This is a genomic window from Armatimonadia bacterium (assembly GCA_039679385.1).
Lineage (GTDB): Bacteria > Armatimonadota > Zipacnadia > Zipacnadales > JABUFB01 > JAJFTQ01.
In genome coordinates, this window is the sequence record JBDKVB010000067.1 from 1 (window position 1) to 57,671 (window position 57,671).

General features: G+C 64.8%; 37 protein-coding genes (1 of these 37 running past the window's edge). 18 read left to right on the forward strand and 19 right to left on the reverse strand.

The window, feature by feature from the left end; translation table 11 throughout:
* The 4 genes from ABFE16_06550 to ABFE16_06565 all read right to left on the reverse strand — a co-directional run.
* Positions 1–1,216 (reverse strand): NFACT family protein (locus tag ABFE16_06550; GenBank protein MEN6344949.1); only part of this gene is annotated, 1,216 nt, incomplete at its 3' end.
* Between the two features lie 71 nt (positions 1,217–1,287).
* On the reverse strand, positions 1,288–2,427 hold the full coding sequence (locus ABFE16_06555; GenBank protein MEN6344950.1) for an HAD-IA family hydrolase: 1,140 nt from the start codon (positions 2,425–2,427) through the stop codon (positions 1,288–1,290).
* Positions 2,428–2,485: 58 nt separating this feature from the next.
* A complete protein-coding gene (locus ABFE16_06560; GenBank protein MEN6344951.1) occupies positions 2,486–5,209 on the reverse strand; it encodes a helicase C-terminal domain-containing protein in 2,724 nt (907 codons plus the stop codon).
* 199 nt (positions 5,210–5,408) lie between these two features.
* Positions 5,409–5,876: a single-stranded DNA-binding protein gene (locus ABFE16_06565; GenBank protein MEN6344952.1), complete on the reverse strand. Its 468-nt coding sequence runs from the start codon at positions 5,874–5,876 to the stop codon at positions 5,409–5,411.
* A 232-nt stretch (positions 5,877–6,108) separates the two neighbouring features.
* Here ABFE16_06565 and ABFE16_06570 point away from each other — a divergent pair, with 232 nt between their 5' ends.
* Complete coding sequence (locus ABFE16_06570) at positions 6,109–8,574, forward strand: YfhO family protein (protein ID MEN6344953.1); 2,466 nt, start codon at positions 6,109–6,111, stop codon at positions 8,572–8,574.
* 34 nt (positions 8,575–8,608) lie between these two features.
* Positions 8,609–10,198 (forward strand): polysaccharide deacetylase family protein, encoded by a 1,590-nt coding sequence (locus ABFE16_06575; protein MEN6344954.1) that lies wholly within the window; start codon positions 8,609–8,611, stop codon positions 10,196–10,198.
* A 167-nt stretch (positions 10,199–10,365) separates the two neighbouring features.
* Here the strand turns inward: ABFE16_06575 and ABFE16_06580 are convergent, their stop codons facing one another.
* The 6 genes from ABFE16_06580 to ABFE16_06605 all read right to left on the reverse strand — a co-directional run bounded on the left by ABFE16_06580 (position 10,366) and on the right by ABFE16_06605 (position 17,728).
* Positions 10,366–11,148: a discoidin domain-containing protein gene (locus ABFE16_06580; protein ID MEN6344955.1), complete on the reverse strand. Its 783-nt coding sequence runs from the start codon at positions 11,146–11,148 to the stop codon at positions 10,366–10,368.
* A 97-nt stretch (positions 11,149–11,245) separates the two neighbouring features.
* Positions 11,246–13,171, reverse strand: coding sequence for a Stk1 family PASTA domain-containing Ser/Thr kinase (pknB, locus tag ABFE16_06585; GenBank protein ID MEN6344956.1), 1,926 nt, complete (start codon positions 13,169–13,171; stop codon positions 11,246–11,248).
* A 117-nt stretch (positions 13,172–13,288) separates the two neighbouring features.
* The gene (locus ABFE16_06590) at positions 13,289–14,704 is read right to left on the reverse strand and encodes a penicillin-binding transpeptidase domain-containing protein (GenBank protein ID MEN6344957.1); all 1,416 of its coding nucleotides are present in this window, start codon (positions 14,702–14,704) and stop codon (positions 13,289–13,291) included.
* A complete protein-coding gene (locus ABFE16_06595; protein ID MEN6344958.1) occupies positions 14,697–15,989 on the reverse strand; it encodes an FtsW/RodA/SpoVE family cell cycle protein in 1,293 nt (430 codons plus the stop codon). The genes ABFE16_06590 and ABFE16_06595 overlap by 8 nt, the downstream gene beginning before the upstream one ends.
* A gap of 90 nt (positions 15,990–16,079) precedes the next feature.
* Positions 16,080–17,003, reverse strand: a complete 924-nt coding sequence (locus tag ABFE16_06600) for an FHA domain-containing protein (GenBank protein MEN6344959.1) — start codon at positions 17,001–17,003, stop codon at positions 16,080–16,082.
* A 65-nt stretch (positions 17,004–17,068) separates the two neighbouring features.
* Entirely contained in the window at positions 17,069–17,728 is a 660-nt protein-coding gene (locus ABFE16_06605; protein MEN6344960.1) for an FhaA domain-containing protein, read from the reverse strand.
* A gap of 273 nt (positions 17,729–18,001) precedes the next feature.
* On the opposite strand from ABFE16_06605, the gene rsmD reads away from it, so the two are divergent.
* From rsmD to ABFE16_06655, 10 genes are all read left to right on the forward strand, one after another.
* Positions 18,002–18,544 (forward strand): 16S rRNA (guanine(966)-N(2))-methyltransferase RsmD, encoded by a 543-nt coding sequence (gene rsmD / locus ABFE16_06610; GenBank protein MEN6344961.1) that lies wholly within the window; start codon positions 18,002–18,004, stop codon positions 18,542–18,544.
* A gap of 20 nt (positions 18,545–18,564) precedes the next feature.
* Positions 18,565–19,077 carry a pantetheine-phosphate adenylyltransferase gene (gene coaD / locus ABFE16_06615; protein MEN6344962.1) on the forward strand — a complete coding sequence of 171 codons (513 nt, stop codon included), beginning with the start codon at positions 18,565–18,567 and terminating at the stop codon, positions 19,075–19,077.
* A gap of 116 nt (positions 19,078–19,193) precedes the next feature.
* A complete protein-coding gene (locus ABFE16_06620; GenBank protein MEN6344963.1) occupies positions 19,194–19,709 on the forward strand; it encodes a hypothetical protein in 516 nt (171 codons plus the stop codon).
* A 111-nt stretch (positions 19,710–19,820) separates the two neighbouring features.
* Entirely contained in the window at positions 19,821–21,062 is a 1,242-nt protein-coding gene (locus ABFE16_06625) for an acetate kinase (GenBank protein ID MEN6344964.1), read from the forward strand.
* A gap of 336 nt (positions 21,063–21,398) precedes the next feature.
* Positions 21,399–21,941, forward strand: coding sequence for a sigma-70 family RNA polymerase sigma factor (locus tag ABFE16_06630; GenBank protein MEN6344965.1), 543 nt, complete (start codon positions 21,399–21,401; stop codon positions 21,939–21,941).
* Positions 21,942–22,149: 208 nt separating this feature from the next.
* A complete protein-coding gene (locus tag ABFE16_06635; GenBank protein ID MEN6344966.1) occupies positions 22,150–23,022 on the forward strand; it encodes a PIG-L deacetylase family protein in 873 nt (290 codons plus the stop codon).
* Positions 23,023–23,242: 220 nt separating this feature from the next.
* Positions 23,243–24,112 carry a PIG-L family deacetylase gene (locus tag ABFE16_06640; GenBank protein MEN6344967.1) on the forward strand — a complete coding sequence of 290 codons (870 nt, stop codon included), beginning with the start codon at positions 23,243–23,245 and terminating at the stop codon, positions 24,110–24,112.
* Between the two features lie 160 nt (positions 24,113–24,272).
* Complete coding sequence (locus tag ABFE16_06645) at positions 24,273–25,124, forward strand: class I SAM-dependent methyltransferase (protein ID MEN6344968.1); 852 nt, start codon at positions 24,273–24,275, stop codon at positions 25,122–25,124.
* Between the two features lie 39 nt (positions 25,125–25,163).
* Positions 25,164–27,824 (forward strand): heparinase II/III family protein, encoded by a 2,661-nt coding sequence (locus tag ABFE16_06650; GenBank protein MEN6344969.1) that lies wholly within the window; start codon positions 25,164–25,166, stop codon positions 27,822–27,824.
* Between the two features lie 51 nt (positions 27,825–27,875).
* Positions 27,876–29,747, forward strand: a complete 1,872-nt coding sequence (locus ABFE16_06655; GenBank protein ID MEN6344970.1) for an ADP-ribosylglycohydrolase family protein — start codon at positions 27,876–27,878, stop codon at positions 29,745–29,747.
* A gap of 101 nt (positions 29,748–29,848) precedes the next feature.
* On the opposite strand, the gene ABFE16_06660 is transcribed toward ABFE16_06655, so the two are convergent.
* From ABFE16_06660 to cysK, 7 genes are all read right to left on the reverse strand, one after another.
* The gene (locus ABFE16_06660) at positions 29,849–31,246 is read right to left on the reverse strand and encodes an MATE family efflux transporter (GenBank protein MEN6344971.1); all 1,398 of its coding nucleotides are present in this window, start codon (positions 31,244–31,246) and stop codon (positions 29,849–29,851) included.
* Between the two features lie 159 nt (positions 31,247–31,405).
* A complete protein-coding gene (locus ABFE16_06665; GenBank protein ID MEN6344972.1) occupies positions 31,406–33,661 on the reverse strand; it encodes an endo-1,4-beta-xylanase in 2,256 nt (751 codons plus the stop codon).
* 125 nt (positions 33,662–33,786) lie between these two features.
* Positions 33,787–36,651 (reverse strand): DUF5060 domain-containing protein, encoded by a 2,865-nt coding sequence (locus ABFE16_06670; GenBank protein MEN6344973.1) that lies wholly within the window; start codon positions 36,649–36,651, stop codon positions 33,787–33,789.
* Between the two features lie 88 nt (positions 36,652–36,739).
* Complete coding sequence (locus ABFE16_06675; GenBank protein MEN6344974.1) at positions 36,740–37,477, reverse strand: H-X9-DG-CTERM domain-containing protein; 738 nt, start codon at positions 37,475–37,477, stop codon at positions 36,740–36,742.
* A gap of 344 nt (positions 37,478–37,821) precedes the next feature.
* Positions 37,822–41,817 (reverse strand): sugar-binding domain-containing protein, encoded by a 3,996-nt coding sequence (locus ABFE16_06680; protein MEN6344975.1) that lies wholly within the window; start codon positions 41,815–41,817, stop codon positions 37,822–37,824.
* 56 nt (positions 41,818–41,873) lie between these two features.
* Entirely contained in the window at positions 41,874–42,779 is a 906-nt protein-coding gene (locus ABFE16_06685) for a metallophosphoesterase (GenBank protein ID MEN6344976.1), read from the reverse strand.
* A 28-nt stretch (positions 42,780–42,807) separates the two neighbouring features.
* Positions 42,808–43,716, reverse strand: coding sequence for a cysteine synthase A (gene cysK, locus ABFE16_06690; protein ID MEN6344977.1), 909 nt, complete (start codon positions 43,714–43,716; stop codon positions 42,808–42,810).
* A gap of 350 nt (positions 43,717–44,066) precedes the next feature.
* Here cysK and ABFE16_06695 point away from each other — a divergent pair, with 350 nt between their 5' ends.
* The 6 genes from ABFE16_06695 to ABFE16_06720 all read left to right on the forward strand — a co-directional run bounded on the left by ABFE16_06695 (position 44,067) and on the right by ABFE16_06720 (position 55,518).
* The gene (locus ABFE16_06695; protein MEN6344978.1) at positions 44,067–46,286 is read left to right on the forward strand and encodes a tetratricopeptide repeat protein; all 2,220 of its coding nucleotides are present in this window, start codon (positions 44,067–44,069) and stop codon (positions 46,284–46,286) included.
* A gap of 77 nt (positions 46,287–46,363) precedes the next feature.
* Entirely contained in the window at positions 46,364–48,736 is a 2,373-nt protein-coding gene (locus ABFE16_06700; GenBank protein MEN6344979.1) for a PQQ-binding-like beta-propeller repeat protein, read from the forward strand.
* A gap of 95 nt (positions 48,737–48,831) precedes the next feature.
* Positions 48,832–49,299: a hypothetical protein gene (locus ABFE16_06705; GenBank protein ID MEN6344980.1), complete on the forward strand. Its 468-nt coding sequence runs from the start codon at positions 48,832–48,834 to the stop codon at positions 49,297–49,299.
* A 106-nt stretch (positions 49,300–49,405) separates the two neighbouring features.
* Positions 49,406–50,503, forward strand: coding sequence for a DNA-processing protein DprA (gene dprA, locus ABFE16_06710; GenBank protein MEN6344981.1), 1,098 nt, complete (start codon positions 49,406–49,408; stop codon positions 50,501–50,503).
* A gap of 112 nt (positions 50,504–50,615) precedes the next feature.
* On the forward strand, positions 50,616–53,003 hold the full coding sequence (topA, locus tag ABFE16_06715) for a type I DNA topoisomerase (GenBank protein ID MEN6344982.1): 2,388 nt from the start codon (positions 50,616–50,618) through the stop codon (positions 53,001–53,003).
* A gap of 88 nt (positions 53,004–53,091) precedes the next feature.
* Positions 53,092–55,518, forward strand: a complete 2,427-nt coding sequence (locus ABFE16_06720) for a hypothetical protein (GenBank protein MEN6344983.1) — start codon at positions 53,092–53,094, stop codon at positions 55,516–55,518.
* Positions 55,519–55,610: 92 nt separating this feature from the next.
* Here ABFE16_06720 and ABFE16_06725 read toward each other — a convergent pair whose 3' ends face one another.
* Together ABFE16_06725 and ABFE16_06730 are read right to left on the reverse strand one after the other, a co-directional pair.
* On the reverse strand, positions 55,611–56,810 hold the full coding sequence (locus ABFE16_06725; protein MEN6344984.1) for an alkaline phosphatase family protein: 1,200 nt from the start codon (positions 56,808–56,810) through the stop codon (positions 55,611–55,613).
* 153 nt (positions 56,811–56,963) lie between these two features.
* Positions 56,964–57,671, reverse strand: the 3' portion of a protein-coding gene (locus ABFE16_06730) for a DUF4380 domain-containing protein (protein ID MEN6344985.1). The gene runs 702 nt beyond the window's last position; the window shows 708 of its 1,410 coding nt (coding positions 703–1,410); its start codon lies off the right edge, out of view — the gene reads right to left on this strand; it ends in the stop codon at positions 56,964–56,966.

The following is a 57,671-nucleotide window of genomic DNA, read 5'->3' on the forward strand; positions in this document are numbered from 1 at the left end:
CGAAGGCCGCCTGGGCGTTCTCTTTGGCTGAGTAGTGCGGGTCGAGTTTGAGGGTGACGGTGGCCTGATTGGGGTCGTAGTAGTCGGTCACCTCGACCTCTGCAGCCCCTGTCGGGATCGCGTGCAGGTTCGCCAGAATCAGCTCACCGCGACGCCGCAGCCCGTCCGCGTCCTCAGCCTCCGCCAGCGACAACTCCCGCTCTCGCACCCGGGCTTCGGTTCGGGCCAGTGCGCGGGAGAGGAAGGCCGTGAGGTGGTCACGCCCGCTCTGCAGCTCACGGGAGACCAACTGCGTGCCCACAAGCTCATCCAGGGCCGCACCAAGGTCCTCCACGGGCTGGCACTCGAAGTCCAGGTGGGACTGCAGGACCAGCGGGTAGGCAAACACCTGAGTGCGCTTTCCCCGACGCACGGCGCCCTCATACACGAAGGCAGGCCCTTCAGTCTCTGTCTCGGCAAGAAGGTCCGTTGCAGCTTCACAGACCAGCGACGCCCACACCCCGGGCTGGCTATCGACCGGCTGCTCCCCCTCGAGTCGCGATCGCGTCACCAACTCATCGAGGAACAGGTCGCTCGCACCCATCAGCACACCGCGCAGGTACTGCCGCAGCGCCATTCCGCCGTGAACCGCAGACGCTTCGTGCTCGTCGTCCACCGGCGGCTCGGGCGGCGAGAGCAGCGCCTCAACGGTCAACTGCCGGGGATCGATCCGGAACCCGCCCGGCGGCGGCACGTAGCGAACGCCGGGCATGATCTCCCGGTACCGGTTCACCTGGCTGTTGATGAGCTTGGCGCAACTGAGGATGATCCCGTCAGGGCCGCGCAGGATCAGGTTCGCATGGCGGCCCATGATCTCGGCCACCAGACTCGCCCGCGAACCGGGTCCCATCCCTTCGCAGTTGGCGAACTCGACTTCAAGAATCCGGTCGAAACCCACCTGACCGCAGGCGGTGATGGTGGCGCCCCGGAGCTCCTTGCGCAGCGAATCCACGAAGGGCAGGTGCAGGTCCGGCCGGGGCTCATGGTCCGCGGACAGGTGCGCTCGGCCCATCTCAGCGGACCACGAGAACACAAGCTGAGGACGCGGAGCTCGCCGCCGGAGGTCAAGCACGACCTCATCACGCGAGACCGCAAAGACCCGATCCACGCGGGAGCCCACGATCTGCCGACGCAGGTCGGAGGCCAGACGAGCCAGGATGGTGGAGTCGAAAACCATAGCGGTATCCTGATGACAAAGCAGAAAATGGCAGCGCGACTGGGATCCTGCACGGAGACAGGGAGACCGGCTTAGCTTGCCTCGACAGCCTCCAGCCCGACCAGGGGCAGCACCTGCGTCAGGTCATGTACCACGATGCCGCAGTGTTCGCTCTCGGAGACACGGAAGGCGCTGGTCTCTCCCCTATCCACCAGGATCGGGCACAGGCCGATCTCCGCGGCGCCCTGGATTTCATTGCTGTCCCCGTCTCCGACGAACACAGCGCGATACGGGTCCACGCCGAGACGTTCACACGCCAGTTGGTAGATGCGGGCATCGGGCTTGCGCAACCCAACGGCACAGGACAGCACGGGATCGGGGATGAACTCCGATAGCGGCGTCTCGTCCCACAGCAGCGGCACCTCGGGCGAGCAGTCGCTGATGAGACCAAGGGGCCGCCCTGCTTCCTTGAGGGCTCGCAGCGTCGCCAGGGCATCAGGATAGGGGTTCATCACCTGCTCCCGGGTGTAGGCGACGCGTATCCGAGTGGCCTCAGTGATCTGCTCCTCGCTGGCCTCGATCCCGGCCTCGCGGCACAGGTCCCGCAGGTTCTCCTCAAGGGTCGCCCAGCGCCCAAGCGTGCGTTCATGTGCCACCTTGCGGAACAGATCAGCGAAGTCCGCCGGAGCCATTCCGAGCGCCTGGCCCATTTCGCCGAGGATGGCGAAGTACTCGTCATGCCGAAACACCGGGACCAGGGTACCGAACAGGTCGAACAGCACCGCCTCCCGGGCCGCCAGGGAAAGACGTCCGCCGGGCTCATCGGGACCACGGCGTGACACGAAGAACTTGGCCGTCGCCACAGCCGCGACCGACCCGTCGGCCATGATCACCTCGCCCTCGGTCTCGGCCAGCTTCCCGCGAAGTCTTGTGATGCGACCGCGGACCTTCAGCATGCTCTCCAGCGGGATTGCCTTCTTCAGCCGCACGGTCATCTCGGCCGTTACCGCGTCGTACCCGCGCCGGTACAGCACATGGGTCATCATCTCGTCCAGCAGCGTCGAGGTGATGCCGCCGTGGAGGATCTCCGACCACCCCTGGTGGTGCTTCTGCGGCATGAAGGTGCAGCAGCAGTCCAGACCTTCCAGGTGGATGTCACCCAGACGCAGGCCGTGTGGGTTGTGAGTTCCGCAGGCGAAGCACCAGCGGTCGTCCTTGAGATTCATCGACATGGGCAATCCCTCATGGTTCCGGCGTGCTCAGGTCTCGCCGTCGTCTCCAGCGTTCTCATCAGCGCCCAAGCCAGCCCCGTGCACGATCCAGGCAGTCCTCCAGCGTCTCACGGGCGAACTCGCAACGCTGGATCGACCGGAAGAAGCGACGACCATAGCCCCGGGTCACAATGCGCTTGTCCAGCACGAAGACCACACCGGTATCGGTGGCCGTCCGAATCAGTCGGCCGAAGCCCTGCTTGAAGGCGACGACGGCCTCGGGCAGATAGTAGTCCATCATCGGGTCGAGGCCCTTGCGGGCAGCATCCTCCTGCCGGGCCTGGACGACCGGATCACTGGGCACCGCGAAGGGCAGCTTGCAGATGACCACACAGCGCAGGGCATCGCCGGGGACGTCGACACCCTCCCAGAAGCTCTTGAGGCCGAAGAGAACGGCGCGGTCATCGTGCCGCAGGCGCTCCAGCAGGTCATAGCGCGGCCCGCTGACGTCCTGACACAGCGGCGTCATGCCCTGTGATCGAAGCGGCTGCTCCAGAGCCCGGAAGGCCTGGCTCATCCGCGAGCGCGCCGTGAACAGCGCCAGGGTTCCCCCTTCAGTGACCTCACAGATCTTGCCCAATGCGTCCACCACAGCATCATTGAACCCAAACTGCGAGGCCTCGGGCATGTCACCGGGCACGCACAGCAGGAGTTGCTCGGTCAGGTCGAAGGGCGACGACGCCGTCACCTCGACCAGCTTGTCCCGGTAGCGGTCCAGTCCCAAACGCTGCCGGAAGTACCCGAAGCGTCCGTCCACCGTCATTGTTGCCGAGGTGAAGACGATCGCGCTCTTCTTGGAGAACAGCGCCTCCTCGAGCACGGGGCCGATGTCGACCGGCGCCGCATGCAGACCCCACGAGGGCCCCGAGCGTGAACGCCAGGCCTCGGCCCAGGTCACGTAGTCCACCTGACTGCTCCCGGAGTCGAGAACCTTCGCCAGAGCCTCCAGGACGGCCGCGATCCGCATCTTCACGGCATCGGCGTCAGTATCCAGGCCTTCGCTACCGCTCTTTGCGCCTTTGTCGATCGGCTTCAGTTGTTCGGCAAAGGCCTCGACCGACCGTAGCAGTGTCAGCCCCGCCGATAGAGCCTGCGCACCCAGTTCCGCCAACTCCGCCCACTCCGGCATCTGTCGCACTTCGTCCGTCAGCCGCACCGCTGCGCGACCTTCTTCAGTGCGCCCATCGTTGGGCATATCGAAGCAGAAGTCGAAGACCAGATCACCCATCTCGGCGGCGGCATCGGCAAAGGTGTCGGCAAGCGCCGGCAACTGATCCAGGGCCCCGTTCGCCTCAGGCACTCCGGGCCGCTCACCAAGCTCCAGCAGCCGGCGCTTCATCAGCTCGACGAAGCTACCACGGCTGCCCGAGAAGGCCTGGAGGAGCTGCCGCAGACCGTGACCCGAACACTCCAGGCTCAGCGCATCGGTCGCCACGGTCTCCACATTCTGGGCTTCGTCGAAGACCAGGCGGCTGTACTTGGGCAGCACCTGCGAACGCGCATCGGCCATCGTTAGCGCGTGGTTTGCGACGATGATGTCCGAGTTCCGCGCGTGAGCCCGTGCGATCTCCACCGGGCACACATCGCCGTAGGAGCAGGCCTTCCCCACGCAGGAATCGCCCTGTGACCGCACACGGGCCAGCACACTCGGTAGCTCCGGCAGCAACTGGAACACATCGCCGGGCAGGCTCTCCAGGTCACCGCCGCTACCGTGGGCCAACCAGGAGATCAGGAAGGCCGCAACGACTCGTTCACCGCGCAGAAGGGAGTTCGCTGCGTCGATGGCGACCGACATGAGCAGGCGAATACAGGGGTAGTTCGCCCGCCCCTTGAGCAGTGCGGCCTGAAAGCCAAAGGGCAGCGCTCGCTGCAGCAGGGGCAGGTCCTTCTCGATGAGCTGGGCCTGCAGGTTCTTGGTGTTGGTCGAGATCACCACCGGCTCGCCCTCACGACATGCCCAGAGCACAGCCGGCACCAGGTAGGCCAGCGACTTCCCTACACCCGTGCCGGCCTCAGCCAGGAGGAACCGCCCGTCCCGCAGGGCATCGGCTACCTCTCGCGCCATGTCCACCTGCCCCGCGCGATGCTCGTAGGCCGCGAGAGCCTCCGCGATACAGCCACCAGGTGACAGGACCTCGATCGACAGGTCACGCAGGTCTCCCGATGGGACCGTGTCGGCACTGTCCCTCTTCCGCACGGGGGGCTTCTGGGGCAGTACCGAGCCGATGCGCATGAGGTCGGTGCTGCCGGCAACACCCTCTGGCCAGGGCAACCAGGCATGCCCCGGGTCCTGTGCCAGCAAGGGCGACAGCACCCTGAGCAGCCCCTCGGGTGCATTCTGGATGGCCTCCAGCACACGCTCCCAGAGCAGGCACGTCAGGGCAAGAGGGTCATCGCCCGGGGTGTCGGCAGCCGCCATGTCCTCCGGGCTATGACAGGAGACCGTAGGCAACCAGATCAGCGACAGCTCGCGCAAGTCACGCAGTTTTGCCAGGGCGGTCCGCGCGTGAGGAAGCACTTCGGGACGCGAGAGGAGTTCGCTGAGGTCCTCAGCCTCGAAGCACACAATCGGGGCGTCATCGCAGTGGCGGATCAGCTCACGCAGCGTCTTGTCCAGGTCATGGCCGCGGTCGGGCAACCGCCATTCACGGCAGGCACCCTCCTGCACACGAGCGTAGAGAGTACGCTCGCGCGAGGGTCCACGAAGGGCGACATAGGCAAGCTTCGGCTGGCTATCCTTCATGCGGGGTGAGGGCCGTTGTTGGCGAAGGCGCAGGTAATGTGGGCGAATCGTCAGCGGGGCGTGTCAGGCTCTGCAGGGCCGCAAGCCGCGAGCGGCACCTCCAGGGCCCACCCCATGTCTGGGGCTATTGTACCTCAAAACACAGCGGCCGCCTACTCTCACAGGAGCGGCGGCCGCCGGGAAAAGCAAGGGAACAGAACTAGAACTGCGAGGCTGTCTCGTCGTAGTCTTCTTCTGCGTCGCCATTCCGGAGTGCCTGGCCGAGGAGGTCGACGGTGGTGACCAGCATGGAGCGGTCCCAGCAGTCACGCTTCATGTCTTCAACGTCCACCTGTTCGTCGAGCAAGCCCTGTTCAAGGGGTCGGATGTACTTGGCCTTCACGATGGTGAGGTGTTCACGGCCGCCCCGGGTGCTGTAGCTCTCCTTATTGAGGGTCCCGATCACCAGCAGGCGGGTTCCCTCCTTGATGTTGTCAACTGCCCAACGCCCCAACTCCTCCCACACGTCGACGAGAAAGAGATCGGACACCGGTTCGCCCGTAGCTCGGTAGAAGGGCCTGTCCACTTCGAAACTGAACTCTGCCTTGACTTGGCCGGAGGACTTCTGACGAAGTGTTGCGTCGCGAGTGGCGAATCCCGTCAGTGCTACCAAATTCAGGTCGGCCAAAACGCCCACCTCCCACATCGATTAGGCCCCAGTTCACCAACTGCGGCTGTAGATGAACGGCGGCCGAAGGGCCACCGGGCATGGCATCGGGGCGACGGCAACGCCTGTCGCCCCGCGACGCGAATTATAGCACAGGCCCCCTTCGAGTCAAGGGACAAAAGGGTGACGCTCAAGACCTGGTAAAGGCACCATGAAGGTGCCCCAGGGCACCATGCGGAACTGCTCAACTATCATGTATCGTCGGCTTTTCCCGGCCTTCCTGCTCTTCGCAGCCTATGGCCTCGCCCTCTGGTTCCCGGCGCTTTGCGGACGCCAGGCCTTCTTTCTGCATGATGTGAGTATCGCCTATCTGCCCTTGCGCACCGCCGCCGCTGATGCCCTCCGTCAGGGCCATCTTCCCCTCTGGGACTCTCGCCTGGGGAACGGATTCGCGGTCCTGGCCGAGGGGCAGGCAGGCGTCTTCTACCCACCCCACTGGCTAACCTATCTGGGTGTGCCCCAGTACCACCTCTACGCGCTTCTGATCTGGCTGCACTGCGTTCTCGCAGCGTGCTTCATGGCCCTCTTCTGCCGCCTCTGGCGTCTGAGGCCAATGCCCTGCCTCACCGCGGGCATGATCTACGGCTTCTCGGGCTTCTTCATCACCCACCTGATGCACATCACCATCGTCGAAGCGGCCGCCTGGCTGCCCCTGGCCCTCGTCGGGGCGGAGTGCTGGCTGCGTTCGCCGCGTTCGCTGGGATGGCTGGCACTGTGCGCCTTCGCCCTCGGGGTGCAAGAGCTTGTGGCCATGCCCCAGGTGTTCTTCTACTCGGTGCTCACCGTGATCCTGTACTTCCTCGTCGCAGCGGTCCACCGTGCCGCACCTGAGCCACAGCCGGCATCCCCAACGCCGACCGCTTGCACTTCGCGACCACGTGGCCGGGTGATCCTGCTGGGACTGACCGGTGCTTTGCTCGCCGCCGTCCTGCTGTCGTCTGTGCAGGTCCTTCCGACGCTGGGGCTCATGCGCCAGTCCTCGCGAACGACGGTCACCGCCGAGAAGCTGCGCGAGTTGGCCCTGACGCCGCGCAACTTAGCCTACTTCGTCCATCCCTACGTCTTCGGTTCCTACGCCGAGGGCAACTACTTCGGCCGCGACCACTACTACGAGGTCTGCGGTTTCGCGGGCACGCTCGCACTGCTGTTCGGACTACTCGGCGCCTGGTTCGCCCGTGGACGTGCCAGGGCCTTCGCACTCGTCCTGGTACCCCTCTCGCTGTTCCTGGCGCTGGCGAATCAGAACCCGCTCTACGAGCTGTTCCCGCACCTCCCGGGCTTCAGTTGGTTCCGCGGCGCCGGACGCTATGTTCTCCTGACCACCCTCGGCCTTGCGATTCTGGCGGCCTACGGGATCCATATGGTCGGGGAATCGCGTCGCGTCCAGCGTGGTGCGATGATGCTGGGCGTTCTCGGCCTGCTGCTCGCACTAACGGTGCCTGTGGGCCTGCGTGCAGCGCGTCCGCTGATCGTGCCCCGGCTAGCGCGCATGGTGGCCGCCGATCAGCCTGACGAGTCCCTGCGTCACCAGGAGGCCGAGGAGAAGTGGCGGTTCTTCGCGGACCGCCTGAGCCCCAGTGACCCCAACTACCTCATGCTCTGTCTCTGCCTGGGGCTGGTGGCCGTCGCTTGCGGGATCGTCCAGGCTCCGCAGCAACCGGGCCGCCTCGGACTAAGGGACGCCCGCTGGATTGGCGAACTGGCTCTCGCCCTGACCGTGGTGCAGCTCTTTGTCTTCGCGCGGGACTACAACCCGACGATCGACACCAGCTACTACACCTCGTCACCGCGGCTCGCTGAGGCGCTCAAGGCCACACCGACCGACTGCCTGTACATGCACGATCAGGACGAGGTGCAGCAGTCTCTCACGGGCAACCGCGGCTGGCTCGGCACCGACAAGGCCTTCTACTGGGAGGAGCGCGAGACGCTGCGTCCCAACCGGCAGGTTCTCTACGGGTTGCGTTCCGCCAACGTGTTCTATGCCCTGGTGCCCGACCGCTACTGGACGCTCGAGCGCGTCCTCAAGGCGTCGCTGAAGGGCAAGCCCGACGCCGAGACCGGTCTCCAGATCGCCCAGCCACTTCAGGTTCTCTCGGCCTTGGGTGCCCGCGTTGTCGTAACGAGCCGACCGGAGCTTCTGCCGCAGCTCCCTGTTCTGGAGGACCACCAGACCTGGCTCGCCCGCGGGAACTCTGACCCGGCGCCGGTTGCTTACTTTGCTCAAGGAGCGGTTCTATGCCCGGAGGCGAGTGCTGCTCTGCGCCGGATGTGTGATGCGGGGTTCACGTGGCGCAGGCCGGTCGTGGAGTCAACCGAGACGATAGGCGAAGTGAGTGGCGAAGGACCGGCACGCCTTGCCTCCCTTACCAACGACTGCGGGCACATGACGATCGAGTGCGAGACTGCCTCGCGACGGTTGCTGGTTGTTCGCGAGACCTATGACCCGCACTTCGTCTGCCGCGTCGACGGTCGTGTGCAGCCGCTACTGAGGGCCAACTACCTGTTTCGGGGAGTGCTGCTCGAACCGGGTCGACACCGCGTCGAGTTCTCCTATGACGCCCGTGATCTGCACCTCGGAATGGTGCTTTCGGGCCTCGCCTTTATCGCCCTTCTGGGCGTAGCCTGGGCCTTCCGACGAGGCGCGAGATCGACTCTTTGACACCCGGTAGGGCTGCGTCTATAGTATGGAGGCTATGCGCGAATACGAGTCGGCCGGCACCCTTGGGCCCGGCGTGACCTCCACGCGGGTGCGTCTCCCTAGACGGCGGCCCTTTGGCCCAGGCCGTCGCCTAGTAGCGTGGGTTCTATGGCTGGCTGCAGTCGTGCTCCTCTGGGTGGCGCTGCACCCCCACAAGATCGAGGTCAACGGTTCGCGTCTCACCCTCCGCCGCGCCTCAACTGTGGAAGCTCTGGCGCACGAACTCAGGCTTCCGACCGCAAGAGGCAACCTGCTTGATGTCCGCGGAGGGCTCCTTCGGCAAGGCGCCGGCAAGCCCGCGGAGGCCTGGCGCAATGGCGTGCCCGTCGCCCTCAGCGCCCAGGTGGAGCCCGGCGATCGTCTCGTCATCTCCCCTGCGAGCGACCTGCGCGAACCTGTGGTTGACCGGGTCACCTACCTGGACTCACCGGCCTTCTCCCTGCGCGGGGAGACTCTGCCGCAGGTCGGTTCAGCGCCGTACTACCCGGGGCTCCAACGCGAACGCCGTGGGGCCTACAGCGGACTTCCTCTCAGCTACGGAGTCACCTACGCCAGTGCACAGGTCAACCGGACAGCGGAGCACCTCCGGGCGAAGTCCGTCGCTTTGACCTTCGACGACGGGCCGAACACGGTCTGGACGCCGCAAGTGCTGGCAACGCTGAAGCGCTACGGGGCAAAGGGCACCTTCTTCGTCCTTGGCCAGGCGGTCAAGCCCGTGTCCAGTATGTTCCGGCGGACGCTCGCCGAGGGGCATGAGGTCGGGACCCATAGCTGGCATCACGATCAGTTCACCAGAATGAGCCCCGCCGCGATGCGCGCCGACCTCGAACGCTGCCTCAAGGTCATGCAATCGGAGGGCGCGCAGGTGCGCTGGTTCCGCCCTCCCTACGGCGCCCACAACAAGCAGGTCGATCAGGTCGCCCAGAGCCTCGGCCTGCATGTCGCCCTGTGGGACATCGACCCGATGGACTGGAAACGCCCCGGTGCTGATGCGATCTACCAGCGCATCCTGCGGCACGTGACGAACCACTGCATCATCCTGATGCATGACGGTCCACAGCGGAGGGAGCAGACCGTCGCGGCACTGAACCGGCTCATCCCTGCCCTTCAGGCCCGCGGCTACGATTGCCTCACTCTCTCCGAGGTCAAGGGCCTCGTGCCGATCTACACCGGCGTCGTCGACCTTCGGGTTGATGGCCGCCGATATCGGCTTGAGCCGCTCTCCGGTGACTGGAAGGTCCTCCTCGACGGCAAGCCCCTCGTACTGCCACTGCGACCTCTGCGCTGGCAGAACGAGATACTGGTACCGGCCCGAGCTGTCGGCGAGCCCCTGGGCGCCAGTCTCGAGTACGATAAGGCAACGGAGACTTTGACCGTCAGTGGCGACGGCGGCACGGTCGTGTTCCGTCTCGATTCGCTCACCTGCGAACTCGACGGCAAGACGGTCCCTCTCCTGGTGCCCGCGATCCTGTGCAACCAGCAGGCTGTAGTCCCACTGTCCATCCTCAAGCGCGTCTGTGCAGCCAACGCAACCATCGATCAGCTTCAGCACGAGGTGAAGCTGCACAAGCCCGCACGCATCTGATCCTTCGGCGGCCTTCTGTCGGCACGTCCGTCCGCGGCGTTCCCCTGCATGACCCCAGCCAAAGCACCTCAGCGCAGGCCCACACAAACAGTAACGGGCGACAGCACAAGGTCTCTGTCGCCCGCTCAGATACGTAGCAGGGATTGCCTGTTGTTAGTGGCTCGCGCCTACTTGTTGGTGCCTGTCGCCGGGGCAGGAGCGGTCTCCGCAGGCGGCTCCGGCTTCCGTGTCGCTTCCTCCAGTGACTTGCGAGCTTCCTGGTAGACCTGCGCGTCGCGGTAGCGCTTGAGGTCCTGCAGCAGGTTCTCCATGCGGATGATCATCTCATCAAGCTGGTTGTCACTGACGATGGCCTCGTAGACTTCGACCTCCCCAAGCTCGACGCACTTGTCCGACCCGTGATTGGTCAGCAGCAGCAGCCGCAGGTACTTGCACTCAACGGGTGGGAAATCGAAGGCCTGCTTGATGGGACGATTGACTACCATGAAGCGGCCGATGGTCTTGTACGGACCGTCCTTCTCATTCGTCGAGACCTGCACCTCGATGTCCTTGGCCCAGCGGCCGATGTAGGACGGGTCGTCGGTGGTCGGGTCGATGACCACACGGCTGATGAGGTGAGGCTTCGCGTCGGCGCCGAAGCTGAGGATGATCCACTCCGGGTTGCCCGGCGTCGGCGGGATGTTGCTTGACCAACCGTACGAATCCTTGGGCGTGTGGTTGCCAACCACGTAAAGGCCGTCGATCGCATTGGTGGCTTGCCAGTGCGGCATCGGGTGCCCGGTGTCATCCTTGGCTTGCCCCGACACGGCCACGACACGCCCACCGTTTGCCGCGGCGACGATGTTGGTGCTCCCGGCGACTACAGAGCTCGCCGCCGAGGCGACGCCCAGGGAGAGGGCGGCCATCAAGAAGACTACAAGGGCCAGAGCCCACAGGGTGCGGTGCTGCATGGTCTGCAAGTTCCTCCACTCCGGTACGTGTGTTATCTGCGGTGTTTGGACACCGCCGCGAGGCAGTGGTTCCGGGTCTGCGCAGGGCCTCCGGTGACTAGTCCGGCCCGGTGCCTGAAGGCCGGTCCGTGTCGCTGGGCAAGTTCGGGGCCTGCTCCTCCTGCCTGTAGACCACCTTGCCCTCGTGGATCACCTCGATGGTGGCCGAGCCCTGCGTATCGACGCTAACGCGCTGGGACTGGTTCGGATTCAGCTTGGCTCGCATCACCACTGTCGGCCCGCCCCGGTCATCCGTCTTCACGACCTGGATCGACTGCCCCGGTTGCTGCCCCTGGACGGTCACGGTGACGATGAAGCGACGCTGCGCCGGGTCGCTGGGTGTGAAGGTCTCGTCGCGGACCACGGTCACATCCGGCTCGACGGGTTCCAGATTGCCCTGTCCGCCCCCCGGAGGCGGAGTGATGGTAGCCGGCTCGGGCCCCTTACTGACCGTCAGGTCGATGGCAGTCCCGGCCTCCACCTTAGTCGCGGGCTTGATGGCCTGCTTGATCACGCGACCGGCCGGAGCGGTGGCGTGGTAGACCTGCGAGACATCCCCGACCTTCAGCTTCGCGCGCTCCAGCGTCTCGTTGGCCTCAGTCAGGGACATGCCTTCCACCGGCACCACAATCACCAGTTCTTTGCCCTGGTTGACGACGACATCGACGGCGCTACCGGACTCCACCGTTTGCCCTTCCGGCGGGTTCTGGCGGATGACGGTGCCCTCGGATCCCATCGGCACTGACTCGAACTTGATCTCCCCCACCTTGAGCCCGTTGGCTTCCAGTGCCGAGCGCGCCTGGGCAAGTGACATGCCCTTGACCATCGGCACCTGGACCTTCTTGTTGCCCTCCGGGTAGAAGGCCATGCGTGCCAGCCACACGACGATGATGAGCGCGAGCACGGCGATAACGACCGCGCCGAGGGCACTCCAGGGATTCGTCTTGGGCTCGGCCGGTGGTCGCAGAACCGGTGTGATCTCCGAGCCGTCTTCGGCAGAGCGCGGACCAGGTCGAGACATGCCGGGTGCCCGGGCCGCCAGGTCAGGGCGTGAACCGGCAACCGGAGTCAGGTCTCTGCGCGGCGCGACGGGCGCCTGCAGCACCGCTGTCGCACCTTCGGGCGCCGTGAATACCCCGGTGCGGTCCAGCCCTTGCCCACCGGAGAGCTTGCCCAAGTCGACCAGCATCTCCTCGGCACTGCGATACCTCTGGGAGACCTCGCGAGCCATGGCCTTGTTGACGACGAACTCAACCGCCGGCGACACGTTGGGATTGAGTGTGCGCAGAGGCGTCGGACGTTCCCGCAGGTGCTTCGAGGCGATCTCCGTTTCCGAACTGCCCTGGAAGGGAGTGCGGCCCGTGAGGGACTCGTACATCACGCAGCCCAGGGAGTACAAGTCGGAGTGAGGCCCCGCCGGGCTGCCCTGAACCTGCTCGGGCGCCATGTAGTGGGCCGAGCCCAGTACGAAGCCACCCGGTCCCGTCCCCGCTGCCCCAACGGCTGCGGCGATTCCGAAATCCGAGAGCTTGGCCCGGCCATCATCGGTGAACAGGATGTTGTGCGGCTTCACGTCGCGGTGCACGATCCCGTTGCGGTGAGCATAGGCGAGGGCTTTGCAGCACTGCACCGCTACGTCGATGACCTTGGCAACCGGAAGGGGCGCCCAGTCCTTGATGATCCTCTTCAGGTCGGGCTCCGGAAGGTACTCGATGACCATGTAGTAAATCGTGCCGTCCACGCCGGTATCGTAGACCTGCACGATGTGGGGATGGTTGAGCTTCGCGGCGGCATGGGCCTCGCGGCGGAAGCGGGAGACGGACTCAGGCTGAAGGGCGATCTCATCCCGGAGGATCTTGACCGCGACCTCCCGGGACAGCGTCAGGTCCATACCCCGCCAGACGGTGGACATGCCACCTTCGCCGATCAGCGCGTCGATGCGATAGCGACCCGCGATGACAAGACCCGGCTTGAGTTCACTCATGCTATTTCACTCCACGCCCGGCGCTGAGTGCGGTACCTTCTCCTGTTGGTGCGCCGGCGCATGACGACACATACCAGCATGGCCTCTGGACAGCACCTGCACGGCAGTCGAAACGGGTTACCGTTCTTCCTGTTCCCGCAGCAGCGCCTCCAGCACCTGGCGGGCAATCGGACCTGCCACCTCGCCACCAGCGCCTCCGTTCTCCACAACCACGGTCACGACTGCCGTCGGGTTGTCCGCCGGCGCGAAGCAGGTGAACCAGGCATGGGGCAGGCCGGTCGGGTTCTCCGCAGAGCCCGTCTTCCCCGCCACGGCCACACCACGGATCGCTGCCTCTCCAGCAGTGCCGCGGTTGACCGTCTCGACCATCATCTTCGTGACTGCCTTCGCCGCCGCCGCAGATACGGCCTGCCCTTCGGCCTCAGGCTTCAGCCGCGCCAGCAGACGTCCACGAGCGCTCTTCACCTGCTCCAGCAGCTTCGGAACCGGCACAGCACCGCCGGCGGCTATGGTGGCCGTCATCCTCGCGATGGCCAGAGGCGAGGTGAGCGTCGCGCCCTGCCCAAAGGCAGCCTCGGCGCACTCCACCTCCGCCTTCGGGCCTGCCATGTTCGCCATGCGACCACCGCGGGCGGGCAAGGACAGCGCCGGAGCATCGAGCAGATGGAAGCGGCTCACGTACTCGCGGAACTTGGCTGGTCCCATTCCCCGGCCAACCTCGGCGAAGATCACGTTGCACGAATCGGCCAGCGCCCACGTGAAGGAGATGCGACCGTGTCCCTTCGGCAATCGACAACGGATCTCGGAACCGCTGATCGTGGCCTTGCCGGCGCAGGTGAACTTGTCGTCGGGCTTCACGACGCCCATGTCCAGGGCTGCCGCAGCGGTCAGAATCTTCAGCACTGAGCCCGGCGCGTACTGCCCCAACAGCGCACGGTTCAGTTCAGGTTTGTCCGGGTGGTTCTGGAAGATCATGAAGTCGTCCGGCGACTCGAGAACCCTGGGCGGGTCGTAACCGGGTGAGCTCACCAGGGTCCGGATCGAACCATCCCGCGGGTCCATCGCCACCACTGCCCCGACCTTGTCCTGCATCAGTCGGTGTGCGACTTCCTGGGCCTTTGCATCGATCGTCAGGGTTATCTGGCACCCCTGAGGCTGGCCGCGCAGAAGGGCGACGATCGGGTCCTCGTACTTGCCCAGACCGTAGAGGGCGTCATGCAAGGTCGCCTGCAGGCCGGTCTTGAGGTTGTACCCCGTGAGGTGGCAGTAGGTCTCGTGTCCCGGGTACTCGAAGTACCAGCCTTCCTCACCGCGTTCGCCCGTGAGGATCGTCACGCCGTCGTGCGTCATGAGCTTGCCCGGCTCAATCACCTTGAGGCGGTCGCGCGTTCGGGGATTCTGAGTATCGGCCCGAAGCTCGGGAGCCCGAACCACGTGCCAGTAGGCAAGCCACACTGACAACGCTAGGAAGCCCATGAGCAGCCCGCGGCAGAGTCGCGTCACATTGATTCGGAGTTGCTCGACGTCATGCATGGTTGCGCAAGGGCCTCTCGGGCGCACCGGTACAGTCGCGTGAAACGGCAAGCAGCAGCCCGATGGAGATGAAGTTGACCACTACAGAAGTGCCGCCGTAGCTTACAAAGGGCAGGGTGATACCGGTCAGAGGAAAGGCCCGAATCACGCCGCCGACAATCACCAGCGTCTGCAGGGCGAAAACGGTGGTCAGCGAAGCGGCCAGAAGCATCCCGAAACGATCCCGTGACCGCCAGGCGATCATGAAACCGTTGAAGGTGGCCATGGCGAAGAGGGTGAGCAAGGCCAGGGTTCCGGCGAGACCCAGCTCCTCCCCTACTGCGCCGAAGATGAGGTCCGTGGCGACCGCCGGCATCTTCTGCGGCATCCCCAGTCCCAGGCCGGTGCCCAGAACCCCGCCTTCGCCAAGGCCATACATCACCCGAAGGGTCTGCAGGCCGGCTCCGCTCGGGTCGCTCTGGGGGTAGAGCCAGGCCACCATGCGCCGGTGCACATGCGGGAACATATTGCTGGCAAGCAGCGCCCCACCGGCGAAGGCGATGAGCCCCAAAAGCACATAGGTGCGGCGTCCGGTGCTCAGATAGATGACGGCGACCGCGAGCCCGAAGAAGAGCACCGCCGCTCCCAGGTCGCGCTGCGTCACGAACAAGGCCAGGCAGAAAAGCACCAGGATTCCGATGGGCCCCAGGTACTTGATCTCGACCAGCGGCAACCCCCAGCGGTCACGCCCGCCCTGACTGATGATCTGTCCGCGGTCGGCCGCATAGCCCGCCAGCGAGATGGCCATCAGTATCTTCGCGAACTCCCCGGGCTGCAGCGAGAGGTTGCCGACGGCGATCCACAGACGGGCGCCATAGCGCTCCTGGCCCCAGATCATGGTGACCATCAGCAGCAACACGGCACCAGCGCCCGCAATGTACTTGAAGCGGCTCAGGCTGCGGACATCGACGACTACCAGGTACGTGGCCAGCATCAGGCCCGCGCCGATCGTCATCCACACAATCTGCTTCGAGGCCTGGAAGGAACGCGGACCTTCGAGCCGCCACAACATGATGATCCCGATTCCGCAGATCATCGCCACAATCGGCAGCAGTGTTCGGTCGCGGCCCTTTCCGGTGAGGTCCATCAGGAAGCTCACCAGCAGCAGGATGGCCACAGGCACTACGCCACGGGTGGCCCGTACGGCGCTGTTGTGGAGGGCGGCGCACGTCAAGGCCATGCCCAGAGCCGTGATCACGGCCACCAGACACAGCAGCACAATCTCTCGACGTCGTGCGACGCTCATGATTTCGACCGTTCAAAGCCAGGATGACTGCAGGACTGGCGAGGCGGGGAATCGCCGGCGATGCGAGAGCAGGAAAACCGGGGCAGCACCTCAGCCACCATGCCCCTCGCGGCCCTCGTGGAAGGCGAACACGCTAGTACCGATACCAAGGCGATCGCCTTCGCGCAAGGATGCCTGACGCTCGACGCGCAGCCCGTTGAGGAAGGTGCCATTGGTGCTCCCCAGGTCCCGCAGCGTGTACCCGTCGCCCTCCTTGCGCACTTCGGCGTGATGAGAGGACACGAAGCGGTCCTTGAGCACCAGGTCGTTGTCGTCGGCTCGTCCCAGACGCGCGACCGGGCCAAGCTCAATCTGCTGCCCTTGTTGCAGACTTGCCTCCGGGGCCGCCAGCACGACCAGAACTGGCACTGGTTCCGGCTCAGGTTCAGGTTCGGGTTCCGGCTCGGGCTCCGGTTCAGGTTCCGGCTCTGGCTGCGGTTCAGGTTCCGGCTCGGGCTCGGGCGCAACTACGGGAAGGGCAACCGCCTCGAGATCCTCGATATCTACAGGTTCCGGCTCGGCATCGAAGAGTGCGGGCATCGTCTTCTGCGACTCCGGCGGCGTCAGGACGATGGGCACGGCGGGTTCCGCAACCGGAGGCTCAAGCACGATCGGCTCACCCTCCAGCTTCACGTCAATGGGAGGCAGCGCATCTTCCTGCGGATGGACGATCTCCGGCGCAAGGACAGCCGGCCCTGGCAGGGGTGGTATAGGAGGAGGAGTGAGAACCACAGGACCAGGAGGCGGCGCTACCGGTGTCGCCACGGGACCTGCCGCAACACCGCCCCCACCGGGTCGCAGCTCCCACTGGGTGACGATCTCGCGCTCGCCACGTCCCGTAGCCGGGCTGGGGCGTCCGCCTCTTCTGGACTCTGCCATCAGCCCGCGAAAAACCACCATTACGAACCCATAGAGGGCCGCAAGGAAGGCAAGCTTGCCGATCAGCACAATGGTACCAGGGACGAACTCGCTCACTGGCGCTGTGTCCTCTCCGGTGGTACGACGACTCTACGACCCATCTGGCACTCTGACCGCGAGCCCTACACCTCGTAGCGGAACCTGAACTGGCTGGTCCCCACTCCCACCACATCGTTGTCGCTCAGCACGTATGCGAAGACTCGAACACCGTTGACAAAGGTTCCGTTCCGACTGTCCAGATCCGAGACCTGGTACCCCTCAAACCGCCAGTCGAACCGGCAGTGATGGCGCGAGACGTTCTCGTCGGGAACAAGGAGATCGACGTCGGCCGCTCGGCCCAGAACCACACCCGGCCTGAGTGCGCATCTTTGACCGGCGGCAGGTCCGTTCTCAAACACCAGCGCCGCCGCAAGGGGCGTCTCGTCGATCTGGGCCTCGACCGACACACGCCCGGAGCGCACGCTCTCGTCGGCAGTCAGGCGCACAAGCACCTTCGCGCCGTAGTTCCAGCCACTCAGTCGCGACTCCTGCTCTAGACCCCGTGCGGTCTCCTGCTCCAGTTGCTGCTGTGCTTCTCTCAGGTGCTGCAGATCTAGTGGATTCAGGATCGCGCACAGCCGGTTGGGTACCCGCGTGACGCCTGCCACGACCACGCGATGGTCCGACATCGCCTGCCACAGGGCTCGAGTGACCTCCACCGGGTGCATCGTGCCCGGGAAGGCGCGGTCAAAGGTTCCCTCGAGCAGGTTGGCGAGGGCCTCTTCAAGTCTGCGCAGACCCACTCGAACTCACTCCGACCCGGCGGTGTACACGCACGCCACAAGCACCAACAAATGGCGGACGCCAGGGGCGCCCGCACTTCACACGATTATAGCATACGTCCTTTTCCACTGTCACTAGCGGTACTGCGCTCTCCGGGGCGCGCCGGCGCCGCTCTGCGTGCCCTTCTCAGGACGGCAGCGTCCCCACAGAGGCAAAGCCGGGGCTCCAAGAGGAGAGAAGCTCCCGGGCGGCGAATAGCGCCCAATCCTGACGCCCTGAGAGCAGCAAACACCATGCGCGTGATCGCGGGTTCCGCCCGCTCCCTTTCCCTGAGTTTCCCAGAAGGTACCCACACCCGGCCAACCACTGACGCCATGCGGGAGGCGCTCTTTGCTAGCCTCGCGGAACGGGTGGAGCAGGCCCGGTTCGCCGACCTGTACGCCGGCTCCGGAAGTGTCGGCATCGAGGCGCTTAGCCGGGGTGCTGATTACGCCGTGTTCCTGGAGAAGGACAACCGCTGCGTCGAGGCCCTGCGACGGAACCTGCACTCGACCCACCTGGAAGAGGCGGCGACGGTGATCCGCGGCCCGGTGGAGCGTCACTGGAGTCGTGTGGCCGCTCAACACGGCCCCTTCGACATCGTCTTCGCAGACCCGCCTTACGACCTTGCCGGCTTCGAGAAGGTCGTGATACGCTTGGTGGCCGACTGGGAGGGTGTGGCAGACGGTGGCCTCGTCGTGATACAATGCGCCACGACCTTTGGTACCGACGAGATCCCGCAGCCGTCGCGTGTGCGACGCTACGGGGAGTCGGAGTTCCGTTTCTACGAGAGGTAGCGAGTCCCCAGCGGCAACCCATGGCTCAGCAGATCCCGACAAAACACATCGCGGTATACCCCGGCAGCTTCGACCCGATCACCGTGGGCCATATGGAGGTGGCTGCCCGTGCCAGCCGTCTCTTCGGCGAAGTGATCGTGGCCATCGCCGCGGATGCCGACAAGACGCACCTGTTCACCCTCGAAGAGCGCGTTACCATGGCAACCGATGCCTGCAGGGATTACGATAACATTCGCGTGGATTGTTTTGAGGGACTTGTGGTAAACTATGCGCACGCTCAGGGAGCCCAGGTGCTTGTCCGTGGGCTTCGTGCTGTTTCGGACTACGAACGCGAAATCCAGATGGCGGTCATGAACCGCGAGCTCGCGCCGGAGATCGATACCCTGTACTTCGCCGCGACCTCGGCCTACACGTTCCTGAGCTCCAGCCTGGTCAAGCACGTTCACTCTCTGGGTGGCGATGTATCGCGCTTTGTGACTCCGCTGGTGCTGAGCATGCTGGACAAGAAGCTGGTGCCCTCGCGCCACGACTAGTCGGCAGCTCTGCGCCCAGGCATCGTTGGCTGTGACATCTGCTTTCGGCACACCGGCGCGTCCCCCCTCGTGGGTCGGAGCGTCTTGTTGTGTGCCTGGTGAATGGAGGCTCTCCGATGGAGATCCTTGAGCTGCTCAAAGACCTGGCGGCCATGGGCGAAGAGGGAGAGAAGTGGTACCGCGTCATCTTCCCCTTCCTGTGGGGCAAGACGATCGTCGATGCCAATGAGTTCTTCGATGTCATCAACCGCTTCGAGTCGAGCCTGCCTGACGAGCTGAGCACTGCGAATCAGGTTGCTCGCGACCGGGACAAGATCGTCCGCGAGGCCCACGAAGAGCGGGCCAAGATCCTCGAGTCTGCCCGCGAACAAGCGCAGCTCCTCATCTCCAACGATGAGCTGGTCCGCCAGGCCGAGCGCCGCCGTGAAGAGATTCTGCACGAAGCCCAGGTGGAGGCCGACGCGATCCGTGCCGAGGCCGAGGCGTGGGCACGCGGCGTCATCGAGCGCCTGGAGAACTACATGACCCGCACCCAGTCCACCCTGGACAAGGCGAAGAAGGCCCTCGCTGCCCCGGCGGTCCCGACGGCAACCTCACGCACCGAGACGCGGCCAATGGGTGAGACCGAGTAGAAGAAGCCTGGATCGACCCGGCCGCCGATGCCGGACAGTTGACAGCTACGCCGTGCCGTCTCGTGTGCCGGTTCAGCATAACCTAACCTTACCCTCTTAGGAGCCCTCCCCGTGATCGTCCTGGTCATCAACTGTGGTAGTTCGTCCCTCAAGTACCAAGTCTACGACATGAGCACTGAGACCGCACTGGCAGACGGCCTTGCAGACCGTGTCGGTATCAACAACGGCACTCAGGCCATCCTCAAGCACCGCCCGGTGGGCAAGCCGGCCTTCGAAGTCGAGGAGCCGATGGCCGACCACACCGCGGCCGTCAAGCACGTCTTCGCGGCGCTCACCGACCCGGAGCACGGAGTCCTGAAGTCCCTCTCCGATATCGCTGCCGTCGGGCATCGCGTCCTGCACGGTGGCGCCAAGTTCTCGGCCTCGGTTCTCGTTGATGACGACGTCATCCAGGCGATCAAGGAGTGCATCGTCCTCGGCCCGCTGCACAACCCCGGCAACCTGCAGGGAATCCAGGCCTGTGCCAAGGCCCTCCCGGGCGTGCCGCAGGTGGCAGTGTTCGACACCGCCTTCCACCAGACGATGCCGCAGCACGCTTTCCTCTATGGCGTGCCCTGGGAGTACTACGTCGAGCACAACATCCGCCGCTACGGTTTCCACGGCACCTCGCACCGCTATGTGACCCTCAAGGCCACCCAGTGGCTCAGGGACGTCAAGGGGATCCCAGTTGAAGACCAGCGCGTCGTCACCTGCCACCTGGGCAACGGCGCGAGCATGGCCGCTGTGAAGGCCGGCAAGTGCATCGACACCAGCATGGGCCTTACCCCTCAGGAAGGCCTGCTCATGGGCACACGCGCCGGCGATATGGACCCGGCGATCGTGGGCATCATCATGCAGATGAAGGGGTATGACCCCCAGCGGATCGACACGCTGCTCAACAAGGAGAGCGGCCTGCTGGGCCTCACCGGCGTCAGCAGTGACATGCGCGACGTGAAGGCTGCAGCCCTTGCTGATCCACCGAACTCCCGGGCCGTCGCTGCCCTGGAGGTCTTCTGCTACCGGATCGTCAAGTACTTCGGAGCCTATGCCGCGGCTCTGGGTGGGCTCGACGCTATCGTCTTCACGGCCGGCATCGGCGAGAACGAGCCCATGGTGCGCGAGCGCACGACGGGCAAGCTGGGATTCCTGGGCATCGGCGTCGACCCGGCCAAGAACGCCAAGGTTGACAAGAGCCAGGACGTCATCGACATTTCGGCGGAGGGCACGACCGTCTCGACAGTCATCATCCCGACCAACGAGGAACTGATGATCGCCCGGGACACTGCCGAAATAGTTGCGGAAAAAAGTGTATAGGCCCTTATCACGGGGCCCAGTCTTGGCTATAATAGTGTGAAAGTGATCTTGCATTAACAGCCGGGCCAGTGCAGTCTGGCCGTCGTTTTGCCTGGAGCGCCGCACAGCAGCGATACTTTCGGAAGGAGGTGCACAACGGTGAGAGTAAGCATGGCCGTCCACGTAGTTACTTCCCACTACCTGGGGCTTATTGCGTCCCCAGACTCGTGGCCGGTGTGCACCCCTGACAGGGAGCTCACCTAGGCAAGCCCCCTCCCGCATTACGTAGCGGACGGCCACGAGCAAACTCAGCTCGTGGCCGTTTTGTTTTTCTCTGAGGTTGGTTCGGGAGGCACCATGATGAAGCAGCTCATCGCACGTGCGCAAAAGGGTGACCCAGAGGCCAGGCAAGGCCTTGTGGCGGCCCTGCGCCCTCGCCTGACCAGTATGGCGCGCTACTACGCCCGGTGCTGCCATGAGGACTACGACGACCTGCTGGGCGAAGCCTGGTTCGCGGTCTTCGATGCCCTGGGCATCACCAACCTGAGCATCGGTGAACCCGACCAGTTCCTGCTCAAGCGCGCTCGCTGGCGGATCCTGGACTACATCAAGTGGGCCCGGCGCCGACGCTGCGGCGAGTATGAACCCGACCGCGCGCCGGAGACCACCGCCGATGTCGCCCCGGCTGTCATGGAAGAGGCGCTCATCGCCAAGATCGCCGAGGGGCTGTCCGATACCCAGCAGGCCGTCCTGCAGCACCTGCTTCGCGGCGAGACCTGGCGCGAGGTCGCCGGTCACCTGGGTTGCAGCAGCGCGAACGTCGCCTACCACGTCCGCCAGATCCGCTCACGGGCGGCCGAGGTCGCGGGAGAGCTCCCGCTCAACGGCATGGCCTTCTGAGCGCCGCAACCCCTTCGCACGGCTATCGCGAGCCGGCTCCGAACCAGGGGCCGGCTCTTTCCTTAGCCTCCTCCGCAGGGACGCCCCAGGGCAGCGGCGAACCACTGCTCCAGCGGCAGCAAGTCTGCCCCGGCGTGCGGTGCCGGATTGCCGCCCGCCGGTGTCTGAGCCGCTGACGCCTATCCCCTCACAGGAGGAGCAGATCCCCATGGGTGTTTCCGCCACTTCCGCTTCGAAGGCTGCTGCTGGTTCCCGTCCAATGAACGTGCTGGTGTTCGGCGCCCACCCGGATGACTGTGATTTCCGCTGCGGCGGCATCGCCCTCAAGTACCGGGCCCTCGGCCACCGTGTGAAGTTCGTCTCCATGGCGAACGGCGACGCCGGGCACTTTTCCATGGGAGGTGGGCCACTCGCAATTCGCCGCTATCAGGAGGCCCAGGCCTCGGCACGCATCGCGGACATCGAGTACGAGGTGCTCGACCTCCATGATGGCGAACTCGAGGCCACCGTGCTCATGCGCAAGTGGGTCATCCAGATCATGCGCCGTTGGGAGGCCGACCTCGTCATCTGCCATCGTCCCAATGACTACCATCCCGATCACCGCGCCGTCGGCGAGCTGGTCCAAGATGCCTCCTACACGGTCACGGTGCCCAACATCGCGCCACTTACCCCGCCTCTGAAGCGGGCTCCGGTGGTTGCCTATGCCTGGGACGGCTTCCAGCTTCCGAACCCCTTTGTTGCCGATGTGGCGGTCGACACCGACGATGTCTTCGATCGCAAGGTCGACATGCTCCACTGCCACGTCTCCCAGGTCTACGAGTGGCTGCCCTACAGCAGCGGCGAGCTTGAGCGCGTGCCGGTTCCGGAGGTAGAGCGCCGCGAATGGCAGAAGCAGAGGATGCTGCGCCGCTTCGGAACCCAGGCCGATGCGGTCCGAGACAAGCTGGTACAGCTCTATGGTCCCACGCGGGGCCAGGCCGTGAAGACCTCCGAGGCCTTCATGATCTCGGAGTACGGACGGCGCCCTGCTGCGGAGGAACTGCCGGTCCTGTTCCCGTTCCTCCCCGCTCAGACCGGCTAGCGGGAACTGCGCACAAACCCACCCTCCTGTGAGACAAAAGGGGGAGCCAAACCACCGGCAGAAGTGTATAATCTGCTCAGTCTGCAAGGACGACTGGGAGTTTGCCGTCCCCTTGCAGGGCTGAAGACCAAGGATCAGGGCCCAAACGCCCCGTTCTGAACATGTCGGGATCGCCTGGCCCCACGTCTGCCACCGTCCCCCGTCACAGGAGTGAAAACAGATGGGTCTCTACTCGAACTTCGGAGCCACCTCCGAGGACGCTAAGCGGCGTCTCAATGTATTGGTGTTTGGCGCGCATCCGGATGACTGCGACCTGGGTTTCGCAGGAAGCGCCATCAAGTACCGGGCCCTCGGGCACCGGGTGAAGTTCGTCTCCCTCACCAATGGTGATAGCGGCCACTCCTCCATGGGCGGAGGGCCCCTGGCGATTCGCCGCTACCATGAAGCCCAGGCTGCCGGTCGGGTCTCGGGCATCGAATACGAAGTGCTCGACGTCCACGATGGCGACCTGACGCCGAACGTGTTCATGCGCAACTGGGTCATCAAGATCATCCGCGATTTCCGGGCCGACATCGTCCTGTGCCCGCGCCCGAACGACTACCATCCCGACCACCGGGCGACCGGCGTCCTCGTGCAGGACGCTTCGTACCTGGTCACGGTGCCGAATGTCGCCGCGCTGTCGCCGATCCTCGAGGTTCCGCCGGTAGTCGGTTATACCTATGATTCCTTCACGATCCCTTCGCCCTTCGTGGCCGACGTGGCAATCGACACCGATGACGTGCTGGAGCGCAAGCGCGACGTCCTGCATTGCCATGAGTCGCAGGTCTACGAGTGGATGCCGACCAATGGCGGCTACCTTGACGAGATCTCCAGCGACGACGAGGAGCGCCGGCAGTGGCTGCTCGAACGATCCTACAGGAAGTTCTCCGCCGTGGCCGACAGCGTGCGTGAGAGCCTTATCAAGTTCTATGGACCGGAGCACGGCAAGGCTGTGAAGACCGCCGAGGCCGTCATGGTCTCCGAGTACGGACGCTATCCGGCGCCCGAGGAGCTCAAGAGCCTGTTCCCGTTCTTCCCAGAGCAGGCCTAACCCGCATCTTTGCGGACAGTATCTTGCGTGCGCGGGCTGGGGAGGGTTCGAGACGACTGCTCTAGAGCCGCCGAAGCCTTCCCCAGTCCCGCACCGCTTCGCCCACCTTCAGCCCTCATCATCCTCGAGTCCGACCCGGGAGCCGGTCACCCTCAGGACCATGGACGACACCTCTTCCCCAAGGCTGGTCATCACCACTGCTCGGCGACCCACGGACGAGATGCTCGCCCGGGCTGACCGCTGGGCGAACTGGCTCCAGGCCCCGATCATCGACCGCCGGGGTCGAAGTGTGGCTGCCCTCTGCCGGGACGAGAAGGTGGAGGGCGCGCTGGTGTTGCAGGCCGACCGCACCATCTACTTCCAGCCCACTGAGGGCATCGAGTACTTCTTCCATCCCAACCTGGCCTCCGTGCGCATCCACAACCTCCTCCGCGGCGCGGGCGACCACATGATCAACGCCATGCGGCTGCAGCCGGGTGACGAAGTCCTGGACTGCACCCTTGGCCGGGCCTCGGACGCCCTCATCTGTGCCCATGTGGTCTTCGGCCAGACGCCCGAGGAGGCCGACGAAGCTGACGACAGCAACACTCAGCAAGGCCGTGTAGTCGGTATCGAGAAGGTCCCGCTCCTCGCCTACCTGACCATCGACGGCCTCCAGAACACCAGCTTCGTGAGCAAGCGCTTCACCGCCCTCATGCGCCGGATCGAGGCCTACTGCGCAGGCTACGAGGAGTTTCTCGCCCAGTGCTCGAAGGACTCCTTTGATGTGGTGTACTTCGACCCGATCTTCCACGCGCCGGTCGAAGAGTCACAGAGCATGGAGGATTTGCGGGCGCTCGCGCACAAGCATCCCCTTTCCACTGAGGCCGTGGAGAACGCTCTACGAGTGGCTCGAAGGTGCGTCGTGATCAAGCAGCGGCGCCAGACACCACTGTGGGACCAACTCGGAGTGACCGAGACACACGGGGGAAAGCAGAGCCGGGTGGAGTATGGCGTCTTGCCCGCTCGTTAGCCTCGGCCGGACGATCGTGACGGCCCTGGAGGAGCCCAGATGAACCTGCTTGCCGTCCTGTGTCTGTGCCTGGGAGGAACTGCGATCGCCCAAGAGCCCATGCCCTTACGACTGGTGCCCCAGATCGACCAGACGGGCGTTACCTCGCGGGTCACCGAGTTCGACCTGACCACCCTCACGCAGGAGGCACTGGGCAAGCAGGCCGCTGAGGTCTCGCGGCGTCTTGGCTACGGAAAGCCCCCGCTGGTGTTCAAGACCAACTTCGAGCACCAGGGGCGCCTCGCGATCCACCTCGCAAAGGCCTCCGTAGGTGGAGCGACCTTGCGGGTGAGCCTGCGCGACCTGGTCTACGAGCTGACCTGGCCGGCGGCAGCCGCGACACACCAGGTCGGTGTTACCTACTTCCTTCCCTTGCCGCCCGGACCGAACGTGATCACGGTCGGCGCGCCCAGTGGCGTCGTGGTCATCGACCGCTATGACTTCTACCCGACAGACAAGCCCGTCGCAGATGAGGTGATGCTGCCCATGCCCTCCGGAGAAGGCAACGCCTGGCAGGCCCCACAGCGGACGACCGAGGCGACCGAACTGACTGCACCTTTGCGTGAGTGCGTCGCCGGTTTCGATGCAGCTCACGGAGCCTTAGGATGGCCTTACAACCTGTCACCCCATGACAGTGGGATGGCGATCGAGGATGTCTGGCCTTCCATCTACTTTGGCAAGGAGTGGCTGCCCGAGATCCGGCGCAAGATCGATGCGCTGCCCTGGGCGAAGGCAGCCTTTGAGCAGATGCTGCGTGAGGCCGAGGCTGTGCTGAAGACCGAACCCCTGCAGCCAATCGAGCGTGTCGGCTGGCGGCATGACTTCTACTCGCGGAAGAGCGGCGAGCACCTGGTCTACGATCCGGCAAGCCCCGATCTCTTCCTCGACCCCTGGTTCGGCGGCTTCGAGAAGGATCCCGCACAGCACCGAGCCTGGGTTCTCTTCACCCATGAGCGGACCCATCGGCTGATGCACAGTCTGGCGCTGCTCTACGGCCTCACCGGCGACGAGCGCTATGCGCAATGGGTTGCCGACGGGATGCGCCGGGCGGTGGAGATGTTCAAGCACCGGGAACTGCGCGAGGGCAATAACTCCGAGGCGCTGTACTTCCAGCCCCTGTATGACGCGCCGGTGCTGATGATGCTGTGCGATTGCTACGACCTGACCAAGTCCAGCGCTGCCTACACAGCCGAGGACCATGCAGCGATCAAGACCGGGATCTTCGAGGAGGGCATCCCCTACCAGATCCGCTTCCAGGACAAGGCGGGCGTGCACAACATGTCCTGCTTCGTCTCCCCGGCGCTGGTCATGGCAGGGCTGGAGTTTGGGCATGACGAGTGGGTGCAGCGCGGCCTGCGCGACGAGCGCAACGGTCTGCGCACGCTGCTTACGGGTGGCGTTCGGGCCGACGAGGCCACCGGCGAAGTCGATGGCTTCTGGTTCGAGGGGACCATGTTCTACCACCACTACTCCCTGTGCCCGCTGGTGACGCTCTGGGAGATCGATAAGCGCCTCGGCGGCGATGCTACCAAGGACCCCGAGGTCGCCCGCCGCTTCGAGGAGATGTTTGCCGCGCCGGTGAAGCTCGCCGACCAGTTCCTGCGGCTGCCCACCGTCGGCGATCTTGGCGCGCCGAAGTTCATGAGCGTGCGCCAGTACCGCCACCTGTATGAGTATGCGGCCGGACAGGTGAACCCGGAACGGTTCGGGCCGACTCTATCGGCCTGCTACGCTGACGGCACACCGCGCAACTCCTGGGCTGCGTTGGCCTTCGGGCCGGATACTCTTCCTGCAGCCAAGACGCCCGCGGGGGACGATCTGCTGAAGCGGCCGGGAATGGGTGTGCTGCGACGGACCGTGCGCCTGGGCGATACCGACGAGCCCTGGTACCTGCTTTTCAAGGCCGGACCACACGGCGCAGGCCATGACCATCAGGACAAGCTGGAGATCGCCTTCAACGCGCTGGGGCAGGTGATCGCGCCAGACATCGGCACCGCGGGCTACGCACTGACGAGCATCCATCCGTTCTACCGGAGCACCTTCTCCCACAGCACGCTCTTCGTGGATGAGAAGGACCAGGCGAACGTCAAGGACGCCAGCCTCGAATGGAAGCCCGAGGCATCGCCGGCCTATGGCCATGGCACGGTTCGCGACGCTTACCCGGGTGTCGTTCTCGACCGCAAGGTCTGGTTTGATGCACCCTACCTCGTCATAGCTGACACGCTGACTTCCGAGGAGGAGCACCGCTTTGGCGCGCTCTTCCATGCGTACGGGAGTCTCCACGGCAGTGTCTCGAAGGCCATGGCGGCGCCCGCCGAGCTACCGAAGATCCCGCGGCTCGAGCCCCATCTGACCGCCGCTCAGTCGGCCTGGACGGAGGGCGAGATGGAGGCCGATTGGCGCGTCTGCCAGGGCGTGTGGCTGCGCCTGGTTGCCACCTCCGACGGTCCCTTCGAGGCCACACTGGGACGGACGTCGGGCAACCCGATGCCGGACTCCCGAGGCACCGTGATGCTCCGTGCCCTCGGGAAGACCCGGCGGTTCTGGTCGGTGTTCGAGGTACATCGCGGCAGTCCCACTGTTTCGTCGGTGAAGGTAGACGGAGACGGACTGTCGATCACACTCCGGGACGGCGCCCTGCGGCGCTACGCCCCCAGGTAGTGCGGGCCTGATTCCCGCACAGCCGCACCCCATCACCAGGGAGGGAACCTGATGGCCGTTCATACGCTAAGTCTGGAGACATACCGCCGCAAGGTGCTGGGCTGCTGGCTCGGCAAGAACGTCGGCGGGACGCTTGGGCAGCCCCACGAAGGTAAGCCCGGGCCACTGAGCCTGACCTTCTACGATCCGGTACCCGACGGCGCCATCGCCAACGATGACCTCGATCTGCAACTCGTGTGGCTGGCCAAGCTACGCGAGGTCGGCCCGATGATCACCGAACGCGACCTTGGACAAGCCTGGCGCGACAGTCTCACCTACCCCTGGGACGAGTACGGCCTGGGCAAGGCCAACCTGTTCCTCGGCATCGAGCCGCCCGTCTCCGGCCAGCACAACAACTGGTTCACCGACAGCATGGGCGCTCCAATCCGCAGCGAGATCTGGGCCTGCGCAGCACCAGGCTGCCCGGACCTTGCAGCGGCCCTGGCCTACCAGGACGGTTGCGTGGATCATGGCGGCGAAGGCCTCTTCGGCGAGATCTTCTTTGCGGCCATGGAGTCCGCGGCCTTCGTCATCGAGGACCGCGAGACGCTGCTCGACCTCGGTCTGAGCTTCCTGCCGCCTGACTGCCGCACGGCCAAGGCAATCCGCATCTGCCGCGAGCGCTACGCCGCCGGTGACGACTGGCTCCAGTGCCGCCAGGTCATCCTCGACCAGGCAGGGCACGTCAACTTCACCGACGCACCGCAGAACATCGCCTTCAGCGTCCTCGGATGGCTCTATGGCGAGGACGCCGGCGACGGCATGTGCAAGGCCGTCAACTGCGGTCAGGATACCGACTGCACCGGCGCGACCCTGGGCTCGATCTACGGCTTGCTGTACGGCCCGGAGTACTTCGAGGAGAAGTGGACCAAGCCGGTCGGCGACGAGATCAAGGTCGGCTACGGGGTCATCAACTGCGAGGTGCCCGCGACGCTGCAGGAGTTGGCGGATTGGACCGAGCAGGCTGCACGCGAGATCCTGGAGGCCCACAACGCACCGGTGCGTCTCGGTGACGCCGACGATCTGGCCGGTCTGACCCTCGACGACCTCAAGGGGCAGGCACGCTGCAGCGCCAAGCTGGAGAACCTCGACTGGAAGGTCACCAAGATCGCCGACAAGGTGAAGCTGGTCAGCGACTACGGCGGCGAGCCGACCATAGCTCCGGGCGAGAGCCTCACTGTCACTCTCTCGGCGACCGGCGACATCCCCGAGGGCGCCGAGCTGTCCGTCAAGGCTCCCGAGGGCTGGAGCGTCCGGCCGGGAGCTTCGCACCGCGCACCAGGTCTCGTGCGTCGCCCCTTCACCGTAGCGATGCCCGCTGGTGCCGGCATGGCCGCCCGGTATGAGCTGCAGGTGTCCGTCACAGCGGCCGGCAAGGTCCTGGCCGACGATACCCTCACCGTCGCCGGGAAGCAGTCCTGGAAGATCACCGGGCCGATCCCCGTCAGCGATCTGGCTGCAGCCCTGGAGGCGGAAGCGCCTGTCGACGGATGGCGGACGGTCCTCACCGACGGTCACGCCCTGGTGCTCGATCCGGGTCTGGATTTCGACCGCGTGTACTTCATCGAGGCTGTCGTCAACAACCCTGAGCCGCAGATCGGGCGCATCGTCTGCGCAACCCAGGAGATGCAGCGCGTCGCCCTGGCCGGCCAGGAGATCCTCCGCAAGACCGAGCCGACTCGCTTCGTCCCGGCTCCGCATCGCTCGGGCGCAGGCACTACCTACGCCATGGAACAGCTACCGGCAAGGCTTCCCCTGACCATCACGCTGGTCGCGCGCGCCGGGCAGCAGGCTGAGATACACCTGTTCCTGACTGAGCCCAGTGGCGACCAGTACCTGCGCCGCAACTGCCCGATCGTTGGCGCCTTCGTCACCGCACCCTAAGGTCACTGCGGGCCAATCGGCCCTGAATCAGACATGCCGAAACACAGGAGCCCCCGGAAACGGGGGCTCCTGTTGCATCCTCTCGCGGTCTGTCTGACGGGTTACGAAGAGGAGAGGTCGGACTCCGCCTCGGTAACAGCATTGCAGACCGGCAGCGGCACGCCCGCTTCCTCCTCCGGGTGAACCCCGAGCTTACGCAACACGAAGTACATCCACACGATCGAGATGCCCGCGCTCAGCAGCGTGGAGGTCGGGAAGGACCAGAACACCCCGAGAAGCCCCCAGATTGCGGCGAACCAGTAGGCGAAGGGAAGCCGGAGTACCAGATTCCGATACATGTGCATCAGCATGGCGATCCACGACTTGCCAAGGCCCTGGAAGCCGGCCGACATCATGATGGAGCCGCCGACGAGCGGATACACAGGCATGTTGATGCGCAGGTACTGAACCCCCAGGGGCAGCATCTGCGGGTCGCTGTTGAAGAGCCCGAAGAAGAAGCCAGGGAAGGTGAGGACGATCGCGCCCACGGCGCCCATCAGGACCGAGGCCATGCCCGCCGCCGCCCAGATCACCTTCTTGCATCGCACGTACTGACAGGCCCCCAGGTTGTAACCGACCATCGGCACCACGGCGCTGAAGAGGCCGAAGACCGGCGTGAAAGCGAAACCCTCCAGCCGCATTGCGACACCCATGACACCGACGGAGAAGGGGTTCAGGCTCATGAGCAGCTTGTTGGTGAACAGTCCGGCCGCCGCCATGCTCAGCGTGCCCACGCTGACCGGGATCCCGATCCAGTAGATGTCCTTGATGACTGACCAGCGCAGGAACAGGGGTAGCCCCGGGATGCGCCCGGGACGAACCTCGGAGTGCGGTGACCAGAGCTGAGCCAGGAGCGCCGCGGTCATCAGCGTGCGTGTGATCAGCGTCCCGAGCGCGGAGCCCCGGACACCCATGTGCAGGCCGTAGATCAGCAGGGGATTCAGGATCGCGTTCACGATGTTGGCGAGGATGCTGATCTTCATCGGCGCAATGGTGTTGCCCTGCGCTCGCAGGGCACCGTCGGCCGCGACCCCAAGGTGCATCGTGCACAGCCCCAGCAGGGCGATGTGCGTGAACTGGCGAGCCGGAGTGAGCACGCTCTCCTCCTTGCCCATGAACAGCAGAATGGGCTCGAGGAAGGCCAGCATCCCAAGGGTCAGGACGACCCCAATGACGCTGGCGGAAAGCAGGGCGTGGTTCACCACATCGCGCGCCTGGTCAGGACGTCTCTGCCCCAGCCGGCGTGACACGAGAGCCGAGGTGCCGACCTGGATCGCGCTGGCGATGGCATAGGAGAAGAAGAACAGCGGGCCTACGAGAGCGACGCCACTGACCTGCTCCTTGCCCAACTGCCCGATGAAGATGAAGTCTACCATCTCGAACAGGGTCTGCGTGAGCCCGGCTGTTGCGGCCGGCACTCCGAGGGCAACCAGCGTGGGCAGGACTCGCCCGGTCCCCATTTCGTGCGACTCAATTCTGCGTATCCAACGTGCCATCGTCGTCCTACTTCCGAGCAAGACTCTTCGCGAACTCAAACAGAGGGGCCCGACACCTGAGTCGGGCCCGTTCGTTAGCGTGTAGTGCGTCAGCGCTCCGGGGCGCAAGTGGCCCCGGGGTCGCTAGGGTAGCTTGACCTCAACCATACCGTCCCCTCCCGGCACGAGGTTGACCGTCGCCGTCACCTTCTTGCCCTGCGCCTCCACCGTGACCTGATGTCGCCCGTAGAAGGCCCGGAGCGTGGCGTCACCGGCTGCGTTCGTCTTGCCCTGCCAGTTGGTCCACCACTGGCGGAAGACGAGGTCCTGGTAGATATCGGCTGCCGGGCGGTTGCTCCAGTCGCGTCGCACCATCGCACCGCCGTCTCTGGCGCGCCAGTGCGAGCCTTCCCAGAACCCCCACATGATGAAGCTCTTCACCGAGGGATGGCTGAAGGCTGCAGTCAGGAGGTCTCGCGTGTACTCGGCGTGCATCTGGTCGTCACGAAGGCCCACGTCGTACTCGGTGATCTCCAGGTCTTTGCCGAAGGCCGCCCACTCATCGAGGATCTCCAGAACCCGCACAATCGGCGTCAGCGGCGAGTGCATGTGACCCTGGATTCCGAGGGCGTCCACCGGCGCCCCATGGTCGAGAAGGTAGCGTATCCGCTGCGCGACCTTCGCCCGGTACTCGGGCCGCTCGTCGATGATACCATAGTCGTTGTAGCAAAGCTTCACGTCAGGATCAGCCGCGCGAGCCCACCGGAAGGAATCGGCAAAGCTCTCCCACCCGAGGTTGTCCCAGACTTCGACGTTGCTGCCCGCCTCGTTCACCACGTCCCACAGGTACACCTTGCCTCGCATGCGAGTGGCGTAGTCGGTGACGTGGGCCTTGCAGGCCGCCAGGAGCTCCTCGCCACGGAGTTCGCGCAGCGCCGGCGGCAGGTGCTTGTAGGATCCCCAGAGCAGGCAGTGGCCACGCACGTCGATGTCGTGGGCCTTCAGCCAGTCGATGGCGCGGTTCACGGTGCTCAGGCTGCCGTCGCCGATCGCAGGCCACTTGAGGTCGTTCTCAAAGGTCACGGTGTTGAAGAGACGGGCGACTTCCTCCTGGAAGCGCAGGTTGTCCGGGTTCACTGTGTCCAGCAGCCGGCTGGCCGGAACGGCGCTGCCGAAGCGGAAGAAGTGGCGCTGTTGGTCGACCTTCACGACCGCATCCGGAACGATAGCACCGTCTAGGCCCCTGACACATACTGTCAGGTTGCCCTTGCGAATCTTCTCGATACGTTCCAGCGCAGAAGCCCGCCAGGTGTCCCGGTTCTCGCGTCCGCCCCAGTAGTCGATGGTCTCGCTGAAGGTGTGGTCTGTTGCCGGTCCGTAGTTCTCGACGCGGACCCCGGCGACTTCGACGGTACCCTTGTCATGGCCCAGGAACCACTTGGCCTGCGTCTCCTCGGGACCGAAGCTCTGGAAGGCCCTGCCCAGGAATCGGTACTCCTTCCACTCGGGCGTGAGCCGTACCATCTGGCTGATCCCCTTGGTGTTCGGGGCTTCCGCCATCTCCCAGACGAAGGTGACTCGCACCTTGTCCGGGCTGCGCATCCAGGCCTGGAAGTAGACGGCGTCGCCCTTGCGCACACCGACCTTGCAGCGCTGGCCGAAGCCGACGCTCCAGCCCTGGGAGTCAGGCGGCGGCGACGTAACCAGGCGAAGGCCCTTCGGATAGCCGGTCACCTCGGTGCTAAGGGGAGTGACCTGCAGCTTCTGGCCGTCGCCCATGCCCCAGTTGCCCTCAAGGGGACCAGAGAAGTCCCCATTGTCAACCATGCTGACGGGCTGGTCCACGGTGGGTCGCTCCCTCCCCGGTACTGGTTTGGCCTCGGGGTCGTAGAACCGGATGCCGGTCAACTCGATGACGCCCGGGGCGAAACCGAGATGGAAGACGACTTGCGCATCGCCGGCCTTGTAGTCCTGCACGGCCTTGCTGCTAAGGACGTATTCCTTCCACTCGGGAGTGAGGGTGACCGTCTCCCCCACCGTCTTTGTGTAGGGGTCGCGGGATAACTCGACGTAGGCGTTGATCCGGTTCGACTGGGGACTGCGAGCCCAGAAGCTGAGGACGAGTGGCTCGCCCTGAACCAGGCGCTCATCGACCTTCTGGTTCAGCACAAGGCTATGGGGCTGGCTGCCGGGTTCGGGTCGAACCGTGAGCTGCAAGGCCTTCGCGTAGGGTCCAGCGGAGACGTCGATGACCTTCGCCAGGCAGGCCTGCGATTGCGGAACCGACCACTCTTCCATTTGGTTCGTGAAGCCGCCGTTGAGTACCAGGTTAGCCGGCTCTTCCTGGGCGCAGCCGACACAGGCGAGCGCCGTCAGTATCACCGCAAGAAGCTGACGCATGGACAACCTCCCGTTGGGTGTTCGCCTTCCCCCATCTCGGCATGCTACCGGGGCGACCAAGGGGACAGGGGCCGTCCCCGGGGAGACGACCTCTGTCGTGAAACGCAAGAGTCACGGACAACGGACTAGAGCTTCCAGAGCTTCACAGCCAGGTCCGAGGCCAGCTCGGGAAGCTTGAGTTCGAGCTTGCCCCCTGTCACAGTGACGCTCTCGGAGCGTTCTAGTTCACCCTTCCAGGTCTTCCACCGCTCCAGGCGGTATGCGCCGTCTGCAAGGCCACTGACCTGCAACACGCTGGGAGCGATCGGCTTGACCTCGCCCTGGGAGTAGTTGTACCAGTCGCTGTCGCGATTCTGGATCCACAGGATCGAGACCGGGTCGGACTTCATCCCGGCAACCAGCAGCCGCGGACGCGCGATGAGCTGACAGCCCGTGAAGGTCAGGCGCGTTACCTTGACCCAGTCCTTGCCGTCGTTGTCCACGCGGATGCGGTGCTTACCGGCAGGGATGGTGACGCTCAGGTCTGTATCATAGGTTGTCTCCCACAGCGTCCACTGCTCACGCCAGACACTGCTCTTGCCCAGGTTCTCGCCGCAGGGCAGGTCGAACTGGGCCACCTGCTGATCATCAACCCACACCTTCAGCAGGCCGGAGTTGGACACCGTCGAGATGTGCAGGACAAACTTGCCCTCCTGTGGGTAGTTGACCACAAAGGTGGGCGGGTTCTTGAGGTCCGCGTGGCCCTGACCCTGGAGGAGCATCTCGACGGCCGGCTCTCCCTCGACCGTGCCGTCCGGAAGGACAACATACTCGTTGCGGGCGGGCTTGCCCCAGCTCATGGCTGTGTTGAGGGCGATATCGCGGGTCTCGACTTGGCGGCTGCGATCCTGGAACTCCGGCTGGGTGGTTTCGAGGGGCTCCCAACGGGTCGTGCCCAGAGGCAGGTTCTTGGTGAAGTTGGCGATGGCAGTGAAGTGGAAGTAGAGGTCGAGGGGCTCGATGTAGTTCTCGTGCCACCAGGGCATCGGGCCGCCGGCACAGAAGCTCGTGAGGCCTGCCCAGAGGGCGTTGTGGATGCCCCAGCCCTGCGGGTCGGTCTTCTCAAAGCCGCCCCTGGCGTTGATGCCGAACTCGCCGAAGATGTGAGGCTTGGCGAAGCTGTTCCACTGCAGCAGGCTCATCTGCCGCACCGGTTCGGCGACGTTGCCGTCGTTATTGGTGTAAAGGTGAGTTTGCACAATATCTATATCCGGGAGTTTCCAATAATCCGGTGGGCCGGTGTGGCCCCAGAAGCTCGTGGTGATCATGTGGCCAAAGGGATCGAGGCCGCGCAGGTACTCGGACATCTCCCTGGTCCAGGGGAGCTTCTGCTCGTCGGTCGAGCCCTCCCAGCCTTCGATCTCGTTGCCGAACTCCCAGCACAGAACGTTGGGGCTGTAGCCCCAGCGGGCGACGGTGTAGCGCAGGCGCTTGCGGTAGAGCTCTTTGGCCGTCGGGTTCGTGAAGAAGTCCGCGGGCTTCGCACAAGGGCCGCCGTTGGCGGCGTTGAAGGGATTGCGGCCCCAGTTGTTCTGCGACCGGAAGTCCTGATGGGTGTCCATGCACATCATGTAGTACATGCCCACCTGCTTCGCCAGGTCGAGTGAACAGTCCACTCGGGCGGCCGTGTCCTGGCGATACCACCCGAGCTTGTCCGTCCACTCAATGCCCAGGCTTCCCGAGTGCATCCACCAGCGGTTGTAGTTCTCGCCGGCAGCCGCCATCTTCCGCACGGCCTCCTCGGCGAGCTGGCCCGTGGTGTGATAGGTCGGGAGGTTGTGGCCGATGGCGAAGTACCCGTCGCCGTTGTCGAAGGCGAAGTAGTGGGGATCGGCCTTGCCGGGACGCAGGAAGCCCTTGCTGTCGCCCGTCACGCACTCGAAGGAGCCAGAACCACCAGACACCTTGCCGGTGCGGTCCTTGAGGGTCAGGGTCCAGGTGTACTTGCCCACTTCGGTTGGCGCGAAGCGCACCTGCCACACACCATTCCCGACCGGGCGCATCATCTCGCGGCCTTCCGAGGCTTCCCGCTGCTGCTGAACCATGAAGAAGCCCGGCACCTGCAGGCGCTTGCCGGAAGGCGCGATGAACTCGGCATCGAGGGCAACCTGATCGGGGTCGTAGGGGTTCTCGTAGGTCGCGCCCAGGTCAACCGTCAGGTCCAGTCTCTCGTAGCGGCCGACGCGGTCGGCGTTCTGCGAGACCCCGCGCAGAGCCAAGGGCTCCGTTCCCGCAGTGATCTCGCCCGGGAATCTGTCGGGCAGGTCGGCGAAGGTGACCATGAACTCGCCCTCCACTTTCTCGGCGGGGTCGAAGTCGGAGGTCAGCAGGCCCATCCGGAAGCCGAAGCTGTCGCCCAGGCTCTCCCGTTCGATGGGACAGGGCTTTGCAGGAATCAGACACAAGGCGCGCTTGCCGCCGAGCCCCAGGTACAGCTTCTCCCCCACCGTGTTCACCGGGCTGACCAGCGTCCCAAAGGCCGAAGGAGGCACCCAGAGACGCTCCTGACCGGTGAAGGCCGGCTTCTCGCCGAAGAGGTGGAGCCAGAGGGGACCGCGGCTCAACTTCAGGGCCGCCGACTTCTCCAACTGTATCTTGACGCGCACGCCTGCCTCTGCCGGGATCATCTGCAAAGAGTACTTGAGGGGCGCTGAGCCGTCCCGTGCGGAGAAGGTACCAGCCATGGAGAGGCTGCCATCGGCGGCAAGGGTCGCCGGCGTTTCGACCTTGCCACCGGCGAGGGTCTCGTAGAGGTAGTTGTCATGCCACAGGAAGGCGAAGAACCGGACCGTCTTGTCGGCGGTCCCGGCGTACCAGATGCCTTTGTCGAAGCGGACCACCTCATCCCCGCGTTTGAGGACGAAACCTGATCCATCGGCCTGGAAACCTTGCTGAGCGTTGGCGAGGAGCGGTAGGGACACGAGAAGAGCGACGATCCAGCGGCTCGGCATGGGAACCTCCCTGGTGAAGACGCGCAACCGCTCACGGCAGTCAAAGAGGGCTGCCGTGAGCCGGTCGGGTGCTATAAGCTGGGGTATCTTAGGGCTTGGCGCGCTGGAGTATCTCCCTGGCTTCCAGCACGGTCACCCACTTGCAGTGTCCATCGGCGAAGCCAAGGTTCACCCCGCCGTTGTGGACTCCTCCTTCAGGGATATCTTTCGCGCTCCCCAGCGGATTCCCATCCTGGAGGTTCGCCTCGAGGAGCAGAACCGTCTCAGCCGGCGCGTCGATCTTCTTGAGGTTCACGCCGACCAGGGCCTCGTTGAAGGCGTAGCCGATCTTCTGCCCCGGCCGCGAGGGACAGAGGAGGACCTGCGCATTGCCGAGGTAAGGGGCGGTGTCCTTCACCCAGGTCTTCGTCGGCAGGCGTTCGTCCCAGTCCTGGGCGTACATGAGGAAGGCGAGGCAGAGCTGCTTGAGGTTGGACAAGCACGAGGACTGCTGCGCCTTCTCCTTCGCTTGCCCCATCATGGGCTCGAGTATGGCCTTCAGCGCGGGGTTGTCGGTGCCCTGGCGGTAGGGGAGCTTCGCCTCGACCTTCATGGTCGCTGTGTTGATCTTGTACAGGACACCATTCTCGGCGATGAAGGCGAAGTCGCCCTCATGCCACGAGACGGGTTGCCCCGCGGGCTGGCTCATGGCGTTCTTCATGAACATCAGGCCCATGAAGTCCTCAGGACTGCCGCCGCCCTCACGCGACATCATCAGGTACGGGATGAGCCAGGAAGTGTCACCGCCCTGGGTCAGGAGCGAGAGCAGAAGGGCTTCGTTGTCCATTGCCGCCCCGGGGCCCTGGCCCTGGAACTCACCTGGAGGACCTGGTGGTCCGCCCGCTGGTCCCCCCGGCGGTGGAGGTGGCGGTTCGGGCGGCTGAGCTAGAGCAAGGGAGCAGAGGCACACGGCGATCGCACAGGTCAACAGCACTATCCTCGACATCGTGTTTCCCCCTGTCATGGGGCCACCGCATGGGTGGCTGAACTGGTACAATCCTCGTCCCTCTTCAACACAACTTGTGAACCGAAAGCCTGACGAGGAACGCCCGCGTGGCGTTCGGAGTCGTCCACCATGGAAGAGACGCTCAGGCAGTGCTCTTTTGTCTGCCCCGTGGCGTGTGCGGAGGGTTAGCGCTCTGAACTCAGGTAAGCCTTCAGGTTCGCCAGGTAGCGCGTCGCCACGGGGTCATGTTGCAGCGCGTAGTCTGACAGTTCCACGGCAATCAGTGTTCCCGCACCTTTCCTCATCTCGAAACAGGTGACGCCGTAGTGCGACTGTAGGTCCTGCGGCTTCTTGAGGTACCCGTGCGGCCAGACTGTGTAGGCCAGAGTTCTCACTTTGGCCTGGGGCTTGAGCACATAGGCACCTTCGCACACGTGGGGCACGCCGTCACCCTCTACGCTCAGCCAGGATAGGTCCAGAGGTTCGAGGCCGTCGAAGACCCGATGGGTCTCGTCGTCAAGGTTGGCGATCTCAACGACCCGCGCGCGGTAGTCTGCGACGACGTCGGGAAGCAGGCTCTTGAGCGCGCTCCCCGCATTCAGCACCAGAACCTTGCCACCAGCCTCCACGAAGCGAGACAGTTCACCGGGGTCCTGACCCGCTGCCTCCTGGGGTCCTCGGATCACTCGCAGCCCCGGCGCCGAGGGGAGCTGTGCCCAGGAAGGCATCGCCAACAAGAGTTCATAGGTGTTCTCAGAAACGACCTCCTTCCTAGACCTCAACTCCAGGCGCAGCCGATACGTTCCCCTGGGCGCGGGGAGATTCTCCGGGAGCTTCAGCGAGAGGTCGCGCCAGGTGTTCCCGTAGTAGGGAATCGCCGGTACGGCTACCTCGGTCTGTGCAAGGGAGTGGCCGTCGGGGTCCTCCAGTCGGACCAGGAGGGCGCCTTCGGGAAGGTCGCCGCGGATCCGGTCGTCGTTGACCACGCACACACGACCTGAGAGGGTGTCTCCGGCGAAGTAGTGGCGGTTGCGTAGCTCCAGGCTCACGAGCACGGGCTGCAGCGCCGTCTGCATGGCCTTGTACGCCGGATAGGGCGCGATCCGGTCGGCGTCGTAGCTGTTACGCCACCAGTTCGTGTTGGCGAAGTGCAGCAGACCGCAGAGCTTGTCGCGCTCACGCCGAGCCAACTCGGCCAGTTCCTTGCTCAGGAAAGCATGGCGCGATAGGAACAGCCCGGCGTCGCGGTCCTCGTAGGCCCAGTCGCCGCACCAGGCCTGCGGCACGTAGTGCAGGTCGATGTACTTGCGGGTTGGATGGCCGGAGTCGTTGTTGGGGTACCCCTGGCTGAACTCCTGGCTGATGGCGGGCCGTGTGCCGGTGAAACGTGCCTCGATCTTGCGCCCGTACAGAGCGAAGGGCGAGGCCGAATACCATCCGAAGTACTGGTGGGTGTCGTCGATGTCGCCGTCGTCGTAGCCTGCGGGACCGACCTCCCGGGCGTAGACCGCCGCATCGCGCACATAGCCGGAGTCGGGCACGATCGGTCGCGAGGGATCAGCCTGCCGCATCGCGTGGATCAGCTCGGTCGCGATGCGCCACTTCTCCGCACGTCTGGCCGGGTCGGTGTCGCGGTACCAATAGCTCTCGTTGTTGAGCGTCCACATCAGAATGCAGGGGTGGTTGCGCATTGCGCGGAGGATGTCGGTCCACTCGGTCTTCCAGGCCTGCACGAGTTCGGGTGAGATGACCGCGCTGTTGTCGATGTTCACCCAGGGCCAGATGCCCTCCATGCTTACGCCAACACCCTCCTCGTCGGCGGCGTTCAGCCAAGTCTCCGTGAAGGAGGACCCGTGTGTACGCGTGACCAGGGTGTTGCCCTCGTGCATCAGGCGTAGGAAGGTGTGGGCGAGCTTGGGGTCGTTGGGTTTGAGGCCACTGGGGCAATGGTTCGCGCCCCGCAGCCAGTAGGGCTGGCCGTTGAGGTAGAGGCGGTTGCCCCGCACCTCGAAGGTCCGGAAGCCGACGGGAACCTTGACCCGGTCGAGGACTTTGCCCGAAGCTGCCTCGGACAGGGCCAACTCGAGGCCATACAGATTCGGTTGTTCGGGGCTCCACAGCTTCGGCTTGAGGTCGGCGACCTGGAGCCGGTACCGGTCTTGCGGTGTCTGGCCGACGGTCACGGGCCTGGCATCGCGGTACAGCGTCTCACCGGTCTTGCGGTCGGTGATGACTGCCGCCAGTTGACAGGCGACTGGTGCCGTCTGGGCGCCACCGAAGGTCACGTCGGCGTCGAGTCCCGTCAGCGAAGGCGTCACCTGGACCTCGCGCAGGTAGCGGGGATCGGTGACGACCAGCTCCACCGGCTGCCAGATGCCCAGGTTGCGGTTGTACATGCCATGGGGCAACCCGGTGAGCATGTCGCGGGTGATCTGCATGGTCACCGCCACTCCCAGGACCTCGGCGGGATCGCCCGCTCCCTGGTAGTTGGCCTGGCTCGCGAGGACAGTCAGGCAGTTGAGCTCCCCCGGGCGGAGGGCTGAGGTCGCGTCCAGCTCGAAGGGCGCGAACATGCCCACATGCCCGCCGAGGTGCTGACCATTGAGCCAGACCTCACAGGTGGCGGCGACGGCCCCGAACCGCAGACGCACGCTCTTGCCGGAGTAGTCGGCCGGCACCTGCAGCCACTGGCGATACCAGGCCGAAGTGGTGCGGTCGTAGTCGAAGGTCAGGGCATCACAGCGTGCCTTCTCCTGGCGAACCCAGTTGTCGGAGGTGCCCTCGCTGGGCGCATAGATCCACCAGTTGGCGGGCTTGAGGAAGGCCGGAACCGGCATCACGTGCCAGCCATCGTCTGCGGCGGTCGGGTCGTAGGGGTGCAGGCCGGCAGGCCGGTCCTGATCCGGCAGTAGCAGCCAGTTCCCGCCCAGATCGACGCGGGTTCGTCCTGGCAGAGCCGAAGGAAGCTGAAGTGGACGGTATGCTGCCCGGGCACCGGCTCTTGATAGACGGGAGGCCTCGGCCCTGGCCTCAGCATCCGCCTGCGTCAGCGCCTGGGCTGCCTGCTCGGCCCGCCACTGCTCCGAGGTGACGGCGAACTTGTCCGGGACCGCCGCTCGGGGCTCCAGCGAGAACCAATTGAGGGCGCCGCCGGAACCACTCTCAGGGTGCCTGGCTCGGAAGATGAACTGGAACTTGCCGTCGGCGACCGTAACCGGGCGCTGCAGAACATGATAGGTATCAGCTCGTAGCTCCAGGTTCACGCTGGGAACCATCTCCCCCTGGACGTAGACCTCCATGTGTGAGGCGAAGCCGGGGTCTCCACCAACCATCGTCAGCACGTAGTCGCCCCGTCGGCACTCCAGCACGAAGCCGGCGCTGTAGGTGCCATGGGCGAGTGCAGCCACGGTGTCCCGGCGCTTGTCGGGGTTCAGCTTGCGTTCGCGCATCAGGGAGGTCATGTCGGAGGTCCAGCCGTAGCCGCGCTCGTGGGTGTAGGGAGAGCCATCGGCCGGCAGGTACCCGTCCACAAGGGTATAGGACATCGGCTGGAAGTTGACTCGCAGCGCTTCGGGTGAGGGCTCCTCTTCGGTGCCGGTGGAGACTGTTGGTTGCCCGGTGACCTGCACGCTTTCGAACCGTGCGGAGAAGGGGCCACCACCGAGGCCAATCAGGCCAGGACCTAGCGGCCGGTCATCGGTGACACGCAGGCTTGGTCGCGGGTCATCGCCCACCCAGACCGACAGGAAGGCGCCCTTCGCCACAACTCGGATCTGGTAGGTCACCTCAGGCTGCGGCGTGAACCCGAGGGGCTGCGCAGCCAGGGCGCGATCCTCACCGCCGGGGCTGAAGCGGAAGAGGAGCAGGTCGTTGCAGTTGTTCCCGCGCAGGGCCAGGGCGTAGTGGGTATCGTCGTCGGTGTAGCGGAAGCGCAGCCAGATCTCGCCGTCGGAGTGCATCCGCGCGCGCACGGTCAAGTCCAGGTCACCGAAGCGCTGCTGCGGCCACAGCGCCATCTTGCCCCGCAACTCAAGAGCGCCCTGGGACACGGTGGCCTCGCCCCGACGGGTGAGGCTCCATTGAGACAGGTCCTTCACGGGCAGTTGGGCGGAAGAGGCAGAGGAGACGGCCAGGGTCAGCAGGGATAGGGGAATCGCAGCCCGACAGAAGCGTCGCAACACCTTGCTCACTCCCTCAAGGTCTGATGGCAACTCCAGGCTGACGTGTGACAGCTTCGTCAACCCAGCACGGCAGACCTGCGGGGAGCACGAACCTGCGCCTGTTTCTGGGTGCGGAGAAGGGGCTGAAAGGGGGTGAACCGGTACCCTAGGCCGCGGTCGCGCGAACGGCACTTCAGATAGCCCTTCTGGGTGGTGGCGTCGTGGTTGGCCTTCCACGGGGACAGGCAGGTGCAGGTGGTCAGGCCCACAGACCCGTGGGTGCCGGAGGTCTGGGCGTGGAAGTGGCCGCTGAGAATGTGGCGCAGATCGTGGCCGGAGAAGAGGGCGAAGACCTCGTCGGCATTGGCCAGGCAACCGGGGACGCTGGCTGCAAGGGGGAAATGCGTGAAAGCGACGATCGGACGGTCTGAGGGCAGTTCGGCGATCTGGGTCGCCAGCCACTGCAGCACCTCGTCGGTCACCTCGACCCGAGTCACTTGTCCGCCGCGCGTGGAGTCGAAGCCCAGGAAGGTCCAGCCGTCATGCTCAAAGGCCACGTTTCTGACCCCCAGCACCGTATCCCAGGTCGTCTGCTGGGTGAGGTTGTCATGGTTGCCCGGGACCGCATACCAGGGCTTGCCGATGCCGTCGAGAAGCGACTTGATGGTCAGCAACTGGGCTGAGGAGCCGTTCTCGGTCAGATCGCCGGAGATCGTGACGAACTCGACCTCAGGGTCGGCGCCAAGCTTCGCTGCAAGGGCCTCGAAGTACACCACATCGGCCTCATCGCGGAAGTGCAGGTCGTTGAGAGCGGCAAAGCCAAAACCGGCACTGGGTGGCCCACCCTTGCCACTGCCGCAACCGCCCAGCGCGGCACCCAACAGCGATAGGCCACAAGAGCGCAGGAACAGGCGTCGGTTGAAGGTCCTTGGCTGCGAAATGGCGCTTCCTCCGTTCCTGTCGAGGGCAGTCCAACTCGGCAAGCGGGCCCTGCCGCATCCCAAGAGTCACTCAGTCTTGGAACAGGGGCGTGCTGAAGTACCGTTCGGCGCGATCCGGCATCAGGGTGACGACGTTCTTGTCCGGGCCCAGACGCCCTGCGACCTGCACTGCGGCCCATACGTTCGCGCCTGAGGAGATGCCCACGAGGCAGGCCTCCTTGCGTGCGAGTTCTCGTGCGGTCTGGATGGCGTCCTCGTTCGTCACCTCGACCACTTCGTCCACGAGGCTCACATCCAGGACTGCGGGAACGAAGCCATCGCCGATGCCCTGGATCTCGTGCGGCCCGGGTCCGTGACCACGCAGCGCCGATACGTTCGCCGGCTCCACGGCTACGCCCAGGATCTCCGGGCGCTTCTCTTTGAGGAACCGCACCACACCTGCCAACGTTCCGCCACTTCCGACCCCGGCAACGAAGGCATCGACCCTACCTTCCATCTGTTCCCAGATCTCGGCAGCGGTCTGCTCGTAGTGAATGCCGGGGTTGTCTGGGTTCTCGAACTGCTGGGGCACGAACACGCAAGGGTTGGCGGCCTGGATCTCGTTGACCTTGTCGACGGCGCCCCGAACACTCTCCTCCGCCGGCGTGAGCACCAACTCGCCGCCCAGCGCCTGGATGATGCTCTTGCGTTCATCACTCATGTTCTCGGGCATGACGATGATGACGCGATAGCCCTTGTGGACGCCGACGAGGGTGATGCCGATGCCCGTGTTGCCGGAGGTCGGTTCGCAGATGATGCAGCCGGGCTTCAGCTTGCCGGCCTGCTCGGCCCTCTCGATCATGTTGAGGGCGATTCGGTCCTTGACGCTCCCACCGGGGTTCAGGAACTCGGCTTTGGCGAAGACGTTGGAGGGCGTGAGCCTCGACAAGCGCACCATCGGGGTACCACCGATGGCGTGGAGGATCGTGGACAGCCACATGGGACAAGACCTCCGGTCGGTATGGGGACGGAGCAACTCATCACGGCACGGGCCCCGGTCGGTGTCAGCGGATGATACACCGCCTCTGCTGCATCGTCAACGCGGGCTGCCACAATCTGGGCAGAGCGAAAGATAATGTCTATGAACAGGAAGGAGAGGGCATCGTCAAGGGAGAAAGGGGATACTGACAGCGCGGGCCGCGGAGGGTCAGGGCACCTGTGATGGGTGTCAGGGACCGGAGGCGGGTCGCGTTGACAGCCGCTAGATATTGCCATATAATCGCAAGGTTACAGCATGCGACCCAGCAATCTAGCGTTTGCTGACCCTGAATATCGAGGGGGAGCTGTCCGATGACGAGGGCTTTGGGCCCCGTTGTCGTGGCGCTGGCAGCCCTTTGTGTACTGCTGCCAGGCGCTCCGGCGACCGCGCAAGCACAGGCCGACCATTTCGTCACTGGTACCGAGAAGTTCGAGCGTGGCGAGTACAACGAGGCGGTCAACGACCTGCTGCAGGCCGTACAGGAGCATCCGGACTGGGAGGCTGCCTGGTACTATCTGGGCGCAGCCCAGTTCGAGGTGGCCTTCCAGAACCTGGGCACCGTCGGTGAGCCCGGGGCACGGGATTACTCCGCGGCCAAGCAGTCTCTGCTCAAGGCTCTCGAGCTAGCCCCCTCACGTCCAGGTACAAGAATGTACCTGGGACGCATCGAGGAGGACACGGGGGCCTGCACCGAGGCCCTTCGGCTCTATCGCGAGGAGCTGTCGCTGAAGCGTCTGGTGGATCGCAAGCCGGCGAATGTTGCCCTCGGGCGCGTGAGCTACAAGCTCGGCCGGTATGACGACGCCATGACGCTGCTGAACAGCGTGCTGTCTGCGGAGCCGAAGTACGTGGAGGCGCGCTACGTTCTCGGCCTCTGCCAGGTTGCCAAGCAGCGGCCGGAGGACGCCCTCGAGAGCTACAAGTCGGCCACCAAGACCCTCACCGAGTGGCTTGAGGGGGTCTACCACCTCCTGCGCGTCCAGTTCGCAGAGACCGATCCCACCGACTACTCTACGCGGGTTACTCGCGTGGTGGAGGACTGGGACCAACTGCGCAAGGAGTTGTGGGCACTTCGTACGGCCAAGGCCCGCCCCACTACGAAGACCCTTGAGCAGCACACGCAGACCTATGCCAGGGCCCAGGAGTTCGCCCTGGACCTGCATCTGTGGCCTGCTCTGAACAAGGCCACCGGCGATGCCTACATCATTACGAAGGACTGGGCCGCCGCACGCAACGCCTACCGCCACGCGACGAAGTCGCGCGAAGGTGAGGGCTCTGAGGACGATCCCGACGCCTGGGCGCGGATCGGCCGGGCCTACCACAAGCAGGCAATGCAGACCTTCGCCGATACCGGCCAACTGCTTCGCACGGCCGCGGAGTTGAAGGCTGCAGAGGGCGATACGGACACCGATCCACTCAAGTGGGACGGCTACGGTCGCGCGCTCTACGCAGCCGGCATCAATCACAAGGCCCGGCTCTCCGACATGCAGGCTCCTCGCGAGCCCGAGCCGGACATTGCCAAGATCTTCTCGGGTCTGGGCGAGGTCTATCTCTTTGAGGCCAACACCTACGTCACCGACCCGACGAGAGACATCAAGTCACATACCTACGACGAGGCCATTGAGGCCTTCGACAAGGCGCTCCTCTACGATGCGTCCTGCGTGCCCGCCATGTTGCACAAGGGCGAGGCAATGATCGACCGCGCGGAGCGCGAGAAGCTGCCCTCGGACAAGATCGACGGGTTCATGAACGCTCGCGATCTGCTTGAGGGGCAGGCCCTGAAGCTTGACGCCAAGGACCCGACGCTCTGGGCCGCGCTGGCCAGAGCCTACCTGGGCTTGGACGAGTTGGACAAGGCCGAGCAGGCCGCCAAGTCAGCCCTAACGCTCGACAGGAAGAACCTTGTGGCGCTGAACATGGCCGGCCTGGTGAGGTACTACCGGAACGATTGCATCGGTGCTGTCGATGACTTCACAACGGCCATCGAGACAGCTCCGAAGGACTTCCAGTCCTACCTGAATCTGGGCAACGCTCTGTACGGACTGCGGTCCTGGGGTCGTGCGCAGCGCGAGTACAACCGGGCTCTGGAGCTCGTGCCTCAGTCGTCGGTCTCCAACACGGGCAGCCAGCGTCCGTACGTGAAGTACCTTATCGCACGGACACAGCACGAGTTGGGTGACTACCAACTCGCGGTGAACACCCTCTCTGAGGCGCTCAGCATGCGCACCGACTTCTACGATGCGCAGCGGCTTCTCGGTGCCTCCTACAGCGGTCTGCGTCAGTGGCGGGCGGCCGAAGAGGCAGTCAAGGGTGCCATCAAGAGTGCCCCGAGGGACGACGTCGAGAAGCAGGCCAGCAGTCACACGCATCTGGGCGAGCTCTATGAGGTGGAAGGGCGGTACCACGAGGCGATGGCCGAGTACCGCACGGCGCTCTCGTACTCACCGGACTATCTTCGGGCGCAGGAGGGTGTTCGCCGGCTGACCTGGCAGGAGAAGAAGCGGCCGGCGACCTCGGCCTCGACTCAGTAGCTGTGTCCAACTAAGCATACAGAACATGCCAGGACCGACTGCCTAACATCGGTGTGTTGACCCGCAGGAGGCCTTTGATGATGCGCGTCCCCGCAGCTCTTGCCGTGGTGGCAGTGCTCGCCGCGTCCGTGCTTCTTACGGCCGTCGCCACAGCTCAGGAAACCCTTCAACCGGCCATGTTCCTGCGCGACGCCGCACACACGGGCGTGGGTGAGCCGACCCTCGCGACTCCCCTGGTCCTCGAATGGAAACACACCATCGACGGAGCCAGTGGGCAGCGAATGATCAGCTCCCCCGTGTGCGATGAGGACACGGTGTACTTCTTTGTCGGCAAGTCCATGCACGCCGTCTCGCGCACGACGGGTGCCCCCAGGTGGGAGAAGACTCTGGATTTGCCGGACACTGTCGACTCGACGCCGCTCATTGTCGACAAGCAGGCAGTCGTCGGGTGCCGTGACGGCAAGCTCTACTTCATCGATGTCCGCGGCTCCAAGGGCAACATCACCGGCAGCTTCGATATCAGCCAACAGAACAAGGGGCTCGCGAAGCCGGCCGCAACCACGACACCAACGCAGCCGATGATGGGTATGCCCTTCCCCATGATGAGGCAGGCGCAGACGCAGACCACAGCAAAGTACGTCGAGGCCTCCGCCACGTACAACGACGGAACCATCTATGTTGGCGCCGATGACGGATGGGTCTACGCCATCAACCTCGCGACCAAAGAGAGGGAATGGGGGTTCCGCACGAACGCCGCGATTAAGGCCTCCCCGGCCTACTGGAATCACGGCGTATACGTTGCCTCCACTGACGGCTACCTGTACGGTCTCTCAGCGAAGACCGGCAAACTGCGGTGGCGGTCCAAGCTCGACACCTTTGACAACTTCACCTCACCCGTCGTAGCCTACTCCAAGGTCTTCGCGGCCTCGGGCAAGTACATGTACGCCTGCGACTTCGGTAGCAATGGCTACGTGCGCTGGCGCTTTGAAGCCAAGGACAAGATCGTTGGCTCGCCTGCAGTCTATGGTAACATGGTCATGTTCGGTGACGCTGCCGGCAAGTTCTACGGCGTGAGCACCGGCGCCGACGGGAACATGAAGTACACGGATAGCGATTCAGCCGCCTTCTGGCAGGTCCCGCCGGAACCCCCTGCCGACGGCAAGGAGCCGGCCCTCGCAGAGGGCGAGGTTTCCGTTGGCGGGATGGACAAGCCGGTAAAGAGCTCCCCGATTGTGATCGGCGACGTGGTCATCTACCGGCCAGGGCCACGGCAGATCAATGCCCTCAGCCTGAAGGACCACTCACTCGTCTGGCACTACAACCTCCCGGAGGACGCAGCCAACGCCACGGCGTCTGTCTCACGCGGCTTTGGAGGCCGCTTCGGTGGTCGACGCTTCAGGCAACAGCAGCAGGAGGGCTCGGGGTCCATGGAACCCGGCGCTGGCGGCATGTTTGCACCGGGCATGGGTGGCGGCATGGCCGAACCTGGAATGGGCATGCCCTTCCAGCAGGAATTCCAGCCCCCCTCCTTCGACATGGGAGGCGCGCCACCCCCCAGTGGCGGCTCAATGGACGCATCGAGTGCAGAACCCGGCGCGGGCATGGGGATGGGGGCGCCGCTCGGTGTGGGTGGGCCCGGGGGCTCAGGCTTCCCCGGTATGCCGGGTTTCGGTGGCACGACCAGCACAACGACACAGCCCACTGGCCCGACACTGGTATTCGAGAACGAACTGATGGCCAGCCCCTTCGTGGCCGGCAACCAGGTCTTCGTTCTTGCTGACGACGGCGCCCTGTACTGCTTCTGTGGCACCTCGGCAGACGCGATCGCCCCCGGGTTCTCCAGTCCGGAACTTGAGATACCGGCGCAGGGCGGCTCCCGCCATCAGCAGGATCTGACCCTCAAGGGGAAGGGAGCCGAGGGCGCTCAGCCGACGAAGATCAACGGCGCGCCACCGGTCTACATCCGGGTCAAGGTCTCCGACGTGGGCAGTGGCATCAACCCGCAGTCGCTCACCATCACTGAAGACGAGGGCGGCGGCGCAAAGTGGGTACCCGCCTACGACACCTCCACGGGTCACGTCTGGGCGGCCTATGAGGGCACGGGCAGGGGTGGCGGCCGGAGCCTACCTGAGGGCGTCTACTCCCTGACTTTCGCCGTGTGCGACTGGTCGGGCAACCAGGCCCAGGCAACGGTCAGCTTCGAGGTGGACTACAACACGGCCGCACCTGCCGGTGCGCGACCGCGTGGTTTCTTCCCGGGCGGCGGGTTCCAGGGCGGTGGGATGTACCCGGGCATGGAGGGCATGACTGGCGCGGAGGGCGGCGGAGCCCTGATGGAGCCAGGCACCGGGGGTGTCTTCCCAGGCTACGTCGGTCCTGAGGGTGGCGGGATGGGCATGCAGGGCCTTCCTGGTCTTCCAGGGATGCCATCTCCCATGGTTGGGCCGTAGCGCCAGAGACCAAGGGCTCGCCCGATGCCGTTAGGTTCGCGCATCTGAATCCATGAACACTCAGCTCCACCGCGTCCCGTTTCGGAGGGAACAGGGTGGTACGATCCATCATCATTGTTGCTTTGCTTCTGGTCGGTCTGCTCTATGCCTCCCTATTCCTGATGTGGAATGCGGAGACGAAAGTAGACCTCGTCACCTGGGGTAGTCTGGGCGGCCCGCTTTGGATCGGCGGAGTGCCGGCGGGCTTCCTGCCACTGGTGGGTGCCCTGATCGGTGCGGCTGTCATGGCTATCGCAGCGTGGCTCCCCTGGGCGGCCCAGCGTAGGGCCACACGGTCGGCCGAAGCAAAGCTCGCGAAGGTTATTGAGAAGTTCAACGAGCAGAAGAAGCTGCTCGGCGCGCGCAAGCAGGAGCTTGCCGACCTTCAGGCTCGTGTCGACGAACTCGAGGGGACCTCGGCACCGGCGTCGGTGACCGAGGTCGCGGAGGAGGCCGGAGAGGGCTCACCCGTGGTGGCAACGGCAGACCTGGCCTCCGACGAAGAACCGGAGGCAATCCAGTAGGACCGATGTGCAGGCAGCGCGACACAGTCCATGATGCCCGAGACGGCAGGAGCTCGCGGGCCCCTGGCGTCTTTTTTGGTGGGCCGCCAAGGCGCTCTGCGATTCCGTGATATCACTCCCCGACACCGAGATTGACGCCTTTCTGACGCTCAACGCCAGCGGCCTGTCCCCTCTGCGCCAGTTTGCCCTGCTCGCTGCCTTCGGGACGGCAACCCAGATACTCGCCGCCTCCGATGGGGAGCTTGCCGAGGTCCAGGGGGTCAAGACGGACCACATCCGACGCCTGCGTGAGGCACAGCAGGTCGTCGACCTTGCGGCGGTGTGGGCAAAGTGTCGCGAGTACGGAGTCACGCCGGTCCCGTGCACCGCTCCTGAGTTCCCCCCACTCCTGCGCGCTTCGACCGACGGGACCCCTCTGCTGTTCGTCCAGGGCACCCTTGAGAAACGTGACGATCTCGCCGTCGCCATTGTGGGTACCCGCAAGTGCACGCCCTACGGCATGACCGTGGCGCGGCGGCTTGCCGGCGATCTGGCTCGGCGCGGGTTCACCATCGTGAGCGGCATGGCCCGGGGCATTGACGCAGAGGCTCACCTGGGGGCACTGGAGGCCGGAGGGCGGACAATCGCCGCCATGGGCTCGGGGCCGGACATCACCTTCCCGCGAGGTCACGTCGAGCTCCGCGAACGGATTGTTGCCTCGGGCGCTGTGATCACCGAGTACGGGTTCGGCTCTCCGCCACTCAAAGAGCATTTCCCTGAGCGCAACCGTATTGTCGCCGGCCTCAGTCTCGGCGTCCTTGTGGTCGAGGCACCCGCTGCAAGTGGTGCGCTCATTACGGCTCGGTTGGCCGGTGAGATCGGGCGGGAAGTCTTCGCCGTGCCCGGCGACGTTAACAGCCCTCTGAGCCACGGTGCGCACGCTCTGATCAAGGACGGTGCCAGGCTGGTGGAGTATGCGGAGGATGTTGTCGAGGGGCTGGGTATACTGCTCACTGCGGTGCCCGACCGTCCACAGGTGCCTGCTCCCGATCTGCCGTCCGAGGAGCAAGCGGTCGTTGACGCTCTTTCCCACCAACCACGACGCGTGGACGAGGTCGTGGCTAGCTGCAATCTCGGTCCGGCACAGGTGACGGCCGCCCTCATGGTCCTTGAGATGAAGGGCCTGGTGCGGCGTCTGCCGGGAAGTACCTTCGTCCGACTATAGCCTACGGGGGCACCTCCCCTCTGCTTCGGCAAGCTGCGTGGAGTTTCTCGTGGCGGCCCAGGCGCAGAGGGCTGCCCCTTCTGACCATCCGGTCATTCTGGAGTGTATGTGTGTGGCAAAAGCCGCCATCATCGTAGAGTCACCAACCAAGACGCGTACTCTGCAGCGCTTCCTCGGTGAGCAGTACTCGCTGCTCGCCTCTATGGGCCACGTGCGTGATCTGCCTGAGGGAGAACTGGCTGTGGACGTGGACAAGGGCTTCGAGCCTACGTACACGAGCTCTCCGCAGCAGAAGAAGACGCTGAACGCCCTCAAGAAGGCGCTCAAGAGCGTTGACGAGGTCTACCTCGCATCGGACCCTGACCGCGAGGGAGAGGCCATTGCCTGGCACCTTGCGCAGGCGCTCGACCTGAAGGACCCCAAGCGCATCGAGTTCAACGAGATCACCGAGCCGGCCGTCCGCAGCGCTCTTGAGCACCCGCGGACGATCGACGTCGAGCGCGTGAATGCACAGCAGGCCCGGCGGGTTCTCGACCGCCTGGTCGGCTACATGCTCAGTCCTCTCCTGTGGGAGAAGCTTGCGAGCCGCGGAAGCCGCAACTCGCTCAGCGCCGGTCGTGTGCAGTCGGCGGCGTTGAAGCTCGTGTGCGTCCGTGAGCGGGAGATCGCTGCCTTCGTCCCGGAGGAGTACTGGTCGGTCACTGCGGTCCTCTCCCCTCTCGACACTGAGGCCCGCTTTGAGGCCGAGCTGCGGACGCGCGACGGGGAAGACCTCAAGCTAACGAAGGCCGAAGAGGCTGAGCCGATTGCCGAGGAGCTGCGCCACCTGGCCTATCGGGTTCAGGGCGTCGAGCGCAAAGAGCGGCGGCGCAGTCCGCAGCCTCCCTTCATCACCAGCACTCTGCAGCGAGCTGCGGCGAACCAACTCGGTTTCTCAGCCCGCAGGACCATGGCCGTCGCCCAGCAGCTCTACCAGGGCATTGAGACTCCCGATGGCAGCCTCGGTCTCATCACCTATATGCGTACCGACTCCACTCGCATTGCCGCGCAGGCCCGTGAGGCTGCGGTCGAGTACATCAAGAGCCAGTACGGGGAGAAGTTCGTCGGCCCGGGCGCGACGGGCAAGAAGGTGGCCGGAGCACAGGATGCCCACGAAGCGATCCGCCCCTCCTACATTGAGCGGACGCCGGAGAGCCTCCGTCCGTACCTCGACGACGACCAGTACAAGCTCTATGAGCTCACCTGGCGAAGGTTCGTTGCCAGTCAGATGGCTGCTGCGGTCTCCGACGTCACCACGGTCGAGATCGCGGCGGGGCCCTATGGCCTGCGGGCTTCCGGTTCGGTGCTCAAGTTCCCCGGCTTCCTGTCCGTGACCAAGCCGGAGGACGACGAGGACGAGAAGTCGCTCCCCCCGCTGAAGGAGGACCAGGACTTGCGGGTCCTGGAGGTCAAGCCCGACCAGCACTTCACGAAGCCACCACCCCGCTACACGGAAGCCACACTGGTGCGTGAACTCGAGGAAAACGGCGTGGGTCGTCCGAGTACCTATGCCCAGATCATCGAGACGCTGCGGCAGCGCAAGTACGTGCGCATGGAGACGCGGCAGTTCGTCCCGACCGGCCTGGGCTTCTCGGTGAACGACTACCTGCAGGAGAGCTTCCCGGACATCATCGACGTGGACTTCACCGCCAAGGTCGAAGGCGAACTCGACGGCGTCGAGCAGGGGTCCGACTGGGTCGCACTGCTACGCCGCTTCTATGGGCCCTTCAGCGACCGGCTGAAGGCTGCGCAGGAAGCTCCACTGAAGGTGCTTGAGGAGAAGTGCCCCGAGTGCGGCGGACGACTGCTGGAGCGGTTCTCCGTCCACGGGAAGTTCGCGGGCTGCGAAAACTACCCCGAGTGCAAGTACACGCACGACCTGCTCTCGGACGTGCTCAAGAAGGCAGCGCCACGTCCCACGGGCGAGAACTGCCCGGAGTGCGGTAAGGAGCTCGTCATCCGTCAGGGGCAGCGCGGCGAGGATTTCGTCGGCTGCTCCGGCTACCCGGAGTGCAAGTACGTCCGCTCGCTGAAGGGCGACAAGTCCCAGCGGCCGAAGGCGGTCATGACGGACATCCCCTGCGAGAAGTGCGGCAAGCCTTTGGTAGTCCGGCACGGTCGACGTGGGCCCTTCCTGGGGTGCTCGGGGTTCCCGCGCTGCCGGACTACCCGCAACCTCACGGAAGAGGAAGCCGCTAAGTGGGCAACCGCGGAGCCGGGCCAGGAGAACGGCGACGGCACCGTGGTAGCAGCTGCTCCGGCCGTCCAACGCAGTGAGCCGATCAAGACCGACATCCCCTGTGAGAACTGCGGCAAGCCGATGCTGGTGCGACACGGGCGCCGAGGGCCCTTCCTGGGCTGCTCAGGCTACCCGAAGTGCCGCACTACCCGCAACCTGAGCGACGAGGAGCAGGCGAAGTGGCTTGGGGAGCAGGCCGCGGACGACGGGGAATCTGAATGACCCGGCGGTCGAGCGACAGGTTAGCACTCCGTGTCCCGGGATGTCCCGGCTACTACTCGCAGACCGTCGGAGAGAGGCACCGGTGCCCGTGACTGAGCTTTGCGATCAGCCCCGGCAGTCCCGGCCGTCCCCTGCGCTGTTGATTGCGGTGTTCGCGGTCTCAATGGCGGTGCTTGGCTTTGAGGTGTCGCTGACCCGCGCCTTCTCTGTGCTCCTGCGCTTCCACTTCGTCTTCCTGGCGGTCTCCATTGCCACCTGCGGCACCGGTCTCGGCGGGCTAGTCGACTTCCTGCTGCGCCGTGGTCCGCTCCGGAAGGCTTCGCCTCCGGTGGTGCTGGTGATTACCGGCAGCCTCAGCGCTCTGCTGATGCCGCTGACCTTCCTCCTGCTGTTTGCGAGCCCGCTGTCGGCCAAGCTCACTTCGGTGTGGGTGGTGACCGCTCTCTGTCTCCCGCCTTTCCTGGCCACGGGCGCCTTCCTGTCGCACGCTTTCGCCTGGTTCTCGGCTCAGGGAGGTCGGCTGTACTTCGCGGACCTCACCGGGGCCGCCCTGGGCAGTTTCCTGGTGATCGGGGCGCTCCAGCTCCTCGGCGGGATCAATGCCGGGATCCTGTGGGGTGCCGGGATCGCGGTCGGGATGCTCGTCCTGTGCTCTCAACTGGAGCCCCGTCGGCGAGCGGCGTTGGCCTGGCTTCCGGTGTGCCTCGTTCTGGCTGTTGGGGGGCTGCTCGTCGCCAACCGCAGCGGGGCAGTGGTGAACCTGCCGGTACTCCCGCTGACTGACGACCCCAATGCCAAGCCCTTGTACCAGGAACTGGGCGACCCCAAGGTTGGAGCCAAGATCGTCGACACGGAGTGGAACGCCTTCGCCCGTACGGACGTGGTCTCCAACCGCGGTGTAGAGGACTTGTATGTCTACACCGACGGCGAAGTGCCGACGAACATGCTGCGGTTCAACGGTGACCTGCAGGCTCTCCTCCCCCGGCTGCAGGAGTTCATTGGCTACTACGCTTTCCAGGAACTGAGGCCCGACAAGGTCATGCTCATCGGCCCCGGCGGTGGCCTCGACATCCTGCTTTCGCTGGCCGTCGACGCGAAACAGATCGACGGCGCCGAGCTGAACCCCTCCATCCCGCGCCTGGTGAGGAAGTACGGGAAGCTCACGGGTCACGTCTATGACCTGGAGGGCGTGAACATCCGGGTGGACGAGGGCCGCAGCTTCATCAGCCGCAGCCGCCAGCAGTATGACCTGATCTACATGGCGCTGACCAAGACCGCCACGACGACCAGCTCGAGCCTGGCCCTGCTGGAGAGCTACATCCACACCACTGAGGCCTTCGAGCAAATGCTGCGGCACCTCTCGGATCGTGGGGCCATCGCTTTCGTGTCGGAGCACCCACTGATCCTGATGCGGGCCATGCTCACCGCGGTGCAGGCGCTGGAGACACTTGGTACGCCACGTCAGGAGGCGCTGGCGCACTGCTGCCTGCTGAGCGTTCAGCCGGAGTACATGGCCTATGGGCCGTACCGCTACCTGATGATCGTGGGACGGCAGGCCATCAGCCCTGAACGCAGCCGGCAACTCGCTGCGGACTGCATCGGCACGCACCTGGTGCCGGTATACTTCCCCGGCGCCTTTGAGCCCGAGCCCTTCCCGCAACTGACGCGTAAGGGTATGTCGGACGCACAGTTCGTCGACTGGTGGAATCAGTGGCAGGGGTATGAGGGCAGTCAGCGTCTTGACTTCCGTCCGTGCACCGACGATCGGCCCTTCGTGGTCGACATGAGCGTCGGCATTCCGCCCCAATTCACGCGCTTCCTGTGGGCGGTTCTCCTTCTGGCTGCGTTGTTGACCGTCTGTGTTACGGTCTGGATGCGACGCACGGCCCCCGAGAGCTATCCGGGAGTCGGGCCCCTGGGTGGTTCGGCCCTGTACTTCTCCTTGCTTGGCGTTGGGTTCATGCTCGTTGAGGTGGTGCTCACCCAGCGCCTGGTGCTGTATCTCGGCTACCCGGTTCTGACTCTCTCCGTCATCCTGTTCTCGCTACTCCTGGGCGGCGGGCTGGGAAGTCTGTGGAGCCAGTCGTGGCCCGCAGGAGCGGGACTTGCCAAGCGTGCGGCGGTAGCGGCCCTGGTGGTGGCAGTGGGCGCGCTGTTGGTGTACAAGCTGCAACCGGTGATCGTGGCGTCGACGCTGGCCTGGGACCTGCGGCTGCGGTGCGCGGTTACCATGGCGCTCCTGATCCCGCTGGGCTTCGCGATGGGCACTCCCTTCCCCACCGGCATTCGTGTCGTGGGTGCGTGGTCGGCCGACCTGGTGCCGTGGATGTGGGGGCTGAATGGCGTCAACTCCGTGGTTGGCTCGGTGGCAGCGATGTCGCTGGCCAAACTGTACGGCTTCGGCAGCGTGTTCATGGTGGGCATCGTGGTGTATGCTCTCGCGGCGGTTGTCGCGGTGATGCTCTCGAAGTCAAAGGCTGTGTGTGAGGCGGAGGCGGCCGCAGCGGAGCCCTAGTGCGACGACTCGCTCTGACTGGTGCGCGAAGTGAACAGGGGCCCCGGCTGGGGCCCCTGTTGTGTTCCGGCTGAGTAGCTGTTCTGGGCTGACTAAGGCTGGGGCTGAGCGGGCGCCTGGACAGCACCCGCGCCGGCACCCTGACGGGCACGGCGACGACCGGCACGGGCTCCGGCTGCCTGACCTGCTGCAGCACCTACAGCAGCCCGCGGCTTGGCCAGATTGGCGGGCTTGGTTGCCGGAGCCTTGCGTTCGGGCGCCTGCTCGTCATAGGGGATGCCGTCTAGGGCCGGCTGGATTGCCTTGAGGTCGATGCCGAAGCGCTTCAAGACCTGCGCGGCGATGTCCTCTCGGGCACCTTCCTTGCGCACGAAGGTCTTGTCGTTCGTCCCCACAAAGACGTAGGGGGCATAGGAGTGCCCGGTCTGGCCCTCGTTGAAGCCATGATCGACGACCACGTAGACCAGGGTCTGGTCGTAGATCCCCAGGTCCTTGAGCTTCTGAATGATCTTGCCGGTGCAGGCGTCGTCATCCTTGAGGGCGTCGGTGTATTCCTGGGAGTTCTCACCCTTGGCGTGCCCGGCGTGGTCGGGCTCGGCGAAGTGGATGAAGAGGAACATCCGCTTGTCTTTGTTCTCTTCGAGCTTCTGCAGGGCGGTGCTGGTCACCACCGAGTTCTTGTTCAGGCCGTTAATGAACAGGTCCATGTGCTTGCTGGCGTTGTACCACGGCTTGCCGGGCAGATCCACGAACTTCTGACCGTTCTCCTCCACGACCTTGCCCTGCGCAAGGTCGGCAATCCCCGCAGCCTTCTTCTCCCGCTTGCGCGCCTTGTCCAGCATGGTCTGGTACTGGTCGTAGGGGATGTGTCGCGGGGCATCGTTGTCGACGTGGCCCTTCTTGCCGATGATACCCATCGTCACGATGTTATCCGGGCCGAAGAAGCCCTCCAGCCGCTCGAAGACCGAGTAGCCTTCGGGAATCGGCTGGTAGCGGCTGTTGCTGAAGACGCCGGTGGTCTGGGGCTTGTAGCCGGTGAGGATCTGCGTCCATCCGGCCTTGGTGTCCGTGGCGCCCGAGGTGACGTCAACGTCGACCAGCGATCCCTCGTTGGACAGGGCCACCAGGTTGGGCAGCTCGTTGCGGGCCACCATCTCCTTCATGTGGTCCCGCTGGGCACCGTCCCAACCAATCACGAGGATGTTGCGGGGAGGCTCTGCGGCAAGGGCCTGTGTGGCTCCCCAGAGGATGGACAAGACCACGAGCACTGCCAAGAAGCGACGATCACGCATGACGCATCCCTCCAGACGGAAGTCGTGATCCCGCCGGAGGGTCGGCGCCTCTGCCCCACTCCCCGCGCGGGCCATCAGGTAAGCACGCTACTGATGACGCTGCACAGAGGTTGTGAGTTCGGCAGTCGCTAGCTGATGGGGCGCGGGGTCAGGTCAGTCCTTGTCCGCAGCAGGCGTGTTCGTCAGCAGCACTTCGGCGATGTCGCCCAGCTTGTCGCCCTTCTCGGTGCACAGCGTCAGCATGCCCTTCGTGGCACCGGTCGGAGGCGTTGCCGTGAGCTTCAGGACCACCGACTTGGCCGGCGAGACCTTGAGGGGTGGCACCGAGGACGGCAATGACTTGCCGGCGCCGTCGCTGAAGGTCAGCTCAACCTGGCCGGAGGCGAAGACGCCGAACTCGCCGCTCACCACGATCTGCTTGCCCTTCCAGGCAGCGGCCGGGAAGGTCTTGAGGGCGGCGACCGAGGTGATCTTGAGCGTCGGGCCGCCGACCTGGGCACAGTGCCAGTCGAGGTCGAAGCTGCACTCCTCACCGGGTGCGAGCTTCTTCAGCGGTGCCAAGGTCTCGAGTTCCATGTAGGGTACGTCCGCCGAGGACTGGGTGAAGACCTCCGTCGTGCTGCCCTGATCGGGGTACTCTGCGCCAGGGGTGACGGTGTAGGTCTGGGCGAAGGTGAAGCCGTGGAGCTCGTCGACGTAGGTGGCCCAGCCGGCATCGGAGTCCGTGCCGATCTTGCCGACCTTGCCGCCGTAGCTGGTCTGGAGGATACGACCGTTGGCGATCTTGGTCCACTGATCGGTCTTCTCGGCGATCAGGTAGCAGAATCCGTCGGCGTGGGCGCTCTTCGGATTCAGGGGGAT

What these genes read in the sequence shown, in the direction of transcription:
- ABFE16_06725 (MEN6344984.1), bottom strand. Translation starts at nt 56,810, where the DNA reads ATGCGTGATCGTCGCTTCTTGGCAGTGCTCGTGGTCTTGTCCATCCTC.
- cysK (MEN6344977.1), bottom strand. Translation starts at nt 43,716, where the DNA reads ATGTGGCTGTCCACGATCCTCCACGCCATCGGTGGTACCCCGATGGTG.
- coaD (MEN6344962.1), top strand. Translation starts at nt 18,565, where the DNA reads ATGGCTCAGCAGATCCCGACAAAACACATCGCGGTATACCCCGGCAGC.
- ABFE16_06635 (MEN6344966.1), top strand. Translation starts at nt 22,150, where the DNA reads ATGGGTGTTTCCGCCACTTCCGCTTCGAAGGCTGCTGCTGGTTCCCGT.
- ABFE16_06700 (MEN6344979.1), top strand. Translation starts at nt 46,364, where the DNA reads ATGATGCGCGTCCCCGCAGCTCTTGCCGTGGTGGCAGTGCTCGCCGCG.
- ABFE16_06675 (MEN6344974.1), bottom strand. Translation starts at nt 37,477, where the DNA reads ATGGACAACGAAGCCCTTCTGCTCTCGCTCCTGACCCAGGGCGGTGAC.
- ABFE16_06590 (MEN6344957.1), bottom strand. Translation starts at nt 14,704, where the DNA reads ATGCATGACGTCGAGCAACTCCGAATCAATGTGACGCGACTCTGCCGC.
- ABFE16_06560 (MEN6344951.1), bottom strand. Translation starts at nt 5,209, where the DNA reads ATGAAGGATAGCCAGCCGAAGCTTGCCTATGTCGCCCTTCGTGGACCC.
- ABFE16_06640 (MEN6344967.1), top strand. Translation starts at nt 23,243, where the DNA reads ATGGGTCTCTACTCGAACTTCGGAGCCACCTCCGAGGACGCTAAGCGG.
- ABFE16_06575 (MEN6344954.1), top strand. Translation starts at nt 8,609, where the DNA reads ATGCGCGAATACGAGTCGGCCGGCACCCTTGGGCCCGGCGTGACCTCC.
- ABFE16_06660 (MEN6344971.1), bottom strand. Translation starts at nt 31,246, where the DNA reads ATGGGGACCGGGCGAGTCCTGCCCACGCTGGTTGCCCTCGGAGTGCCG.
- ABFE16_06665 (MEN6344972.1), bottom strand. Translation starts at nt 33,661, where the DNA reads ATGCGTCAGCTTCTTGCGGTGATACTGACGGCGCTCGCCTGTGTCGGC.
- ABFE16_06655 (MEN6344970.1), top strand. Translation starts at nt 27,876, where the DNA reads ATGGCCGTTCATACGCTAAGTCTGGAGACATACCGCCGCAAGGTGCTG.
- ABFE16_06580 (MEN6344955.1), bottom strand. Translation starts at nt 11,148, where the DNA reads ATGCAGCACCGCACCCTGTGGGCTCTGGCCCTTGTAGTCTTCTTGATG.
- ABFE16_06670 (MEN6344973.1), bottom strand. Translation starts at nt 36,651, where the DNA reads ATGCCGAGCCGCTGGATCGTCGCTCTTCTCGTGTCCCTACCGCTCCTC.
- rsmD (MEN6344961.1), top strand. Translation starts at nt 18,002, where the DNA reads ATGCGCGTGATCGCGGGTTCCGCCCGCTCCCTTTCCCTGAGTTTCCCA.
- pknB (MEN6344956.1), bottom strand. Translation starts at nt 13,171, where the DNA reads ATGAGTGAACTCAAGCCGGGTCTTGTCATCGCGGGTCGCTATCGCATC.
- ABFE16_06620 (MEN6344963.1), top strand. Translation starts at nt 19,194, where the DNA reads ATGGAGATCCTTGAGCTGCTCAAAGACCTGGCGGCCATGGGCGAAGAG.
- ABFE16_06595 (MEN6344958.1), bottom strand. Translation starts at nt 15,989, where the DNA reads ATGAGCGTCGCACGACGTCGAGAGATTGTGCTGCTGTGTCTGGTGGCC.
- ABFE16_06645 (MEN6344968.1), top strand. Translation starts at nt 24,273, where the DNA reads ATGGACGACACCTCTTCCCCAAGGCTGGTCATCACCACTGCTCGGCGA.
- ABFE16_06570 (MEN6344953.1), top strand. Translation starts at nt 6,109, where the DNA reads ATGTATCGTCGGCTTTTCCCGGCCTTCCTGCTCTTCGCAGCCTATGGC.
- ABFE16_06695 (MEN6344978.1), top strand. Translation starts at nt 44,067, where the DNA reads ATGACGAGGGCTTTGGGCCCCGTTGTCGTGGCGCTGGCAGCCCTTTGT.
- ABFE16_06650 (MEN6344969.1), top strand. Translation starts at nt 25,164, where the DNA reads ATGAACCTGCTTGCCGTCCTGTGTCTGTGCCTGGGAGGAACTGCGATC.
- ABFE16_06555 (MEN6344950.1), bottom strand. Translation starts at nt 2,427, where the DNA reads ATGTCGATGAATCTCAAGGACGACCGCTGGTGCTTCGCCTGCGGAACT.
- ABFE16_06630 (MEN6344965.1), top strand. Translation starts at nt 21,399, where the DNA reads ATGATGAAGCAGCTCATCGCACGTGCGCAAAAGGGTGACCCAGAGGCC.